The organism is Streptomyces sp. NPDC001493 (assembly GCF_053597235.1).
Genome location: NZ_JBSFHV010000004.1, coordinates 1 through 55,658, shown reverse-complemented (window position 1 = coordinate 55,658; position 55,658 = coordinate 1). Strand labels below are relative to the sequence as shown.

Sequence of the window (55,658 nt, the reverse complement as noted above, 5' to 3'; positions counted from 1 at the left end):
CGTACTGCTGACGCACCGCCCGCCCCACCGGCAGCTCCTCGCCCGGCTCCAGCACCTGCGCCGCCGCACCCTGCCAGGCCGGGGGAGTGGCCGGGTCGAGCCGGCCCCGCGAGACCCCCAGCGCCCACGCCGCCTGCCGGGCCGCGCCCAGCGCCGCGTACTGCGCGGGCTGCGGCACGACGACCTGCGTACCGAAGAGCGCCGGCGCCATCGCCCGCACGGCGGGCAGCTCGGCCGCCGCGCCCAGCAGGAACACCCGCCGCACGTGCACCCCGCGCCGGCGCAGCACGTCGAGCGCGTCGGCCAGCGAGCAGAGCATCCCCTCGAACGCGGCCCGCGCCAGGTGCTCCGGCTTCATCGACTCGCGCCGCAGCCCGCAGAGCGTGCCCGCCGCGTGCGGCAGCTGCGGGGTCCGCTCACCCTCCAGGTACGGCAGGAGGACGAGCCCCGAGGAGCCGGGCGTCGACTTCAGCGCGAGCGCCGACAGCTCCTCCAGCCCGCCGTCGAGCCCGAGCATCTCGGCGGTCCCGCGCAGCGCCCGCACCGCGTTGGAGGTGTGCACCACCGGCAGGTGCATCCCGGTGGCGTCGGCGAACGAGGTGATCATCCCGCTCGGGTCGGCCAGCGCCTCGTGGTGCACCGCCATCACGGAACCGGAGGCCCCCAGCGACACCACGGCGTCCCCGGCTGCCACCCCGAGCCCGAACGCGGCCGCCATCGTCTCGCCGGTACCGGCGGAGATCAGCAGACCCTCGGGGGTCGTACCGGCCGCGTCGGACGGGCCCAGCACCTCGGGCAGCGCGGCCTGGTGGCCGAGCGCGAGCTCCACGAGGTCGGGCCGGTAGGAAGAGGTGCGCGCCGACCAGTACCCCGTACCGGAAGCGCCGCCCCGGTCGGTGGTCCGCCGCGCGGGACGGCCCAGCAACTGCCACACCAGCCAGTCGTGCGGCTGGAGCACGGAGGCCACCCGCTGCGCGTTCTCCGGCTCGGTACGCGCCAGCCACCGCAGCTTCGCCACCGGCTGCGAAGCCTGCGGCACCGCCCCGACCGCCTCGGCCCAGGCCTGCCGTCCGCCGAGCCCGTCGACCAGATCCGCCGCGGCCACCTGCGCCCGCCGGTCGTTGCCCACCAGCGCGGGACGGACGGGCGTGCCCTGCCGGTCCAGCGCCACCAGCCCGTGCTGCTGCGCGGCGACCCCGATCGCCTCGACGTTTTCGAGCAGCCCGTCGGCGGCCGCCTCACCGAGGGAGAGGAGCCACGCCTGCGGATCGACCTCCGCGGCCTTCGGTTCGACCGGATGTGCGGCGTACCCCTGCCGCAGCACGGCACCCGTGTCCGTGTCGCAGACGACGATGTGCGTGAAGGCGGCGGAACTGTCCAAGCCGGCGACTATGCCCATGTACGGATTCTGCCGCATCGCGTGGGCTTTCCCGCAACCGCCTCAGGCCCCCGCGGTGTGCGGGGGCCTGAGGCGCTCGGGCCGGGTGGTGCGGGGCGGGTCAGGTGTTGGTGGTGCCCCAGTCGTCCTCGACGCCGTTGTGCCCGGCGCGCTCCCGGAGCGACCGCACCCGGTCGGCCACCGAGGCGGGCACCCGGCCTTCGACCTTCTCGCCGACCTTCTCGCTCACCGAGTGGTACGCCTTCCCCGCGTACTCCCGGCCGCTCTGCGCGGCGGACTCCACGGTGTTGCGCACGGCGGGGTTCTCGGCGACCTGGCGGGCGGACTTCTTCAGCTGCTCGTAGCGCTCCCGGCCGGCCCGCGTGCCGAGCACGTAGCCGAGAGCGAGGCCGGCGATGAACGTGAGCCGGTACCGCATGGCAGTCACCCTTCGTTCTGCGTTCTCTGCGTGAGGCGTTCTCTGCGTGGGACGTTCACTGCCTGGGACGTCCCCTGCGCGGGACGCGTTCCCTGCGTGGGACGTCTGCTCCCCGCCTACCCGGAGGCACCCGAGATCACCCCGGGACGTACCGATTGGCGAAGCACCCCCCTGCTTGCGCTAATGTATGTGTCGCAGCGAACGCGCGCCGCTCGGCAGTAGCCAGGCAGGTACGATTTCGAGGCAACGCAGCAATCCCCTGTAGCTCAATTGGCAGAGCAGCCGGCTGTTAACCGGCAGGTTACTGGTTCGAGTCCAGTCGGGGGAGCGCGGTCCCCTGTAGCTCAATTGGCAGAGCATTCGGCTGTTAACCGGAGGGTTACTGGTTCGAGTCCAGTCGGGGGAGCCAACGAAAGAGGACCCTTCGGGGTCCTCTTTCGCGTTGTGGTCCGCTTCGGCTCCGGGCTGTGGATCTCCGCACTGTGGGCCTCGTCACTCCCCGGCCGCCCGGAGCCCCTCCGCGGCCTCACCCGTGACACGTTCGGGTCGCTTTCCGGCCGTCCGGAACCGGGCAGCACGCAGCGCAGTCCTCATGATCAAGCGATGTGGACCAGCCGGAGCGAGAGATCGTATGACCGGCTATGCTGCGGCAGACGGCGCGCACACTTGTACGCGCCACGCCGAAACGGGGCGGTAGCTCAGCCGGTTAGAGCAGCGGACTCATAATCCGTCGGCCGTGGGTTCGAGTCCCACCCGCCCCACCGAGCATCCCCAGGCAGAATCGTTCTGACCTGGGGATTCGTGTTTTCCGGGGCTTTTTCGTGCGGCAGCCGGCCGCGCGCCGTGCGGTATGCCGCAGCGTGGGCGCATCTCGGAATGCGTCCGGCCGGGTCTTTGGGGCGGTTGCCTGAGACGGCACCGTGGCGCGCTCCCGCGACGGTGTGTCATGTCCGTTAAGCAGCCACGGGCTTCTTCTTGGCGCTCTTGTTCGTTGCCTTGGGCGCGAGCTGGGCGATGCGCTGGTGCGTGACGCCGAGCATGCGACCGGCCTCGGCCTGGGTAAGTCCGAGGCCGACGAGTGTCTTCGCTGCTCGTGTCATCGCCACACGGCGGCGCTTCTCCGCCTCCTGTACGGCGGCGTCGGCTTCTTCGGCCTCCCGCACGACCTCGAACATCGCCGGGTCCGCCGGGACGAGGTCGACGGTGTAGGCGGCCGGATCGTCCTCGATGTCCAGGACGAGACTGACCAGATCCCGCGCGTTCTCGTGAGCCTCGGTCCAGGTGAGCCCCTGTGTGACGTTCTGTTCTCCCTCTGGAAGGCCGTCGACGCTCACGACCCAGAAGCGTCCCTGACGCTCTGCTGTTGCCTTGTGCGTGGTCATTCAGTGCGCCCCTTTTTCGCTCGGTTCGGTGATGTTGAGAGGGCTGGCCCGGACGGCCGAGGGGGCTTACGCTCCCTCGGCCGTCCGGATGATCGATTCGGCTGTGCCCTCCGCGATCTCGGAGTGCCGGGGGACATGGACTTTGACGGCGCCGATCTTGTACGTCTCGTGCCGCCCGCGCCCGCTGCCTTCCGGCCCCGTGAAGTCAACCTCCTTCTCAGCTGCTATCTGCTTCAGCCGTTTCATGAGGTCTCTGCGCTTCACGCGAGTGATTCTAGTTTAGCTTGAGCTTGGACTCAAGTGAGATTTGAGTTCGAGTTCGCGCCCCTCCTGAGGCCTCGGAGGGGCAGAGGCCACAGGAGGGATCGGGGAGTGGCCGGTCATCGAGGAGCCGGGAGGCGGACTCGCGCACATCCGCTGGGAGCCCCGCTACCCGGGTCCGGCCGCCCGGCGGCGGCCCGCGTCGATCACGGTTCCGCCGGAAGTGCCGCCGAAGGCGGAGCCCTCGATGCGACCCTTCCGGGTGCCCGAGCCTCCGTGGCGCGAGTGCATGTCATCATCTGAAGACATCACTTGATGACGATCTCGGGAGAGCCTGCCGATGAATGCCCCTCACACAACCGCCGACCTTCGGCAACGGGCCCTGGTCCCGGTGCTGGTGTTCATCGGCACGGTGGTCGCGGTGATCAGCAGCCTCGGGGCTCCGCTGGTGCCGACCATCGCCGAGGTGGACCACGTGTCCCTGTCCGACGCCCAGTGGTCGCTCACGGTCACCCTGCTCGTCGGCTCCATAGCCACCCCCGTGATGGGACGCATGGGCGACGGCCCCCACCGGCGGCGGGTGGTGCTGGGAGCCCTCGTGATGGTGGTGGCCGGCAGCGTGCTGGCCGCGCTCCCTCTCGGCTTCGGCTTCCTGGTCACCGGGCGCGGGATGCAGGGAGTGGGCCTCGGTCTCGTCCCGCTGGCCATCGCCACCGCGCGCGACGCCCTGCCGGGAGAGCGGTCGCGCTCCGCGGTGGCGATGCTCTCCATTACCACCGTGGCCGGCGTCGGCCTCGGCTATCCGCTCACCGGGCTGATCACCCAGACCATCGGTGTCCACGCCGCCTTCTGGTTCGGCGCCCTCATCAGCGGCCTCGCCCTGCTGGCCGCCGCCCTGGTCGTACCGCAGGCGGGCGGACGGGAGAAGCGGCCCCTGGACGCCCCCGGCGCGGCACTGCTCGCCGTCGGCCTGGCCTCACTGCTGCTCGCGCTGAGCGAGGGCGAGGTCTGGGGCTGGACCTCGGCCCGGGTGCTGGGCCTGGTGCTCTTCGCGCTGCTGCTCCTGGCCGGCTGGGGCTTCCACGAACTGCGGACCGCCCACCCGCTGGTGGACCTGCGGACGCTGCGCAACCGATCGGTGCTGACCGCGAACGTCGCCGGTCTCATCGCGGGTGTGGCGATGTACATGATGATGTCGCTGATCACACGCTTCGCTCAGACCCCGGCCTCCACCGGCTACGGATTCGGCACGTCGGTGCTGGTGACCGGGCTGGTGCTGCTGCCCTTCTCGGCCGCCAGCGTGGCCTCCAGCAAGCTGGTGCCGCTGCTGGTCCGGCGGACGTCCACGGCGGCGGTGCTGCCGATCGGCTGCGGGATCTCCCTGGTGTCGATGGTGCTGTTCCTGTGCGCCCGGGGCAGCCTGTGGGAGCTCTTCGTGGTCATGGGCGTCGCCGGACTCGGCGTCGGCTGCACCTTCGCCGTGATGCCCGGACTGATCGTCAGCACCGTGCCCGCGCACGAGACCGGCAGCGCCATCAGCTTCAACCAGGTGGTGCGCACCATCGGCTACACGACCGGCAGCGTCGTCAGCGCGGTCGTCCTGGAGGCGCACACCGCCCCGGGCCGGGTTCTGCCGACGGACAGCGGCTACCAGGCCGCCGCCTGGCTGGGCTGCGCGATCTGGGTGGTCGCCGGGATCGTTACGATCGTCCTGCCCGGACGGGCCGGGGCAGGGAAGTCCGGGGCAACCGCCGGGACCGTGGACGAGGAACTGCTGATGGAAGAGAGCATTGCGGACGCCGAGGGCGCCGAGGACAGCGTGACCGCGGTACCGGGCGGACCCGTCCGGTGAGCGAGGGCAGACGGCGGGACGCCGCCCGCAGTCGCCAGTTGCTGCTGGAGGCGGCTGCCGGGCTGTTCGCCGAACGTGGCTTCGACCGCAGTACCACGCGGGAGATCGGTGAGCGTGCCGGTGTGGATCCGGCCTTGATCGCCCGTTACTTCGGGGGCAAGGCGCAGCTCTACCTCGCGGTCCTCGACCTGGACCGTACGGGGGCCCGGCCGGCCGACCTGCTGGAACCCGAGCGCAACCGCGGGCTGGTGAGCGGTGTGGATCTTCGCGGTCCGGGGCCGATCTTCCGTTCGGCGGTCGACCCGTTGAAGGAGCCGAACGTCCGGGACGCCGCCCTGGAGCAACTTCAGTGGCGTCTGGTGGAGCCGTTGTGCGAGCGGTTCACCCGCGAGGGTCGGGACCGGCCCCGGTTGCGGGCGGAGCTGGCGGTGGCGGCGTTCGTGGGCATCGTGCTGTGCCGCCACGGCGGCACCCTGGGAGAACTCGCCGGGGCCGAACTGGACGAACTCGTCCCCCTGGTGCTGGACATGCTCGGCCAGGGCTCTTGAGCCTCCGGCCCGGTCGTCCGCGAGCCCGGACCACGACGCCGCGGAGGGCCACATGGGCGTAGTCCTGGCCTGCGTACTCATCCTGCCCGCGGTGATCCTCCTGGGGTGGATCGCGTCCTGGTGGGGAACCCGGCGCCTGCGGTGGATCGGGCTGTCCGTCGCGGCCGGGGCCTCCGTGGTCTGCGCCCTCATCGGGCGGGACGCCATGGGCCCACGGACGGACCCGCACGCCCTCGGCTGCTCCTCGGCCCTGGAGTGCACGGACCTGCGCCCGGTCTTCGTCATCGCGTCCGGGCTGCTCGGGTTCGTGTCCTGCCTGGCGCTGGTGGTCCTGACGCTCGTGGTCGAGTCCGTCGTGCGCGTTCGGAGGAAGGAGCCGGGCTGACCCGGACGGACGGACACCCCGCCGACCGCCCCGCTCGCCCTGCCCCCGCTCGCCGTGCTCGCCGTCGCGGAGCGGCGCCGCCACGCAGGCCGGCCGGGTTCACCCGCCCCGGCCCGCGCCGAGGAAGGCGAGCAGGCTGACCGCCGCCGGGCGCGCGTCGCCGACGGCGGCCCGGTGCAGGTCCCGTACGGTCCGCACCACGGCCCGGGTCACCACGTCGACGCCGGCCTTGCGCTCGAACCAGTGCCAGTCGCCGTGCGCGTTCATCTCCAGGAAGACCGGCTCGCCGCCGTCCCGGTCCCGGAGGAAGTCGAACGCCCCGAAGACGGCACCGGTCTCCCGGGCGATGGCGCGTGCCGCCGACTCCACGGCGGCCGGGGGCCGGACCTGACGTACCACCACCTCGTCCGGGCGGGTCCAGATGTCCTCGGGGTGCTCCTTGGTCACCTCGAAGGCGTGCAGCTCGTCCCCGGCGAGGTAGACCCGGTACTCGGCGTCGTGCTCGACGTACTCCTGGAGCATCACCGGTGTGCTCCGGGGCAGGCCGGGCAGGCCGGCGAGCCGGTCCCGGTCGAGGACCCGCGGCAGGTACCAGTCGAGCCGGCCGGGCTCCGGTTCCACGTAATGCCGGTCGAGGACCTTGAGCACGTACCGCTCGGCCGGGAGCAGACCGGCCGCGTCCGCCGGGTCGGTGGTGACCAGCCCGCGCGGGATGCGTACACCGAGCGCCAGGGCCCGGGCCCGCTGCACCAACTGCCCCGGATCGGCGGCGCCGATGCTTGCGGGGGAGGCGGCGGCCAGTTGCTGGGCCAGCGCGGTCCACGCGTCCCGGTACACCATCCGCCCGCCGGCCGGACCGGCCGGCGGCCCGTCCGGCGCGGCCCGCAGGGAAAAGTGGCGCAGCCAGGTCACCGTCGGGGCGAACCGGTGCCCGTCCAGGGTCAGTACACCGTCCGGCCCGTGTACGACCCGGACCTCCGCCAGGCCGTCCGCGTCGAGCCGGTGCACGGACACCCCGACGCGGCGCAGCAGGGCGGACGCCTCGGTCGCCTCCCCGTCGTCCCGTCTGGTCAGCAGCAGGACGCACCGCTCAGCCATGGGTCGGGGCCAGCAGCGACTCCGCCATCTCCAGGAGCCGCAGGGCTTTGTCGGAACGGTTGCTCGGCTCGGCGGCGCGCAGCCGGGTGAGCAGTTCGAGCCCGATGGCGGCCTGGTCGGCGAGCAGCCCGAGGAGTTCGACGTCCGCCATCTCCCTCGTGCCGCCGGCGCCCCGGTCCAGCACTTCCAGCACGCCCACGCATTCGTCGTCGCCGAACAGCGGTGCGGCCATGATGCTGTCGGGCACGTACCCGGTGGAAGCGGCGGCCTCGCCCGAGAAGTGCCGCGACTCGCGCAGGTCGTCGATGAGCATCGACTGGCCCGACGAGGCGACCCAGCCCGCGATGCCGGTCCCCGCCGGGAAACGCGTACCGACGAGTTGGCCGTCGCCCTCACCGGCCACGGCCTCGAAGACCAGGTCACCGGTCTCCGGATCGATGAGGAAGATCGAGGAGGCCGCGGCGCCGAAGGCGTGGCGGGCGACTTCCACGATGGACTGCAGCAGGCGGCGCTCCACGGGCGTCGCGGCGTCAACGGGTTTCGTCATGCGCACCTCCAAGTCGACCGGTGGTGTTCCCGGCGCAGAGGAACAGCACCGTCTTGAGCTGGAACGGCGTGAGCCAGGGGTGCTTGCCGAGGATCAGCGCGCACAGGCCCGAGACGTGCGGTGCGGCGAAGCTGTTGCCGGTGGAGCGGATGGTGCCACCGCCGGGCCACGCCACGGGGACGCGCACACCGCGTGCGTGGAACTCCACGGGCGGCGCGGGGTTGTAGTAGTACGTCATCGGATCGTCCTCGTCGTGGCTCGCGACGGAGATCACCGAGGAGAACGACCAGGGATAGCTGGGCACCGGCCGGTTGTGCGCGGAGACGACGAGCGCGCACCGGCGGAAGTAGGCCCGGTCGGCGAGCTCGTGGAGCTGCGCGGTCAGGTCCGGCCGGGTCGTCGCCAGGCTCAGGTTGATGACGTCGAAGTTCTGTTCGACGGCCCAGGAGAGCCCGGCGACGAGCGCCGGGCCGCTGCCCGTCTTGCCGTCGGTCAGCACCTGGACGGACGAGAGGGAGACCCCCGGCGCGAGGGACCGGATCACCCCGGCGCAGGCGGTGCCGTGTCCGGCGCGGTCGGTGGGCTCGCACGGCACCATCTCCACCTCGCCGTCCTCGGCCGTGACGGCCGTCATGGCGAGGTCGACCGGGCCGACCATCGGGTGGCCGCCCTCGATCCCGCTGTCCACGACGCACACCCGGACCCCGGAACCGTCGGATCCGCCCCACGCCCACTCCGGGGAGACCGATTCCAAGGGGACGGACGCGAACCTCTCACGGGCCTGATCCCTCGTCACGCCCCAGGCGGGCACGCCCGGCGTGTAGGGCCGCGCGGGCCGTCTCCAGGGTGGCTCGCTCATCGGTCCTCTCCCGGTCCGCCCGCTCTCCACGCCCGTACCGTCCGGGCGGGGAGCACGGCCTCCTTCGCCGTCAGGGCGTCCAGCGCCCGCCCGGCGGCCTGCCGGGCGCGCTCCGCTTCACCGGCGGCGTCCAGTACCCGGGCCGCCTCGAACCAGACGTCACCGATGAGACAGGGGTCGTCGGTGCCGTCCAGGGTGGCCGTCGCCCGCTCGGCGTCCCCGACCGCGTCCCCGTAAGCCCCGGCCCGCGCCCCGACCCGCGCCCGCAGCGCCAGCCGGACGGCCCGGGTACGGGTCTCCTCCGGCCGGTCCGCGGGCGGCTCCGCGAGCTCGGCCGCGTCCGGACCGAAGCCGTCCCCGGCGCAGAACCGCTCCCGGGCCGCGTACAGGCGCAAGGTGGCCGCCGTCCGGGTCTGCCCCAGAGCGGCGAGTCCGTCCGCCGCAGCCGTGTAGTGGCCGGCGGCCGTCGGGTGCGCCCCGGCGAGGGACTCGACGAACCCCGCCGTCTGGCCGGCCGCGAGCGTCCCGAGGGCCAGTGCCAGGTCGTCGCAGTGCCTGCGGACCAGCGCGATGTCCTCGCGGGCCGCGTCCACCCGGTCCGACAGGGCCAGGTGCCGGGCCCTGGTGAGCAGGACCGGCACGAGCAGGCTCCGGTCGCCGTCGAACCGCCGGACCAGCTCCTCGCAGAGACCGATGGCCTGGGTGAGCGGGGTCGGCGACCACTGCGTCAGCTCACAGATCGACGCGAGGATGCGGTTCCCCTCGTAGGTGTCGCCGAGCCCGCGCGCCCGGGAGAGCGCGTCACGCATCGAGCCCTCCGCCGCACCGACCCGGCCCTCGGCGAAGCTCCGCAGCGAGAACAGCTGGTGCAGCCTGCACCAGCTCAGGTCGTCCGCCGGGCCGGGCACGGCATGTCCGGCACCCGGGGCGTACGGGGCGCCGGCGGCCTCCGCGCCGCCCGAGCGCAGAGCGATCAGCTGCCGCAGGATGGCACAGGTGTCCCGGGTCGGGGCGTCGTCCCCGTTCCTGCGCTCCGCCTCCGCGACGGCCTGCCGGGCGCTGTCCCAACGGCCCAGCGCGGCATACGTGTCGGTGATGCGGGCGGCGAGCACCCGGTGCTGGGGGTCGCCGTCCGGCGTGAGACCGCGCCCGCGTTCCATCAGCGAGACGGCTGCGGGCAGGTCCCGGCGGTGCAGCGCCCGGTACCCGGTGGCCACCAGGGCGCGGGCCGCGCGCCCGGTCAGCGCGGGCAGCCCGGGATCGCCCGGATCGGCCTCGGACAGCAGGCGGCACGCGGACTCCAGGCGGTGGGCGAGGTCGCTCTCCGCGGCCGGGCCCGGCGGGCGGGCTTCGAGCCGGTCCGCGAGCACGGTGTGCCAGGCCGCGCGCCGGGCCTTGGAGGTCATCTCGTACAACGTGTCCCGGGCCAGTGCGCGGGTGAACCGGTACGTGCCGGGCGGGCCGGACAGCTGGATCACCCGGGAGTGCAGCAGCCTGGCCAGGGCGTCGTCGAGGACCCCGCCCGCCGGCGCCGGCCCGTCCGCGGCGAGTGCGCGCACGTCCTCGACGGTGAACGACCCGCCCACCACCGCCGCTCGTTCCAGCACGGCCCGGTCGGTGGCCGGCAGCCGGTCCAGCCAGGCCGTCAACAGGACCCGGATCGACGTCGGAACGCCCTGGCCCACGGCCCGGTGGCCGGCCGGGTTCTCCAGGAGCAGTTCGGCGAAGAGCGGGTTGCCGTCGCACTCCCGCACGATCCGGGCCAGATCGTCCTCGGTGGCGACCGCCTCCTGCGCGGCGACCTCCGCCCGGTCCGCGAGCAGTCCCACCAGCCGCTCGGTCTGCGCGGGCGGCAGCGCGTCGAGACGCAGGGCGAGGTCCCCGTCCGGCACCGCGCCCGTCTCGGCGCGCGCCACGCGGATGACCAGCAGAGGGGTGTCCCTGGCGCCCGTGCCGAAATCGGCGACCATGTCGGAGAGGGTCGGCTGCGCCCACTGGAAGTCCTCCAGGACCAGGATCACCGGGGCAGAGCGGCCCAGGGCCTCCAGGAGCCGCCGGAACGCCCACCCGATCTCGTCGACGCTCACCGGGAGCCCGCTCTCGGTACGGATGCCCAGGGCGACGGCGAGGGCGGTGACGGCGCGGTCCGCGCTCGGGCGCAGCGTCTCCAGCGCCCCTCGCGCTTCCTCCCAGCCGCCGGGCAGCGACCACACCGCCTCGGCCAGCGGGCGGTGGGCGAGTCCGGCACCGTACGCCTGGCAGCCCGCTCTCAGGATGACGGCGTCCTCCCCGGCGCGGCCCAGGAACTCCCGTACCAGGCGCGACTTGCCGATGCCCGGGGGGCCGGCGACCGTGACGAGGAGGCTGCGGCGCTCGCCCCGTATCTCCGCGAACTCATCGAGCAGAAGCCGTAGTTCACCGTCGCGTCCGACAAGCGGGACCAGGTCCTCCCGGCTCGCCGCGTCGAGGAGGGACAACACCCGCCGGGCGGCGACCGGTTCGCGCTTGCCCCTCACCCGCAGCGGGGCGACGGCCTCCATGCGGACCCGGCCGCCGACCAGGCGGGCCGTCTCCTCGCCGACGAGGATCTCGTGCGGCCCGGCGTGCGACTGGAGGCGGGCGGCGGTGTGCACGACGTCCCCGACCACCCTGGCCGCGCCGCCGAGAACCCCCGCCACCACGGCCTCGCCCGAAGCGATCCCGCAGTGGGTGTCCAGCGGCACCCCCGCACCGGGCCCTCCGGCGCCGGTCCCGATGGCCGTCACGGCCTCCCGGACGGCGCACGCCGCCCGGACCGCGTGCAGCGCGTCGTCCTCATGGGTGACGAAGGCCCCGAAGACGGCCATCACGGCGTCGCCGATGAACTTCTCGACCACGCCCCCGTGTTCGGTGACCGCCGTCGTGCAGGCCCGGTAGTACCGGTCCATCGTGCGCCGCAGCGCTTCGGGGTCCAGGGTCTCGGCGAGCACCGTCGAGCCGACGAGGTCGACGAAGAGCGCCGTGACGATCCTGCGACTGTCCGACGAAGGCGCCCCCACGACGACCGGTGTGCCGCACTCCGGGCAGAACCGGGCTCCGTCCGGCACCGCGGCACGGCAACCGCCGCACCGCGCGGCGCCGTTCACAGGAGCTTGAGGTCCTGTCCCTCCACCTCACCGGACACAGCTTCCAGTCGCTCCTTGACCGTGTTGAGGACTTGGACCTCTTGCTCGCTGAGCCCCGAGAGGACCGAGCGCTGCTCGACCGCCAGCAGGTCCACCGGGTGGCCGGCCTCACGTAGTGCGTGCAGGGCGTCGAAGGACATGGCGACCGGTACCTCGTTCCCGTAGTGCGGCCAGTCGCGTGGGGCGCCGGCCGATCCGATGGAGTACTCCGCGACCGTTACCGCCGCGAGGGCGCCGATGGCCCCGGGGGCCTCCTGCCGCTTCCGCTCGTCCGCGGGCAGCGGCGGCCAGATCCCCTGGACCAGAACACCCTGCGCGTACAGTCGCGCAATCATTTCCGTACGATTCGACGCGCCCGTTCTTCGGAGCATGTTGCATAAATGAGCCGCCACCGTGTGCGGGCTGATGCACAGAGCCTCGGCGATATCCCGGTTCGATGATCCGGCGGCCACGAGCGAAGCGATCAGAATCTCACGCCTGGTCAAAATCTTCACCCCTCGTTTCGGCGAGCGAAGCGTTGGCCGGCAGAGAAATGCCGCGCTCCCGGAATGAGGGTAGCTGTGGGTCATGCTCCGGACAAGCGTGCCTTGAGTGGGTTCACACGCCACCGGATTCATAGTCATTCGAGGGATACGAAGCGCGATGGAGCCGGAGCATCCTTGTCGTTGCACCAGCCCGTGACCATCCCCATGAAGGAGTGACCTATGTCGCAAGCACCCCTCGACGCGCTGCGCAGCGCCGGCACCCCGGTCGACCTGCTGTCGGAGTCCGAGCGCGACGTCTTCAGTGCCCTCAGCCCGGACGAGGTCGCGGTCCTCGGCTCGATCCAGGCCCGGCTCAACGCGGTGTCGGCCGCGGTCGAGGGCCAGGTGAACGACAACCAGGTCAACGTCCTCTGCTGATTCCAGACCCGGTGGGCCCGGCGGCAACCGCCGCCGGGCCCACCGGACCGCCGTGCGCCCGGACACCCAGTTGGAGCGTGATGATGGACCAAGTCAGCAGATACCTGGTGCTGAGCGACCGCGCGTACGCCGACACCACAGGCGTCCCGGTCCGGCTCGCCTACAGCACCCGCACCGCGAGCACCCTCGCGGTGGACCTCCCCACCGCGCGGGCACTGGAGGCCGGCGACGCCGGCGCGCTCACCCCGGCCTGGACCGGCGCCCTGCGCGCGGCCCAGCTGCTCGTACCGGCCGGCGAGGACGAGCTGTCCGCCGTACTCGACCGCAACCGCACCGCGTCGGCGGAGCGTTCGGCCGTGCACATCGCCCTCCTGCCGACCTCCTACTGCAACATGGGGTGCGCCTACTGCGGCCAGGAGCACACCCGGGGCGGGCTGACCCACACCCACCGCAGCCGGGTCCGCGACCGCGTGCTGCGCGCCGTGAACGCCCCGGAGACCCGCAGCGCCCGCATCGACTGGTTCGGGGCCGAGCCGATGATGGGCTACGCGGTCATCCGCGACCTCGCCCCCCGGTTCGTCGCCGCCGCCGCCGAGCGCGGGGTCGCCTACTCCTCGGTGATCGTCACCAACGGCTCCCTCCTCACCCCGAAGAAAATCAACACGCTCATCCACGACTGCGGGGTCACCCATTTCGAGATCACGATCGACGGGCCGCCGGATATACACAATGAACACCGGCCACTGAAAAGCGGACGCGGATCTTTCTGGAACATCGTGCGCGCCGTGCGTTCCGTACTCGACGAACCGGATCTTGGCCCCACCCATTTCTCGTTCCGGACGAATGTAGATGTACACAACCAGGACTCCGTACCCCGCTATATCGAGCTGATGGCGGAGTTGGGTTTCAGCCACCCCCGCGTGTCCTTCTCGATCTTTCCCGTCCACTCGTGGGGAAACGACGTTTCGGCGATCGAGGTGTCCAAGCACGAGTTCGCCGAACGCGAGACGCGGTGGCTCCGGCTGCTCGCGGAGCACGGACTGCACACGCAGCTGATGCCGACCACCGCACGGAAGGTCCTCTGCCCCGCCACGACCCGCTCGTCCGAGATCATCAGCAGCACCGGCAACATCTTCTCGTGCAGCGAGTACCCCCTCGTCCCCGAGGCCGAGCGCAGCCTCCCGCTGATACACATCGACCGGGCGGGCACCGAACCGATCCGGCCGCTGGGCCCCTTCGACGGCTGGAACGACGAGATCGCCGAGGGCACCACCTGGTGCAAGGGCTGCGTCTTCATGCCCACCTGCGGCGGCGCCTGCCCCAAGGCATGGCAGGAGGGCCATCCGCCCTGCCCCAGCTACAAGTACAACGTCCAGGAGAGGCTCGATCTCGTCGCCGCCCAGGTCGGCCTGCGCGAGGCGGCCGGTGAGCCCGCCGGAGCCCGGTGATGACGGCGGAGACCGGCCCGGACACCCCCCGCCGGCTGCTCATCGGAGTGTGCGGCTCCGGCAACGTACTCGCCGTCCCGCAGTACCTCATGGCCCTGCGCACCGGCCTCGGACCCGACGTCGAGATCCGCATGGCCATGACCCGCACCGCCGCCGTGCTCGTCCCGGCCGCCACCATGCGTCTGCTCTGCCGGGACGTGTACTGCGACGGCGAGGACGAACTGACGACCGGCCACGTCGCCCCCGCCGTCTGGGCGGACCGGTTCGTCGTCCTGCCCGCCACCGCCAACATGCTCGGCCAGGCCGCCAACGGACTCGCCTCCGGGCTCCTCAGCTCGGCACTCCTCGCCCATGAGCGCCCGGTGCTCTTCTTCCCGAGCATGAACAGCCTGATGTGGGAGCGCCCCGCGGTCCGCCGCAACGTGGCCCGGCTGCGCGCCGACGGCCACGCCGTGGTGGACCCGGTGCCCGCCCCCGCCTGGCAGATCTCCGCGGGCGACGTACGCAAGAACCTCGGGCTGCCGCCGCCGAACACCGTGACCGCGGTCATCCGCGAGTTCCTGGACCTGGACGTAGACCCGCTCGGCGGCTGAGCACCGGCACCAGCACGAGGAGGACACGTGGCACCGGCCAGACAGAGGTTCCGTACGGCACTGACGAGCGGACCGATGTCGGTGCGCGGCTTCCGGCTGCTGCTCGCCGGGCAGCTCTCCTCCACGGTCGGCGACTACTGCTACGCCGTGGCGCTGCCGTGGCTGATTCTCTCCGGTGACGGCGGTCCCGTCCTGCTCGGCACGGTCCTGGCCTGCTACGGCATCCCCCGCGTCGTCACCATCCCGCTGGGCGGCGTGGTGGCCGACCGGATCGGCGGCCGGCGGGTGATGCTCGTGGCCGACCTGGTGCGGGCCGCGGCCGTGGGCATCCTCGCGGTACTCGCCTCGACCGGGACACCGACACTCGCCCAGCTCGCGCCCATCGCCGTCGTCCTGGGCGCCTGCTCCGGGGTCTTCATCCCCGCCTCGTACACCCTTCTGCCCGCCCTGCTGCCCAAGGAGGACCTGGGCCGGGGCAACGCCCTGTCGACCATGGTCAACCAGGTCGGCGGACTCCTCGGGCCGACGGCGGGCGGCGCCCTGGTGGCCGTCTTCGACGCGGGCCCCGCGCTCACGGTCGACGCCGTGTCCTTCCTCGTGTCGGCGCTGGTACTCGCCCGGATCCGCTCCGGTTCGGATGCGGACGCGCCGTCGAAGGACGGGCCCGCGGGTGCCGAGGAACCCCCCGCCCGCGAGACGTCCTTCGTCGAACTGCTGCGCCACGGACGGCTGTTGCACGTCGTCCTGGTGGTGGCCCTCGTCTGTAACCTGGCCTTCAACGGCACGATCGAGGTGGCCCTCCCCGAACTGGCCCACCAGGGCATGGGCGCCACCGGCTACGGCGTCCTGCTGACCTGTCTGAGCCTGGGCGGTCTGGCCGGTTCGCTGGTGGCCGCCCGCAGTCGGCCGGTGGAGTCGCCCGCCTATCTCTTCGCCGCCCTCGCGGTCGTCATGGGCATCGCCCTGAGCGCCGTCCCGTACGCCGGGGGCCTGGTCGGCGCCGCGGTGTGCGTGTGCGTCTACGCGCTGGCCAGCGGCTGGCAGAACATCGTCGTGGTGACGCTGCTCCAGGTCTGGGCCCCTCCGGCGCTCATCGGCCGGGTCATGAGCCTGGTCATGCTGGCCGTCATGGGCACCTTCCCGGTCTCCGTGGCCGTCGCCGGTTTCGGGGTCCGCCACCTCGGCGCGGCCCCGTTCTTCCCGGTGGCGGGCGCGGCCATCGCCCTGTCCGTCCTGGGCGCGCTCACCCAGCGGGCCTTCCGCGACCACCGCTCCGGCACCGAGTACGCCCCACCGGTCCCCGTACAGCCGGGGGCCCCGGCGAGCGGCCCCGCATCCGGGGTGCCGGCCGCCCGTGCCACGCATCCACGGCAGGACAACAGTCAGGAGTCACAGCGATGAGCGTGTTCGTCCCGTTGGGCATGCCGCGGTTCGAGGGAGAGCCCGGCCACGGCCGGCGGCCGGGCCGGGGCACCGGCAACACCGCTTACCTGCTGGTCAACCCGCCGGTGACGGACCCGACGACCGCCTACCACTCGATCCCGTACCTCGTGGGCGCCGCCCGCGAGGCCGGCCACACCGAGTACGCCTGTGTGGACGCCAACCTCGACGCCTTCACCTACCTCGCCGACCCCGAGCGCTTCGGCGCGACGCTCGCCGCCGCCCGCCGCGCCCGCGCCGGGATCGAGGCCAGGTCCGCCGCCCCGCGCCGGCACGACGAGATCCGTTACCGGCAGGCGCTGGCCGCCGAGGGTCTGAGCGCCACCTCGGCCCGCGACGCGATCGGCGTGTTCCAGGACCCCGAGCACTTCTACCACCCCCCGACCTACGCCCAGGCGGTCGCGGTGATGAGCCGGTGGTGGGACCTGATCGCCCTGGAAATGCCGCCCGGCGCGGCGGACGGCTTCTCCATGCGGGTGAAGTCCGCCGTCAACCTGTGCAGTACGGCGGACCTGTCCGACCCGGCGGTCCCGGCGGCCGTCGCCCGCCCCTTCGAGGGCTACTTCGCCGACGAGTTCGTCCCGAAACTGCGCGAACGCCCCTGGGCGGTGGTGGGCCTGTCGGTCAACTACACCAGCCAGCTGCCCGTCGCCCTGAGGATGGCCCGCCTGATCCGCACCGTGCTGCCCGACACAGTGATCGTCTTCGGCGGCACCGAGGTCGGCGACGTGGTCAAGTACGCCCCGGACCCCGCGTCCCCGTGGCGGATCTTCCAGGACGCCGACCTCATCGTCCCCGGCGAGGGCGAGACCGCCCTCATCGGCATCCTCGACGCGGTCGGCAATGGCGCGGTCCGGGGCGGCGACGCCTTCGAGGCCATCGGCGGCGTGATGACCAGGAGCCGGCCGGAACCCGACATCGCGTACAGCGATGTGGCGGCGCTCGCCTCCCCCGCGTACGACGTGTGGGACTGGGAGCGCTACTGGGCACCCGAGCCGGTGATCCTCTACAGCCCGACCCGGGGCTGCTACTGGAACAAGTGCACCTTCTGCGACTACGGCCTCAACACCGACCGGCCGACCTCGCCGTCACGTGAACGCCCTGTCGCCGCCGTGCTGGAGGACCTGCGGGAGGCGAGCCGCCACGGCAGGACCCTGTACTTCGCGGTGGACGCCATGTCCCCCCGCTATCTGCGCACCCTCGCCGCCGCCCTCGTGGAATCGACGCTGGACCTGCGGTGGTCCGCCGAGCTGCGGCTGGAACGCACGTTCCCCAAGCGTGCCGTGGGTGAACTCCTCGCGGCCTCCGGCTGCGTCGCGATCTCCTTCGGCTACGAGTCCGGTGCCCAGCGGATCCTCGACCTCATCGACAAGGGGGTCGGGATCGGCGTCGTCCCCGACGTCCTGGCCGAGCTGGCACGCAACGGCATCGCCGCCCAGATGATGGGCTTCACCGGCTTCCCCACCGAGACCCGGGCGGAGGCGCTGGCGACGTACGAGTTCCTCCAGCACCACGAGAAGCTGTGGACCACCTCGGGCATCGGGGTGTTCGCGCTGACGCCCGGTTCCATCGTGGCCAAGGACCCCGGGCGTTTCGCGATCGATCTGCTGCCGCTGTCCGCCTCCGACGACATCCGGCGCTACGTGCCCTGGCGGGACCGGGAGACCGGCGAGGTCCACTGGCCGGTGGGGGAGGACCCGCGGATACCCCGCGAGTACAGCACCGGAAACCGCAGGACGAGCTTCGACCGCCCCTTCCTCGGCGGCATCGACTCCGCGCACACCCTGCTGTACTTCGCGCGTTTCGGCCGGGGACTGCTGCCCGAGGAGCCCGAGGGGACCAGCCGCGAGAAGGAGCCCCGTGTCCGCCTGGTCGAGGAGCCGGTGGTGAGGGTCCCGTTCGCCTCCGTCGACGAACTGACCGGTGTCGACGAGCTGATGGCGGAGGTGAGCCGCAGGAGCAGGGCGCACCTCGACACCACGTCCGGCGCGTACGAGGAGTGGCTCGACGGCCCCGGCACGGCCCGCCCCGGGGCCTGCGGCGTCCTGGTCATGGCCAACGGCGGCCTCGTCGAGGTGCCCGCCGGGGTGGACTTCGGCACGGACAACGCCATGACCCGCGCCCTGCGGGTGATGCTCGCGACGCAGGCCCGGGTCTGAGACCACCGCCGGGGCGGCCGGGGCGGCCGGGGCGGCCGGGGCGGCCGGGACGCGGGAAGGCCGGGACGCGGTCGACGGTGCACACGGTTTCGCCGCGACCGCCCGCGACGGGGGCCTTGGCGGACGTCCGAGGCCCTCCAGCGCTGCGGTGCCGCGCCGGAGGGCCCACGGTTTCGGGTGGTCAGGCGTGCGAGGCCGAGCGTGCCTTGATGGTGAGGGCGGCCAGGGACATCATCACCGCGCCGAACAGCGCGGCGCAGGCGTACATCGCGAAGCCGATGTCGGCGTTGCCCGCCGAGATCAGCGCGCCGCCGATCCACGGGCCGAAGATGGCGCCGAAGCGGCCCATGCCGGAGACCCAGCCGAGGGCGGTGGGGCGGTCCTCGTCGTTGTGGTGGGTGCCGACCGTCGCGTAGACCATGGTCTGGCCCGAGAAGAGCAGCAGTCCGGCGAAGAAGACCACCGCGTACAGGACGCCGACCGACATCTCGACGCCCATGAGGTAGACGAAGACCGCGGTCAGGACGAACCAGGCGATGACGACCTTGCGGGGGCCGATCCGGTCGGCGGTGCGGCCGGCGATCAGCATGCCGCAGATGCCGCCGACGTTGAGGAAGGTCGAGAAGAGCAGGGAGTCCCCGGTGTCGTAGCCGAGGTCGACCATGATCTTGGGCAGCCACTGGCCGACGCCGTAGACCAGGAGCAGGCCGGCGAAGGACGTCAGCCAGAAGCAGAGCGTGGTGGACCACTGACCGGCGCGGAAGAGGTTCTTCAGGGCGTCCAGCTTGTCCGTGCCGTTCGCCTTGGGCTCGGGCAGTTCGGTGCCGAAGTCGGCGGCGAGCAGCTCGGCGTCGGCACGGCGGCCGCGGGTGAGGAGGTTGGTCGGCGACTCGGGCAGCAGCTTGAAGGCGAGCGGCAGCAGGATCAGGGCCGGTATCGCGGAGACGTAGAAGGCCGAGCGCCAGCCGTGGTCGTCGACCAGCCAGAGCGCGATCAGCGGGGCCACGGCCCCGCCGGTCTGGTGCGCGGTCATGATGACGCCGGTGGCGAGGGCCCGGCGGCCCTTGGAGGTGAACTCCATGCCGTACGAGATCGCGATCGGCAGCAGGGCGCCCAGACCGAACCCGCACACGAAGCGGAAGACGCCGAACTGGCCGGTGGAATGCGAGCAGCCGGTGCCCAGGGTGGCGAGGGTGAAGATCACCACGCTGGTGAAGACGGTGACGCGGCGGCCGATCCAGTTCGACGCCATGCCCGACAGGATCGTGCCCAGCAGCATGCCGAAGTTGGCGTAGCTGCCGATCGTGCCGGCGGTGTCGGGGGTGAGCCCGAGGCTGTGGCCGCCGAGCATCTTCGGGAGCACGGAGCCGTAGATGAACGTGTCGATGCCGTCGAGGAGGACGAGTCCCCAGCACAGGGCGATGACGGCGTTGCGGCTTCTGCGGGCAGCCGTGGTCCCGGGCGCCTGGGCGGGCCGGGAGGTGGCGGAGGAGGACATCGTTGTTTCCTCTCGTGCGGGACGCCAGGGCGGTACGGGGCCGTGGGCCCTGGCTGCAAGGGGTGGGACCGCTGCGGCTCGCGCGGCCGGTGAGGGAGCGGGGATGGGCGGAGCGCCCCTCGGGCCGCGGACTTCGGGGGGAGTCGGCGGCCCGGTGTGGCTAGACATTAAGAAGCCGCCGACTACACGTCAACACTTTTGTTAACAATTACGGCAACGATTGGGCCCCGGGCGCCGCACAGGACGCGCACAGCTTTCGTGCGGTCCACGGATAGGGGCGTTCCCGGGGCCGAAGGGCCGTGTACGCGGGGCCGGATACGGGGGCGAACGCGGGGCCGAAGGGGCCGGACGCGCGCGGGGCCGGATGTGCGGGTCGGTCAGCCCTGGACGGGGGGCGTGCCGTGGGTGTGGAAGGACTCGATGGTCTGCAGGCCCCAGGCCTGACCCTTCTTCCGCTCCTCCTCGGTCCAGGTGATGAGCGGCCAGTCGGGGGCGAGGACGAGCCGGGTGAGCGGGTTGCAGAGCTCGATCCGGTTGCCGCCGGGCTCGTAGACGTACAGGAAGAACGTCTGCTGGATGGCGTGTTTGTGCGGGCCGGTCTCGATGAAGACGCCCGTGTCGATGGCGAGGTCGGCGGCGCGCAGAATGTCCTCGCGGGTGTCGGTGGCGAAGGCGATGTGGTGCAGCCGGCCCTCGCTGCCCGTCCAGTCGGAGGTGTAGACGACGTCGTACGACTTGTCGGTGAAGGTCAGCCAACGGGCGGCGATCTTCCCCGAGTCGAGCTGGATCTGCTCGGTGGGACGGGCGCCGAGCACGTGCTCCTGGAACTCGGCGTTGGCCAGGACGTCGGCCGCGAGGAAGTTGATGTGATCGAGCCGGCGCACGCCGACACCCCGGTTGGGCTTCGCCTGCGGCTGGTTCTTGAGAGCGGGCCGGAGTGCCTCGGGAGCCCGGTAGTGCTCGCTCTCCCAGTACAGGGCGTGCTCGTGACCGTCCGGGTCGGTGGTGACGTAGAGCCTGCCCATGCCGGGTTCGTCCTCGACCCAGTGGCCCGTACCGCCCGCCGCCTCGACGGCCTCGACGCGGCGCCGGAGAGCCTCCTCGCTGGAGGTGCGCAGGGCGAGCCGGCCGAGGCCCGGCTGCTCGCGGGCGGTGAGGACGAGACTGTGGTGCTCGTAGTCGTCGAAGGTCCTGAGGCGGACGGTGTCGCCGTCCTGCCCGTTCACGGTGAGACCGAGGAAGTCGGTGAAGAAGGCGACCGAGGCGTCCAGGTCCGGGGTGAACAGCTGGACGTGGCCGATGTGCGCGATGTCGCCGAGCGGCGGAGTCATGCTCGATCTCCTGTCAGGGGTGCGTTCGGCGGTGCCGTCCCGGTCGACCGGGGGAAGACGGTGCCGTCGAAAATCTTGCGTGCCGTACGGACCACCGCGGTGCGGCGGGCCCGGGGCCGGTTGCCGGGAGTGCGGTCCAGACTGCTCTCGATGTCTGTGAATCCGCTGGGATGCTCGATGCGGAGCCGTTCGCCCCGCTCGGGGAGGTCCGCGATGCCCTGCGCGACGCTTCCCCCGACGAGCAGTCCCGCCGCCACGCTCGCGGCGCCGAGGACGCCGATCGAGGTATGGCAACGGACCGGGATGAACGTGCGGGTGGTGACCGCGCCCCCGTGCCGGGGCGGGGCCAGCAGCGTCAGCTTGGGCACCGTGGCGGCGGAGACGTCGCCGAGCCCCATCGCTTCGCCCGCCGCCAGCCGGATGTCACGGAGGCGCCCGGCGAGCCTCTCGTCCGCCTCCAGGACCGCGGGATCCTCGTAGCCGGTGACGCCGAGAGCCGTGGCGGGTACGAGGACGGTCGGCATGCCGTTGTCCACGCAGGTGACCCCGGTGCCGGCGACGGTGTCCCGCACGTTCCCCGTGGGCAGCAACGCCCCCGAACCCGGCGGGAATTCGACGACGACGGCCGCCGCGCTCCCGGGCACTCCGGATATCTCCGTGTCGCCCCCGTACTCCACCCGGCCGCCGGGCGTCGGGAACGTCGCCGTAGCGAGGTCGCCGGAGTTCTGCATGCGGATACGGACGGAGGTCCCGCCGTCGCCCGGGACGACCAGACCGCGCTCGACGGCGAACGGGCCGACTCCGGCGAGCAGGTTGCCGCAGTTCTGACGGTCAGACACCTGTGCCTGGTCGACGCCGACTTGGAGGAAGAGGTAGTCGACGTCGGCCTCGGGCCCGTCGGAGGCCGACACCACGGCCACCTTGCTGGTGAGCGGATGGGCGCCGCCGAGGCCGTCGATCTGGCGCGGGTCCGGACTGCCCATGATCCGCAGCAGCAGCTCGTCCCGGGCGGCGGGGTCCGCGGGCAGGTCGCCGGCCAGGAAGTAGGCGCCCTTGGAGGTGCCGCCCCGCATCAGCATGCAGCGGACGCCCTCGGGGCCGGTCATGAGGAGTACTCCTCATGTGTGCGGTACTCGACGCCGAGCCGCTGGAGCGTCTCCCTCAACCCGTACCGGTCCAGCCCGAGTTGGCCCTCCTGGAAGGCGGCTCGCGCCCCGGCCTCCTTCCGCTCGCGCGCCTCGGACGCCTCGGCGGTCCGCCGGGCGCGCTCGCGCTCGACGACCACCACGCCGTCGTCGTCGGCGACGATCACATCGCCGGGGCGGATCACCTGGCCGCCGATCACGATCGGCACGTTGACACTGCCACCGGTCGCCTTGACCGAGCCCTGCGGACTGACGGCGGCCGACCAGGCGGGGAAGTTCATCGCGCGCAGCTCGGCGGTGTCCCGGATGCCGGTGTTCATGACCACGCCGCGCACACCGCGGCGCTCCAGGGCCGTCGCGAACAACTCGCCGAACAGGCCGTCCGTGCAGGGCGAGGTGGTGGTGACGACGAGGATGTCGCCCTCGCCGCACTGCTCGACCGCCGCGTGGATCATGAGGTTGTCGCCGGGCCAGCACAGCACCGTGACGGCGGTACCCGCGACGCGTACGTCCTGCTGGACCGGGCGCAGATGGGTGCCGAGGAACCCGGTGCGGCCCATCGCCTCGCCGACGGTGGCGGTTCCGTAGCCGGCGAGCGCCTCGACGTCCTCGGCCTCGGCCCTGGGCGGGTTGGTGACGATCACTCCGGGCATCAGGCGAGCTCCTTCGCGATCTGCGGGTAGGGGCGCATGTAGGCCTCGGCCATGGTCCGGTGGGCCAGGCCCAGGTTCGGGCCCGCGTTCCGCTTGAGCTGGACTCCGCGGCGTACGGCGAGATCGGTGTAGTAGTCCCACAGGTGCTGCTGCGCACCCAGGCACTCCATGGCCTCGCGCTTGGTGTCCCACACCTCGGTGATGTCGAGCAGGACCTCGGGCCTGAAGCCGCTCATCTCGGGCTGGTGCGGTTCGAAGTAGAAGACGGGCGGGGCGCCGATGATCTCCCCGTCGCCGGGGTAGCCGATGGCCTGGGCGAGGACGCGGGCCTCCAGGGCCATGCGGTTGGCGGCCGGGTGGTCGCCGTTGTACGGGTCCTCGACCGGGTGCGTGAGGACGACGTCCGGCTGCGTCTCGCGGTAGAGCGCGACGAGCCGGTCGGTCAGTTCGGCGCCGGCCACCAGCGGGTAGTCGCCGGCGTCGAAGAAGCGGACATCGGCGCCCAGCGCGGCCGCCGCGCGCTCGGCCTCGTCGCGGCGGAGCGCCTTGATCTCGTCGAGCTTCTTCCCCTCCCGCCAGGCCTTGGCGGACTCGCCGCGCTCGCCGAAGGTCAGGCACGCGATGGTGACCTTCTCGCCGCGCGCGGCGGCCAGCGCGATGGCACCGCCGGCGCGCCACACGAAGTCCCCGGCATGGGCGGTGACGACCAGTGTCGATCGAGTGGCGACGGCAGGCGCGCCGGTGGCGTCGGTCATGCTGTATCTCCTTGGTGACAGGTGCGCACCCGCCCCAGGGGTGCGTCAGTCGTCGCGCAAGGCGTCGATCACGCTGCTGAGGTGGGCGCGTACGGCCCCTTCGGCCGCTCGCGGGTCCCTGGCGGAGATCGCTTCGATCACCGCCAGATGCTCACTCAGGGACTGCTGCGGACGCCCCGGACGCAAGGCCAACTGGAATCGGTGGCGCACCAGTTGTGCGTTGAGACGCTCCAGGAGAGCAACGGCCGTCCGCCGGCCGGAGATGACCCGGATCAGGGTGTGCAGATCGTGGTTGAGCTCGGAGTAGGAGACCGGATCGCCGTGGGCGACCGCCTCGGACATGGCTTTGCCCAAGTCGGCCAGCTCGTCGATCTGTGCGTCGGTCGCGATCTCGGCGGCCTTGGCGGCGCACAGCGCTTCGAGCGCCATCCGGCACTCGGTGATCTCCACGGCCTCCTCGATCGTGACCACACGCACCCGTGACCCGCGGTTGCGGATCCGCTCGACCAGACCTTCGGAGGCGAGGTCGAGCAGCGCCGCCCTGATGCTGGCGCGGGTGACGCCGTACTGCTCGGCGAGTTCGTTCTCCACCAGCCTCTGTGCCGGTGCCATCCCGCCCCGCAGGATCGTCTCCCGCAACCGCCCCAGCGCGTACTGCTTCGCCTGTTCCCCGGAGCCCGGACGGGCCTCCTCCGGCATGTGCCCTCCCTGAGTGAGTGCTTGTCGAAGCTAAATCTCGCAAACAGAATTGTCAACGATTTTGTCTGCACCTTGTGCCCGGGTGCCTGAGTGGGCGGGGCTGCTGGGTTAGGGCCGGGCGGGGCCGCGTACGACGAAGTCCCCGACACCTGCACGGTGTCGGGGACTTCGTGGGTGGGTCCGGACCGCGGTGGGTCCGGGGCTCGACGGCCGGCCGGCGTCCGCCCGCTGTTCCCGTACGGGCGGAGTGTCTACCCGCCCGTCCCCTCCTCCTGGGGGAAGTCGGTCGAGAGCGTGAGCTCCTCCCAGGCGTTCAGATCCCCGTCGATGGCGTCGCGTCCGGCCCTGACCAGGCGCAGGGCGTCGGACCCGAGGACGAGGTGGGCGGGCGGATCCGGTGCGTCGAGGACGCGCAGGACGGCGGCCGCCGCACGTGCCGGGTCGCCCAGCTGCCGGCCGCTGACCTGCCGGCGCGCGGCGCGGAGGGGGTCGAAGAGCTCGTCGTAGTCGGAGATGCCGCGCGGCGCGCGCACCATCGAACGCCCCGCCCAGTCGGTACGGAAGGAGCCGGGCTCGATGGCGGTGACGTGGATACCGAAGGAGGCGACCTCCTTGCCGACGGCCTCGAGGATGCCTTCGAGCGCGTACTTGCTGCCGCAGTAGGCGGAGACGCCGGGGAAGGAGGCCAGGCCGCCCATGGAGGTGACGGCCAGGATGTGCCCGCGGCGGCGTTTGCGCATGAAGGGCAGGACCGCCTGCACGGTGGCCGCCGCGCCGAAGACGTTGACGTCGAACTGGGCACGCAGTTCGGCCAGGGGCGTCTCCTCGAAGGTCCCCTCCAGGCCGTAACCGGCGTTCGCGATCAGTACGTCGACGGGGCCGACGTTCCTCTCCACCTCACCCGCCACGGCGGCCACGGCCTCGTCGTCGGTGACGTCGAGGATGCGGGCGTGGGCGCGCTCCGGGTGGAGGGCGGCGAAGGCCGCCGCGTCGGCGTTTTTGCGGACGGTGCCGACGACGGTGTGGCCGGCTTCCAGGGCTGCGGCGGCGAAGGCGCGGCCCAGACCGGTGCTGACACCGGTGATCAGGAAAGTCCTGGCCGGCGATGTCACGGCTGCTGTCATGGCTGTCATGGATGTCACGCCCGGTCTTCCCTGTAGAGGACGAGGTGCTCGTGGAAGAGCACGCCGTCATGGATGTCGCCGGTGGCGGTGAACCCGGTGTCGTCGACGTAGTCGAGGTGGTTGCCGGTGACCGTCCAGCGGCCGGTGTACGCGCTCCGACGGCCGCCGCGGGCCTCGTCGTAGCGGCCGTCGGGCAGCAGCTCCTGCCGGATGTGCCCGTCCGCGGTCACCCACATCCCGACCACGTCCGCGTCACCGGTCCCTCGCCGGACGGATCCCTCCGGCGTGCTCGACTGGTTTCTCACCATGCGCTCCTTCACTCTCGTGGGCGGTGACCACCAGCGTGTGGGCGCCCGGAAAGGAGAACCAGGACGAGTCGTGCATGGGTACGGCACACCCAGGCACACGCTCGGACACCACCTCAGGTGGTGTCCGGCGGATCATGGCCGGGGTCGCGACGCCCGGAACGGCACCTCGCGGCGTTGCCGAAACGCCCGAATCGCTCCGCGATGAGGACGTTTCGGCGCCTTGCGATGCACCGCCCCGGACGCCGCGCCCTGTCCGACCTTGATCCGCCGGACACCACCTAACCTGAAGAGATGACCAGCAACGGCCTCGGAGAGTTCCTGCGCGCCCACCGCGCCCGCCTGCGCCCCGACGACGTCGGGCTCGCCTCCTACGGCACGCGCAGGGTCGCGGGACTGCGGCGCGAAGAGGTCGCCGTGCTGGCCGGGATGAACAGCGACTACTACGCCCGCCTCGAACAGGGCCGCGAGCGCGGCCCCTCCCCGCAGATCCTCGACGCGATCAGCGGCGCGCTGCGGATGGACGACGAAGCGCGGGAGCACCTGTACCGGCTGGCGGGCACCGCACCCGACCGCGAGCGGCCCCAGCCCCGCGAAACGGTCACTCCGGCGCTGCGCCACCTACTGGACGGATACCCGAACGCCGCGGCGTTCGTCCTGAACCCCGCCACCGACTTCCTGGCGGCGAACGCGCTGGCCGACGCCCTGTTCTCGGCATTCGGGAAGCGGGACAACATGGCCCGCATGACCTTCCTCGACCCGGCCGCGCGGACCTTCTTCACCCGGTTCGGGCGGGCGGCCGAGGCGGTCGTGGCCGGACTGCGCCACGCCACGGGCCTGGACCCGCACTACCGGCGCCTGCACGACGTCGTCCGTTCCCTGGCCGACGAGAGCGAGGAGTTCGCCGCGCTCTGGTCCTCGCACGCCGTCCACAGCAAGACCCGGGACGCCAAGGCGGTGGTCCACCCCGACGTCGGTCCGCTCGACCTCATGTACCAGTCCTTCGACGTCCGCGGCGCCCCGGGCCAGCAGCTGGTGATCTACCACGCCGAACCGGGAAGCCCGAGCGCCCAGGCGCTGTCCCTGCTCGGCAGCCTCCACGCCACCCGGAACCGGGAGTCCTCGGCGGAGCGGTAGCGCTGCCGTCGCCCCGGGCGTCGCGGCGAGATCCGAGAGCTCCCCGGCCATGGGCTCGCCCCGGGGGGAGAGACCGGGAGGGTGCTCCGCGTCAGCTCTGTGCGGTGTCGCCGCCCGTCTGCCCGGCGGTCCCGGTCGCGCCCTCGGCCGCTGCGGCCTTCTCGCGCATCTTGCGTACCAGCTCCGCCTTCTGGTCGGCGGCGCCCTGACGGTCGAGGTTGCGGTGCGGGCCGTTGTTCTGCCGCTCGGTGCGGGACTGCCGCTTGCGCTGGCCGCCGCCCATGCCCACGGGGTTGTTGATGTTCTTGCTCACGGGTTCTCCCGGAATGATGTGAAGTGATCTACGGATTCATCGGTGGGGGACGGGCGCGGCGACGTCGGATACGGACGTCAGCGGGGGCCCGTCACGCTCTCACTCGTAAATCTGTGTCTGGAAGAACATGGCCAAGACGTTACGCCATTCCTGCACGGCGGGCCCCCCGCGACGATCGGGCGGTCACCGGCAGGCGACCGACCGCCCGATCGTCGCGGTGTAGCGACGTGGGCACGGTGTACCTCTTCCCGGTCGCCTCGTCGCCGTCGCCGTCGCCGTCGCCGTCGCCGTCACCGGAACACGCCGACAGGCCGGCGGCGAGGATGACGGTGGCCGCGGCAGCTGCTCGCACGTCAACCGCAAGGTCCATCGCTCTTGTTCACGCGCTGCCGGGTCGTACGGGCCGATGATGGGCGGGACTTCGCCTTCCGCGTGACCGGCTTCGGTCCGCCGATCGATGAGCCGCAGAGGAGTCGAACCCTCCTCATGGAGGGCATCGGCAACCTCGCCGCACCGTACGACTGTCGGGCGCCCCGGTGGGTGTGTGACGCCAACTCGCTTGCGTGCGGCGCGGTTTCACCGGGCGCCGTGCTGGACATGGCTCACGTGTCCCGCGTACGGCCCCGGCGGTGCACGCCCCCCCGTCGTACGGGGGCCGAGGCTCGTACGCGTACCGTCGAACGCTGCCGGGAGGCTGCTGTGGGAGCTCCGTACCGTGGACTGATCCTCGACTTCGGCGGAGTGCTCACGACCCGGATGAGGCTCAACGGGGAGGCGTTCGAGCGGGCCGAAGGGCTGGAGCCGGGGGCGTACTTCGCTGCGTTGGGGGAGAACCCGGAGGGCGTCGAGGTGTACGCCGCGCTGGAGGTCGGGGAGGCCGTCCAGGAGGACTGGAACCGGGTCATCGGCCGCATCCTCGGCATCGACCCCACCGATCTGATGCGGCGCGCACTGGCCCACCTGCACCAGGAGCCGGCGATCGTCGCGGCGGCGCGTCGGGCCCGCGCGGCCGGCATCAAGGTCGCCATGCTCAGCAACTCGTTCGGGACCGATCCGTACGACCCGTACGCGGACAAGGGCCTGGGCGAGGACTTCTTCGACGCCGTGATCCTCTCGGAACGGGAAGGCGTACGGAAGCCCTCGCCCCTCATCTACGAACGGGCCCTCACCGCGCTCGGGCTGACCGGCCCGGAGTGCGTGTTCGTGGACGACCGGGCGGTGAACCTGCCACCGGCCGAGGCCCTGGGCATCCGGACCGTGCACCACACGACGGACCCGGAGGCCACGGCCGCGTACCTGGACGCCCTCCTCGCCGACAGCCGGTCCTCGGCCTGATCGGGCCTCCCGCCCGACTCGCCCCTGACGCCTCCCGCTCCACGTGAAGCCGGCGTACGGACCCGCGAACTCCCGGGGTGTCGAATGCCGACGCCCCCTCGCCTCATGGCCGTTCCGGCAGTGCGGGGACCGGCCCGGGCGCGCACGCGGGCGAACGAGCCTCGTCGCTCTACCGGTGGCCACCGGTCGCCACGCGTCGCCGGCGGTGGAGTGGGGCACCCGCCCCGGCCTGCGGAAACGCCTCACCGGAGCGCCCTTAGACTGGCCCCGCTGATCGGCGCGGCTCCCGGCCCGCCCCGTAGCGCGGGGAGAGCGCCACTCGCGCGAGGAGGAACCATGAGCGACGGCGCCCGCACCGTACTGGCCGGCCTTGACGGCATCCGGTCCGGCCTGGAGGACCTGTACAAGGACCTGCACGCCCACCCCGAACTCGGCCTTCAGGAACACCGCACGGCCGCCCGGATGGCCGGGGCGCTGCGCGAGGCCGGGTACGAGGTCGTCGAGGGGATCGGCGGGACCGGGGTCGTCGGCGTGCTGGCCAACGGCGACGGACCGGTCGTCATGGCCCGCGCCGACATGGACGCCCTCCCGGTGCAGGAGCGGACCGGCCTCCCGTACGCCTCCACCGCGACCGTGACCGGCGAGAACGGCTCCGGGCAGCCCGTCATGCACGCCTGCGGACACGACGTGCACATGACCGCGCTGATCGGCGGTGCGCGGCTGATGGCCGAGTCCCGGGAAGCCTGGCGGGGCACCTTCGTGGCGCTCTTCCAGCCCTCCGAGGAGAAGGGTGACGGGGCGGCCGCCATGATCGCCGACGGCCTGACCACACGGATACCCAGCCCCGACGTGGTCCTCGCCCAGCACGTACTGCCCCATCCGGCGGGCTACGTGGGGACGCGCCCGGGATCGTTCCTGTCGGCCGCCGACAGCCTGCGCGTGACCGTGTACGGCCGGGGCGCGCACGGCTCGATGCCCCAGGCGTCGGTGGACCCCGTGGTGATGGCCGCGATGATCGTGGTGCGCCTGCAGACCGTCGTCTCCCGGGAGCTGGCGGCCACCACCCCCGCCGTCGTCACCGTGGGCAGCATCCACGCCGGGACCGGTCCCAACGTCATCCCCGACAGCGCGGTCATCCAGCTCAACGTCCGTACCTACGACGAGGCCACGCGCGCCCAGGTACTGGGCGCGATCGAGCGGATCGTGCGGGCCGAGTGCCAGGCGTCCGGAGCTCCGGCCGAACCGCTGATCGAGCAGATCGCCGCCTTCCCGCCCACCCTCAACGACGAGGCCGTGACCGGGCGGGTCGCCGAGGCGTTCGCCGCCCACTTCGGCGAGGACGCGCACACCGTCGAGCTCCAGACGGGGAGCGAGGACCTGAGCCTGATCCCGGACGCGTACGGGGTGCCCTTCACCTACTGGGGGATCGGCGGCACCGACCCGGAGCTGTACGCCGAGGCCGTCGGGAACGGCACCGTCGCCCGCGACGTCCCGGTCAACCACAGCCCCTTCTTCGCCCCCGTCCTCCAGCCCACCCTGGACACCGGCGTCAGCGCCCTGACCGTCGCCGCCCTGGCCTGGCTCGGCGTCTGAGCCGTACCCGCCCCCGCGTCCGTCCGGCTCCTCGGGCGAGCCGGTCGGGCGTCCGAGCCGTACCCGCCCCCGCGTCCGCGTCCGTCCGGCTTCTCCTCAGGCGAGCCAGTCGGTGTAGCGGGTGGAGGAGAGGTGGGCGCTCCTGTCGGTGAGGACGTCGCCCTTGACCGCGGCGAACATCCCGGCGGTGGGGTCGGTGACGACGGTACGGCCGTCGGCCGCGTGGGCCACGGTGATCCGGCCCAGCTCGTCCAGGGCGAAGACGTCCGGGCCGGCGATGTCGCGCACCCCGCCCAGCGGGGAGCCCGCGGCGACCTCGGCCACCGCCAGGGCCACGTCGGCGGCGGCGATCGGCTGGATCGGGGTGGCGGGCAGCCGCACGGTGCTGCCCTCGGTGGTCCAGGAGAGCACCGCCTCGACGAACTCCATGAACTGGGTCGCCCGGACGATCGAGTACGGGATCGGCCCGGCCGCGAGGATGTCCTCCTGGAGCTTCTTGGCCCGGTAGTAGTCCAGCTCGGGAACCTGGTCCACGCCCACGATCGAGAGGATCACGAAGTGGCCGACACCGCCCTCGGCCCCCGCCGCCAGAAGGTTGTCCATCGACTTCTGGAAGAAGGCCGGGGACGCCTCGTCGAAGGTGGGTGAGTTCGTCAGGTTGACGATGGCGTCGACCCCCGCCACCGCCTCCTTGAGCCCGCGCCCGCTGATGACGTCGACTCCGGTGGACTGGGAGTGCGGAACCGCCTCGTGACCTGCGGCGTTCAGATCGTTGACGACCTGCGAGCCGATCAGCCCGGTACCGCCGATGACCGCGAACCTCATGGGATGCCCTTCGCTCGGAGATGTATCCGAAATATGACATGGGGGACATCGGTCGGTGCGGTCCGAGCGTGGCGTCCGGGTGCATCCGCCGGTCGGTCGGGCGGGCGGTCGGGCGGTCGGTCGGTCGGGCGGTCGGTCGGTCGGGCGGTTTCGCTCCGGGCGGGGCTACGCCTCCCGCTCCTCGGCCCCGTCGCCCCGCCCCGTACCCCGCAGCGCGAAGTCGGAGCGGGCCACTACGCCGGGGCGAAGGTGCTTGCGCTGGACGGCGGTTGCCTGTCCGGGCGAGGAGGCGACGATGTTCAGGTGACCCTCGGGCAGGCCGGCCACCGCGTACCGGCCGAGCGCGTCGGTGGTGGTGCGTACGAGCTGCCGCCCGTGGCCGTCGATCACGGTGACGGAGGCGTGGTGGACGGGTCCCCTGCCGATCCCGTGCACGGTGCCGATCAGGTCCGGCTCCCGCTCCCCGAAGTGGTGGCGGTGCACCGGCAGCGCGACCGGGAGGGGGAAGCTCAGCGCGGGATCCTCGGCCGGCGGCTCTGCGGGCTCCGCGGGTCCGTCGGGCCCAGTGCTCTCCGAGGGCGCCTCCGGAGTCCCGGCAGGGGCGGCGTCCAGGGCGTCGCCCCGGCGGCGGTGCCGTTGCCGCAGGGCGTCGAGCCCCATCAGGCCGACTCCCGCCGCGATCCAGGCGCAGAGGACGAGTACGGGACGCAGGGTGCCGGCCCCGCCGAAGTAGAGCACTCCGCGCAGGGCGTCCACGGCGTTGGCGAGGGGCATGACGGCGTGGACGTACTGGAAGACGGGCGGCAGCAGCGCGGCGGGCGCGGCGCCACCGCTGGTCGGGATGGAGAGCACGATGAACAGGCCCATGCCCACCAGCGGGAAGAACTGCCGGGTGAAGGGGGCGAGGCCCGACGCGACGGTGGCGACGGCGGTCGTCAGCAGGAAGGCGATGGCCATGGACGACGGCGACGCGGGGAGGAACCCCAGCATCGCGCCGACGGCCGAGCCGATCGCGCTGAAGAGTACGGCCACCCCGAGGACGACCAGGAACTTCTTCCGCCGGTTGAAGCTCACCGCGCGCAGCAGCGCGGTCGCCAGGATGTAGCCCGGGACGCTCCACGCGATGGCGACGTAGACGGCGGAGGTGCCCATCGGGTCCGCGTCGTGGGTCGGCACGACGTCCCGGACGGTGAGGGTGTGCCCCTGCTCGGCGGCGAACGCGGTGAAGACGGCGGTCATCTTCTGCGCGAGGACGGCGCCTTCCGCCCGGGTCACGTAGAGGACGGGCTTGTCGCCCGTCACCAGCGCCGCCACCGCCTCGCGGTGGGTGACCGCGTGCCGTGCCCGTGCGGCCCCCGCGACCGGGGAGACCTCGAACCCGCCCGGGTACTCCCGGTCGAGGGCGGCGGCGATCCCCGTACCGGAGTCGCGGCCGGAAGCCGGTCCTGCCACGGCGATCTTCGCGTGGTGGGGCGCCGGGGAGTGCAGCGCCGGGGCGAAGCAGAAGAGGAAGCCGAGGAAGAGGGCGAGCGGGAACCAGAGGGTCTCGGCGAGGGTCCGGACCAGGCGGGGGCTCGGCGCGACGTCCGCCGGGGAGGCGGTCGGGGGCTCGGCCGGAGGTGCGGTGCGCATGCGGTGGGTGTCCAGGGGGTCGGTGTCCGGGGGTGCTGTCCGGGGTCGGTGTCCGGGGCCGGATCGTCGGCCGCCGTGCTCTCGGGGGCGCCCCGTTCGCGCGGGGCGGGGCCGCGAACGGCGTCAGCGGACCTCAGATGTCATGTGTCAATAGTAGAACGGTCGTCGAGGAAGTGGCACGCATGGTGCGCGGTGGTGTGGGCGACCGCGGGCGCGGGTGCGGGGCGCCCGTACCCTCGGGCAGGTGTACGGGGCCGAATGAGAGGGAGCCGCCCGTGATGAAGCCACGGCAGCTGGTCTTCGAGCTGTACGGCGACTACCTGCGCCACCGGGGCGGCGAGGTCCGCCTCCGGGGGCTGGTCGCGGTCATGGGCTGCTTCGGCATCCCCGACACCACCGTCCGCGTCGTCGTCGCCCGGATGCGGAAAGAGGGCTGGCTCGCGGGACGGCGCGAAGGCCGGGAGACCGTCTACTCCCTCACCGAGGAGGGCCGGCGACTCCTCGCCGAGCGCCGTGATCGGATCTACGGCCGGGCGCCCACCCCCTGGGACGGGCGCTGGCACCTCGTCGCCTACTCGGTGCCCGAGACCGAACGGGCCCTGCGGGACCAGCTGCGCAAGAAGCTGGCACGCCACGGATTCGGGGCGCTCTCCCCGGCCCTCTGGCTCAGCCCCCACGACCGTACGGAACCCGTGCGGGCGGCCTTCGCCGGCCAGCCGTCCGTACGCCTGGACGTCTTCCGCTCCGACACCGCGAGCCCCGAGGAGGACCGGAGCATCGCCGCCCGCGCCTGGGACCTCGCCGCCCTCGACCACGACTACGAAGCGCTCCTCGCGGCGCACGCGCCCGCGCTCACCCCGCTCCGCGCCGAAGACACCACCGGGGAGGCGGCGCTCACCGGGCGCGTCACCCTGATCCACGACTTCCGGCCGATCGTCTTCGCCGACCCCGACCTGCCGCCCGAGCTCCTGCCGGACGACTGGCACGGCGCGCGGGCCCGCGCGATGTTCCTGGAGTCCCTCGACCTCTCCCGCGAACCGGCCCACGCCTTCGCGGACCGGCTCATCGCCGGGGCCTGACCGGGCGCCGGGACCTGACCGGGCGCCCGGTCAGGCCGGGGCGTCGGCGCCCGGCCGGGGCGACGGGGGTCCGGGCGGCGCTCGACGTGACCCGGGGCCCGCATGCGGTCGATCGGCCGCGTCACGGCCCGACGAGCACCTCGGCGTCGTCCGCCGCGTCCGCCGGGGCCGCTCCGTCAGCGCCCACCCCGGCGAAGAAGCGCGCGGCCCGGTCGAGGGCGGCATCGTCCTCCAGGACCTGGCCCGGCCGGGTGCCGTTGGCGAGCAGTACGCCGCCCCATCCCATGCGCAGGTAGTCGGCGGTGTTGCGCAGCGTGCCGATCAGCGGGTCGGCGAGGGAGGCGTCGGCCGAGGCGTACGCGGTGACGCCCCACATCGTCTTCTCCCGCATCTCCTCGGTGAACCTCGGGCCGGGGACGCGCATCCAGCCCGACCAGTGGTCCAGGTACAGCTTCACGTCCGCCGAAACGCTGTACCAGTACAGCGGGCTGACGATGACGATGTCCGTGGCCTCGCGCGTCGCCCGCCGGAGCATCGCGGCGTTGCCGTCCGGCTCCTCGTACATCCCCGTGCCCGTGTGCCGCAGGTCCTCGAAGCGCGGCAGCGGGTGGTCGCTCAGCCGGATCCACCGCTGGGCCACGGGCGCCGGAAGCGCCGAGGCGGCACGCCGGGCCAGTGCCTCGGAGTTGCCGTCCCGGCGCGAGCTGCCGAGGACGAAGAGGAAGGATCGGGCCGCAGGGGTGGTCATCGGGTCTCTCATTTCGCTGGTGCCGGAACGCGACGGGTCCACCATCGCCCACACACGTCGTCCTGGTACACCGACGACCGGATACCGGACACGGTGGAACGCCGGCCGAAGAACGGCCCACTCCCTGCCCCTCCGCAGGCGGGTCCGGATAAGCTGACGGTCCATGGCAATGACCTCTTCGCTGTGGACCTTCGCCCTCGTCGTAGGGCTCCTCACTCTCACTCCGGGCCTCGACACCGCCCTGATCCTGCGTACCTCGGCTCTCGGCCGGCGCAGACGGGCCTGGGGCGTCGTGTTCGGCATCCAGACCGGCACCCTGCTCTGGGGCGCCCTCACCTCCCTGGGCGTGACCGCGCTCCTCACCGCCTCGCACCTGGCGTACGAGGTGCTCCGCTGGGTGGGAGCCGCCTACCTGGTGTGGATGGGCGTACGGATGCTCCGCGACACCTTCAGGGGCCACGCGTCCCCGGCCTCCGACGCGCCGGAGGGCCCGCTGTCCGCCGGGGCGGACACGATGGGCGGCGGCTGGCGGCAGGGATCCCTGACCAATCTCCTCAACCCGAAGATGGGCGCGTTCTACGTCGCCGTCCTGCCCCAGTTCATCCCGCCCGGCGCCAACCACTTCACCGCGGGACTCCTGCTGACGAGCGTGCACCTCCTCCTCGGGCTGGTCTGGTCGGCCGTGCTGATCGGCTGTGCGCGGCTTCTCAACGGCTGGCTCCGCAAACCCCGCGCCCGCCGTCTGCTCGACCGGATCACCGGCACGGTCGTGGCCGGATTCGGCCTCCGCCTGGCGTTCGGCGAGTGACCGGGCCCCGGCCTGCCGCAGGGGTGCGTACCGGCGGGCCGGGGGAGGGTCGCTACCATCCGGCGTGACCCAAAAGAGCAAACCGGATGTACACCGCACACGCATATTCGCCGACCTGACCCCGCTGCGCACGTCCCCCGACTACCGGCGGCTGTGGTTCGGCAACACCGTGTCCTGGATCGGGCAGGGGATGACCTCGCTCGCGGTGTCGCTCCAGGTGTACGACCTCACCGGGTCCGCCTTCTCCGTGGGGCTCATCGGCTTCTGCTCGCTCGTACCGCTGGTGGTCTTCGGCCTGTACGGCGGCGCCATCGCCGACACCATGGACCGGCGCAAGCTCGGGCTCGGCAGTTCCACAGGATCGTTCCTGCTCTCGGTGGCCCTGCTCGTCTCCGCCGTCGCGGGGGTGGAGCAGGTCGGGCTGCTGTACGCGATCGTCGCCCTCCAGGCCGTCTGCTTCGCGCTGAACTCCCCGGCCCGCAGCTCGATGATCCCGCGGCTGCTGCCGCCCGAACAACTGCCCGCCGCCAACGCGCTCTCATCCCTCACCAGCACCACCGGCACCCTGGTCGGCCCCATGCTGGGCGGCGTGATCGTCGGCTGGTGGGGCTACCGCGCCGCGTACACCGTGGACGCCGTCACCTTCACCGCCTCCCTGTACGCCATGTGGCGCCTGCCCTCGATGCTGCCGGACCGGGGCCCCAAGGCCGCGCCCGGTGCGTCCGCCGCCGACGAGCCCGGCACCGGGCCCACGACCGGCACCGGGCCCGGCGCGGAGCAGCCGCGCGAGCGGGCCTCCGTGCTGGAGGGGCTGCGGTTCCTCGGCACCCGCCCCAACCTGCGGATGACCTTCTTCAGCGACCTCTGCGCGATGGTGCTCGCCAGCCCCAAGGCGCTCTTCCCGGTCGTCGCCATCGTCTGGTACCACGGCGACGCCCGCACCACCGGACTCCTCGTCGCGGCCCCGGCGTTCGGCGCCCTTCTCGGCGGAGTCTGCTCGGGCTGGCTCGGCCGGGTCAGACGGCACGGACTCGCGGTCGTCTGCGCCGTCGCCTGCTGGGGTGCGGCGATCGCCGCCTTCGGCCTCACCCGCCAGCTCTGGCTCGGCATCGTGTTCCTGGCCCTGGCGGGCTGCGCCGACACCTTCTCGATGGTCTTCCGCGGCACCATGCTCCAGGCCGCCGTGCCGGACCGGATGCGCGGGCGGCTCCAGGGCGTCTTCATCGTCGTGGTCGCCGGAGGCCCCCGCCTCGGCGACTTCCTGGCCGGCTCCGTCTCCGACCTGGCCTCCCCGGGCGTCGCCGTCACCGGCGGCGGTCTCGCGTGCGTGGCCGCGGTGCTGCTGCTGGCGCTGAAGTGGCGCGGCTTCCTCCGCTACGACGCCAGGAACCCGCAGCCCTGACGGCACCCGGCTCCGGATCCGCGTGGACGGCCGCCCGGGATGTGGGTGCGGGCTGTCCGGGATGCGGGACGCGCTTGTCGGGCGGACGCCGGGCGGATCACCATGCCTCCATGGCCCCTCACCCGGTTTCGCGACGCTCCGTGGTTCCGCCGCGCGTCCCGGCCGCGCGCTGTCGGGCCGAGCGCTGTTGTCGTACTACCGCTGACGCGTCCCGCGTACGGCCGGCGCACGCACCGCTGACGCGTCAGCCGTACGGCTCGCGCGTCGCACACGCACCGCTCGCCGCGCACCTGCCGGGCAACCAGCCGTCGCTCCCGCTCCCACCGCTGCCGATCGGGGTCCGCCATGTCCGAGAGCTCCCTCCTGCTGCACTGGTTCCTGCCCACCGGCGGTGACGGCCGCGACCCCGGCGGGGTCACCGCCGTACAGGGCCGTACCGGCTCCGCCACCCGCCGCCGTGCCGACGTCGGCTACCTCGCGCAGGTCGCCCGCGCCGCCGAGACCGCCGGGTTCCACTCGCTGCTGACACCGGTCGGCCTCGGCTGCGTCGACCCGTGGATCCTCAGCGCCGCGCTCACCCAGCACACCGAACGGATCGGCTTCCTCGTCGCCTTCCGCGCCGGGTTCACCAGCCCGACGCTCCTCGCCCAACAGGCCGACGCCTTCCGCCGGTTCGCCGGCGGCCGGCTCTCCCTCAACGTGGTCACCGGCGGCGATCCCGCCGAACAACTGGCCTACGGCGACGCGTTGCCGCACGACCAGCGGTACGCCCGGACCGACGAGGTGATGTCGGTGCTGCGGGACCTCCTCGACGGCAAGGAGGTAGACCACCACGGCGAACACCTGCGGATCGAGGGCGCCAGGCTCACCGACCCGGCCGTCCAGCACCGGGTTCCCCTCTACTTCGGCGGGGCGTCCCCCGCCGCCGAGGCGGTCGCCGCCCGCCGGGCCGACGTCCAGCTGCTCTGGGGCGAACCGCCCGCCGCCATCGCCGGGCGCATCGCGCGGCTGCGCGCGGTGGCCCCCGCGCTGCGGTACGGGATCCGGCTCCACGTCATCAGCCGGGACACCTCCGCCGAGGCCTGGTCCGAGGCCGACCGGATCCTCGCGGGCATCGACCCGGAGGCGGTCCGGGCGAGCCAGGAGCGGTTCGCCCGGATGGACTCCGTGGGCCAGGCCCGGATGACCGCCCTGCACGGCGGCAGCGCCGACGCCGCGAAGCTGGAGATCTCCCCGAACCTCTGGGCCGGCATCGGCCTGGTCCGCGAGGGGGCCGGTACCGCGCTGGTCGGCTCGCACGACGAGGTGGCCGCCCGGCTGGACGAGTACCGGCGCCTGGGCGTGGACGAGTTCGTGCTCTCCGGCTACCCCCACCTGGAGGAGGCGTTCCGGGTCGGCGAGGAGGTCGCCCCCCGGCTCCGCGCGCTCGCGGCCTCCTGAGCCGGGGCACTGCCTACAGTGCCTCCGGCTCCTCGCCCACGATGCCCCGGGCGATCCCCAGCGCCACCAGGTCCTGGGGCCGCAGACCGAGCTGGTCGGCCGTCTCGTCGGCGCGGGACGGCGGGCGCTTGAGGATCGCCGCCGCCGACTCCGGTGCGATGACCGAGAAGTAGCTGTCCGCCGTGACATGGGTGCGGCCGGGTGCGGCCAGGGCGAGCGCGCCGCCCGAACCGCCCTCGCCGATCACCAGCGTGGTCACCGGCACCCGCGCCTCCGCCATCGCGGCGAAGGCGTCGGCGATCGCCGCGCCCGCCCCGGCCCGTTCGGCCGCCGCGTCGTTGGCGGCGCCCGGGGTGTCGATCAGGGTGAGTACGGGGATGCCGAGCCGGTCCGCGAGCCGCACGGTCCGGGCCGCCGTCCGGTAACCGGCCGGCCGGGTGGCGGTGCCGCACTGGGCGACGTACGCCACCGGCCGGTCCCCGTGCAGCCCGAACCCGCAGAGCGTCCCCGGGTCCGTGCCGCCCGCCCGGTCGCCGTGCAGAGCGAGCCGGTACGCGAAGTACGCGTCCAAGTACGCCTCCGCGCGCGGTCGTTCGGGTGCGCGGGCGCGGGCCACCGCCTCCCGGCCGGTCGCGGGGAGCCGGGTGCGGGAGAGCGCGTGCGGCACCGGAGCGGGCCGTACGCCGGACGCCCGCGCGCCCGCCTGCGCGCCGCCCCTCAGCACCGCCAGCCACCGCCCCAGCGTCCCCGCCAACTCCGCCCGGTCCACCACCGCGTCGACCTGCCCCACCGCCAACTGCCCCTCGGCGGTGTACGCGTAAGGGTCCGCGTCCGGCGGGCGCACCCGCGAACCGGCGAACCCGACCTGCGCCCCCGGCAGCGCCAGCACCACGTCGGCGCCCGCGCCCACGGTGGCCCAGCCGCCGCCGGTCGTCGGGTCCCGCGCGACCGCGAGCTGCGGCAGCCCGGCCGCCCGCAGCTCCGCCGAGGCGCGGGCCACCCGCTGGAGCTGGGTGAGCGCGACCATGCCCTCCTGCATCCGGCTGCCGCCCGTGGCGACCAAGGAGACCAGCGGCAGCCGGAGTTCCCGGGCGAGGGCGTACGCGGCCGTCAGCCGGTCCCCGGTCCGGTACCCCAACGAGCCGCCCAGGAAGCCGAATTCGAAGGCGAGCAGCACGCAGGGCTGCCCGCCGACCAGGGCCGTGCCGTGCACCACCGACTCCGTCTCGCCGGTCCGCTCCGCGGCCTCGGCCCGCGCCGCCCCGTAACCGCTCCAGCCGAGCGGACCGTCCGGTGCCTGCGCGGCGCCCGGGTGGTGCTCGTCGCCGGGGGCCGGCCGCTCGTCGAAGGTGTCCGCGACGACGGCGATCATCTCGCGCGCGGTCCGGCGCGCCGGCCGCTCAGCCACCGTGACCCGGCCCGCTCGCGGGCTCGGCCGTCAGCGCCCGCTTCATGATCTTGCCCAGGTCGTTGCGCGGCAGGGCGTCGAGGTGGCGGACGACGCGGGGGCGCTTGTGCGGGGCGAGGAGTTTCGCCACATGGTCCGCCAACTCGGCCCCGCCGGGCGGCGATCCGGGGTCGGCCGGGACCACCCAGGCGACGATCCGCTCGCCGAGGTCCGGGTCCGGCTCGCCGGTGACCGCGGCCTCCCGCACCCCGGGGTGATCGAGCAGGGCGTTCTCGATCTCGCCCGCCCCGATCTTGTAACCGCCGCTCTTGATCAGGTCGGTGGCCTTGCGCCCGACGATGCGGACGTACCCGTCGGGGTCCACCGTGGCCATGTCGCCGGTACGGAACCAGCCGTCCTCGGTGAACGCCGCCGCCGTGGCGTCCGGCCGGTTGAGGTACCCGCTGAAGAGGTTCGGGCCGCGCACCTGGATCTCGCCGATCGCCTCCGGGCCGTCCGCCGGGGAACCGTCCTCCTCCACCAGTCGGAGCTCCACCCCGGCGAGCGGCGGGCCGACCGTGCCGGGCCGGGGGGCACCGTCCGCGCGGATCCCGGTGTTCATCAGCGTCTCGGTCATGCCGTACCGCTCGATCACCCGCCGCCCGGTCGCCGCGTGGATGCGCTCGTGGTCGTGGACCGGCAACGCGGCCGAACCCGAGACCAGCAGCCGGGCATTCGCCAGCGCCCCGGCCAGTGCGGCCCCGGCGTCGCCGCCGTTCCCGAGTGACTCGGCCAGCCGGTGGTACATGGTCGGGACGCCGAACAACATGGTTGCCCCGGAGCCGAGTTCGCGGGCCACGCCCTCCGTGGAGAACTTCCCGAGGTGACGGACCGAACCGCCCCGGCGCAGCGGTCCGAGCACCCCGAGCACGAGCCCGTGCACATGGAAGAGCGGCAGCGCGTGCACCAGGACGTCGTCGCCGGTCCAGCCCCAGGCGTCCTCCAGCGCGTCCAGCGAGGCGGCGACCGCCCGGCGGGGCAGGAGCGCCCCCTTGGGCGGCCCGGTGGTGCCGGAGGTGTAGACGACCAGCGCGGCCGTCTCGGGGCCGGGCCCGGCTGCGACGGGCGCGGGGCCGGGAGACGCCTCCCCGTCCACGAGCACGTCGATCCGGGGGAGCGCGGCGAGTACCGGCGGCAGCACGTCCTCGGGCCCGGCGAGCACGGCGGCCGGTGCGCTGTCGCCGACGATGTGCGCGAGTTCGCGCTCGCCGGTCTTCGGGTTGAGGGGAACGGCGGGCACGCCCGCGAGGAGCGCGGCCACCACGGCGACGACGGTCTCCGCGGACGGCGTCGCCCAGACGGCGACCCGCCCGCCCGCCCCGGTGATCCGGGGCCCGAGGGAGCCCGCGAGCGCGGACAACCGGGCGTACGAGAGGGAGAGTCCGCCGAACCGGACCGCCTCCCGGCCGTCCGTGCCGGCCGACGGATGCTGGAGAGCGGGGAGGAGGGGCTCGGGCGGAAGAGGCGCGGGGGAAGGTTGCGTCACGCCCGCCAGCGTAAGGGCTCGCGGGGAGGCGGCACCCTGGTTCCCCGCGAGCCCCTCGGCGCCGCGCCGCCGGCTCAGCCCGAGTCCCGCTGGATGTTCCGCATCCGCCCGTACGCGTACACGCAGCCCGCCAGCGCGAGGTCGGAGAGCAGCATGAAGCCGATCGAGTACGAGCCCTTGGCGCTGTAGATCGCGCCCATCACCAGCGGCGGCACGAACCCGCCGAGGCCGCCCATCGCGCCGACGATGCCGGTCACGCTGCCCACCTTCGGCTGCGGGGTCACCTGCGAGACCAGGGCGAAGACGCTGCCGCTCGCGGTGCCGAGCCCGGCAGCCATGGCGAGCAGCGCGATGGTGCCGACCGGGTTCAGCGCCGGATCGAAGGCCTGGACGATCGCCATCAGCGCGGCCACCAGCAGCGCCGCCGCGGTGACCAGCGCGGGGTGCATGTGGTCCGACAGGTAGCCGCCGACCGGCCGGAAGACGACGGTCACCAGCGCGAAGCCGGCCGCCTTGGTGCCCGCGTCGGTGGGGGACATCTCGTACCAGGTCTTGAGGTAGGTCGGCAGGTACACCCCGAACGCCACGATGCCGCCGAAGCCGATCGCGTACAGCGCCGACAGCTCCCAGGTCACCCGCAGCCTGCCCGCCTCGGTGAGCCGGTGGACCAGGGTGTCGGCCGGCACGGGCCGGTCGGGGCGGTCGGTGATCAGTACGGCGGCCAGCAGCGCGTACACCACGAGCGCGCCCGCGACCACCAGGAACGGCAGGTTGTCGCTGTGCTTGGCGATGCGCGGGGTGAAGTACCCGGACAGCGCCACCCCGCCCATGCCCATGCCGAAGACGCCGAGCGCGAGCCCCCGGTCGGAGGGCGGGAACCACGAGTTGACCAGCGGGATGCCGATGGCGAACGTGGTGCCGCCCAGCCCCAGCAGGAAGCCCACCGCGAGCATCGCCCCGTACGAGTCCTTCGCGGGGATCAGGAGCAGTACCGGCACGATGGTCAGCGCCGACACCGCGGGGAACATGAGCTTCGCGCCGTACTTGTCGGTCAGCGCGCCCACCGGGATGCGGCCGAGCGAGCCGACGATGACCGGCACGGCGACCAGGAAGGACTGCTGGAACGAGCTGAGCCCGAGCCGGTCCTTGAACTCGCCGGAGAGCGGCGAGACCAGGTTCCACGCCCAGAAGGTCAGTGCGAAGCCGACCGTCGCCACGACGAGGTTGCGGTACGCGGCGGCGGAAGGCCTGGCCGCCGCCGGTGCGGCGGGCTGCTTGGGGGCTGCTGTCTCCACGGGCCCAGTCAAGACCTACCCCCCACCGGGAGCCCGTCGGAATGCTCCGACCGGGGGACGCGGGCGGCGTGGCGCGTTCACCCCCGGTGTGCGCCCGTGCCCCCGCAGTCGCCTCCGCAGTCGGTTTTGTCCGAATGCTGCGACAATCGGCGTATGGACCGGCTGGACAGAGAAATACTCGCCATCCTCCAGGAGGACGCCCGGATCTCCTACCGGGACTTGGGCGTACGCGTCGGGCTCAGCGCCAACGCGGCGGGCGACCGGGTACGCAGGATGCGCCGCGACGGCGTCATCCGCGGCTTCACGGTGATCGTGGACCCCGCCGCCGACACCCGCTCCGGACTCGTCGTCTTCATCGACGTCTCGCTGCGCCTGGACACCACCAACGAGGAGTTCGAACGCTCCGTGCTGATGCTGCCGGGCATCACCGAGGTGGTGCACCTCACCGGTGGCCACGACTACCTCGTACGCGCCACCGCCGCGGACCCCGGCGCCCTCGACAGCCTGCTGCGACGCCTCAAGCGGGAAGCGGGCGTCGCCCACTCCGTCACCCGGATCGCGCTGCGGGCGGCCCCCACCCACTGACCGGGCCCGCGCGGGCGGAGCTCAGATGGGCGCCTGCCAGGTGACCGGCGCCCGCCGCTCCCCCTCCTCGTCCTGCCCGTCGTCCGCGACCAGCAGCCGCACCGCCCGCCGCCCGTCCGGCAGTCGGACCGTCGCGTCCACCTCGACCTCGATCGCCGAGACGCCCGCCCGGCGGTGGGCGGCGGCCAGCGCACCCCGCAGCGTCGCCAGCAGACTTCCGGCCGCCGGCTCGCCCACCAGCGCGTCCACCGGCCCCGCGAAGTGCACCGACGGCTGGAAACCGAGCAGGGCCGACGCGCCCGCCGTCTCCCGCAGCACCCGGCCCCGGAACGTCGTCGGGGCGTCGGCCGGCGGCTGCTGGAGGGCGAAGATCGTGGTCCGTACCTCCTGGATCGTCGAATCGAGCTCGTCCACCGCCCGCACCAGCAGACCGTCCGCCTCCACCGCGTCGTCCGGGTCCCCGGACCACTCCGGGGCCTTCATCGCCGCGGCGGCCCGGCGGCGGGCCGACTCCAGCGTCATCTCCGTCGCGAAGAGCCGCTGGACCACGAGATCGTGCAGGTCACGGGCGATCCGGTCACGGTCCTCGTAGACCGCGAGCTGCTCCCGGTCGTGCTGGGCGTCGGCCAGCACCAGGGCCACCGCCGCCTGCGAGGCGAACTGGGTCGCCAGCTGCCGGTCCGCCGAGGTGTACGGCCGGCCGCCCCGCAGCCGGGGCAGCGCGAGGGTGCCGATCAACCGGCCGCCGCTCTCCAGCGGCAGCATCATGCTGGGCCCGAACCGGTGGCGCACCGTGGTCGTCATCAGCGGGTCGGTCGCCGCGTCCTCCATGAACACCGGCTCCCCGCCCAGCAGATGGACGAGTACGGGGGAGCCGGGCGCGATCGAGGCGCCCAGGATGCCCGTCGGGTCCTCCAGGGTCGACACGGTGACGATCTCCATGCCGCCGTCCTCGCGGGACTGGAGGATCACCCCGGCCGCCGCCTCCGCCAGCACCCGGGCCCCCTCCGCGACGGTCTGGAGCGCCTCGGCACGGCTCGTCCCGGTGAGCAGCGCGGTGGTGACGGCCGCCGCCCCCTGGAGCCAGCGCTCCCGCTGGAGGGCCGACTCGTAGAGCCGCGCGTTGCTGATCGCGATGCCCGCCTGGCAGCCCAGCACCCGCAGCAGGGCGTCGTCGGCGTCGGTGAACGGCCGCCCGCCGCTCTTCTCGGTGAGGTAGAGGTTGCCGAACACCTCGGTGTCTACCCGGACGGGCGTGCCGAGAAAGGTGTGCATGACCGGGTGTCCCGGCGGTACGCCCACCGAGCGCGGGTCGCGCGTCACGTCGTCGGAGCGCAGCGGCAGGTCTTCGTGGACCAGCGCGCCCAGCACACCCCTGCGGCCGTCCGGGAGCGCCCCGATGCGACGGCGCTCCTCGTCGCCGAGGCCCGCGGTGTACAGCTCGGTGATCCGGCCGGACTCGGGATCCAGCACCCCGAGGGCGCCGTAGCGGGCGTCGGTCAGCAGGGAGGCGGTGTCCACGATCTGCTGGAGCGTGGCGCCGAGACCCAGATCGGTGCCGACACTGAACACCGCCTCCAGCAGCTCCGGCAGCCGGGGGGCGTAGGCGTGCCCGCCGCCCTCCGGCCCGTCCGGTCCGCCCGCCGCGCCGTGGGCGTCCTCGGACCCGTCCGGTCCGCCGCCGCGCTCCCGCGCCATCCGCCTCGCCCCAGCCGCGCGGGGGCGGTCAGCCGGCGAGCGGGTTGAGGACCATCGGTGCGATCGTGCCGTCCAGCATCGCGCCGAGGCCGAGGATCGAGCAGACGTCGGGCCGCTCGGCGATGGTCACCGGCATCCCGGTGGCGGTGCGCAGCAACTGGTCGAAGCCGGGCAGCAGGGCGCTGCCGCCGACCATCATGATGCCCCGGTCGGCGAGGTCGGCCACCAGATCGGGCGGGCAGTCCCGCAGGACCCTGCCGAGCCCGTCCACCACCGCGGTGAGCGGGGTGTGGATCGCCTGCCGCACGGCCGCCGTGTCGACCTGTACGGAACGGGCCAGCCCGGTCGCCACGTCACGGCCGTGGATCTCGGTCACGTCGGGCCCCTGCGAGGTCAGCCCGTTGCCGCTGAGGGCCAGTTGGAGGGGGCGCACGGACTGGCTCGGCAGCATCAGCTCGTGGTGCTGGCGCAGGTGCTGGATCACCGCGTTGTCGATGGTGTTGCCGCCGATGGGGATGCGTACGGCGGTGACGATCGAGCCCAGCGAGAGCACCGCGATCTGGGTGGTGGCCGCCCCGCACACCATGATCATGGTCGCGGTCGGCTGCTCGACCGGGAGCCCGCAGCCGACGGCCGCCGCGATCAGGGTGTCCACCAGCTCCACCCGGCGGGCGCCGAGCCCGACCAGGGTCTCCACGGTCGCGCGCTGGGCCAGCGGGTCGCTGTCGTGCGGGGTGCAGGCGGCGGCCCGCAGCCGGGGCTTGCGGCGCAGCTGGCGGCGGAGCTTCTCGCCGATCAGGTGGCGCAGCATGCGCTGGGCCATCTCGATGTCCACCACGGTGCCGCCCGACACGGGCCGGGCCACCCGGATGTAGCCGGGGGTGCGGCCGGTCATCTGCTCGGCGAGCGCACCCACCGCGATGAGCGATCCGGTGCGGGTGTTGACGGCCGCGACGCTCGGTTCGTCGACGACGAGCCCGAGCCCCTTCACGTACACGCGGGTGCTCGCGGCACCCAGGTCGACGGCGATGTGGCAACGGCGCAACTGCTCAAGGCTGACGGTCACGGCAGGTTCTCCCGAGAGCTGGTGGGGTCCCGGCGGCAGCCGGCTCTCCTTCGCATCGTGGGCGGAGCTGGGACCGGGCGCGCGCTGAGGTACGCCGGACGGGCCTGCGGGAACGGCCGGGTCCAGGGGGTCCGGGGGCCGGCGGACCGGACGGGCTCAGGCTGTCCGCGGGCCGGGCAGCAGCCGCTGGAACAGGCCCCAGGTGAACTCGGCGACGTACGGGGCGCCGGTGGCCGGGTCCGTGAAGGCCAGCGCCCAGCGGGTCGGCGCGCTGCCCTCCATCGGGCGGACCGGCGCGAAGGCCCGCGCCACCTCGTCCACCGTGCAGGACCACGGGGTGAGGTCGGCCGCACTGTTCAGCTCGGGGCCCGGGGCGCCGGGCGCACGGACCAGCCAGGCGTTCCACACCGCTCCGCCGGGTGCGGCCATCACCTCGAACCGCAGGTCGGGCCAGAGCGGCAGCGCCCACGTCAGCGCGGAGCACTCCAGGTCGCCGACGGTCCGCCGGACGGATTGTTCGGGTTCGCCGAGGACGGAGCGGTACCGCCGCAGCACACCGCGCCCGCCCGGCCCGCGCACCATGGCCTGCCAGCGCCGGTTCGCCTCGCGCGCCTCGGCGAGGGTCGCGCTCAGCTCGTGCCGGGCCTCCTCGGCCAGGTCCGGCTGGTGGTCGGCCATCCGGCGGAGCAGGACGAGCTGGAACTGGAGCGGTCCGAAGGGGGCGGCGGCGGTCATGGACCCCATCCTGCCCGCCCGCCGCCCCTGGGGCCCGGTCCGCTGAGTTTGCTGGGTTTGCTCAGTCCGCTCAGTCCGCTCAGTCCGCTCAGTCCGCTCAGTCCCCGAGGTCCCCGTCCGGCCCGGCTCCGAGCATCCGGCGCAGCAGGTCCCGCAGCACCGTGCGCTCCGCGTCCGACAGACCGGCCAGCGGCTCGCGGGCGAAGTCCAGCGCCTCACGGAGCCGGAGCGCGGTCAGCCGCCCCTCTTCGGTCGGGGCGGCGAGCTTCACCCGCCGGTCGTGCGGGTCCGGGCGGCGCTCGACCAGGTCACGGGCCTCCAGCCGGTCCACGATGCCGGTCACGTTCGAGGGCTCGCACTTCAGCTTCTGCGCGATCCGGCGCATGGGCATCGGCTCGATGGACAGCAGACGCAGGACCCGGGCCTGTGCACCGGTGAGCGAGAAGGAGGCGGCGGCCCGGTCGTACTCCTCGTAGTAGCGCGCCACGACAGTGCCGATCAGCTCGACGACTTCGAGGGTCAGAGGATCTGTGCGCGGGGTGGTCATGACACACAGGATACCCAGTTACTTGACAAGGTGAAATATTCAAGAGCATGGTTGTTTCATGTGGTGAAGCTTTTCCACGCCGTACGCCCCGCCGGGTACGGACCCCCACACCCGACACCGAGGAGAACCCGAGCTCATGTCTGCAGCACTTCCCGCCTCCAGCCGCGAATGGCACCTCGTCGCCCGCCCGCACGGCTGGCCGAAGCCCGAGGACTTCGCGCTGCGTGAGGCGCCGGTGACGGCTCCGGCCGAGGGCAACGTCCTCGTCCGCAACCTCTACTTCTCGGTCGACCCCTACATGCGCGGCCGGATGAACGACGTCAAGTCGTACACCCCGCCCTTCGAGCTCGACCGGCCGATGGACGGCGGCGCGGTGGGCGAGGTCGTCGCCTCGAACGCCGAGGGCATCGCCGTCGGCGACCACGTCCTGCACGGCCTCGGCTGGCGCGAGTACGCCGAGGTCCCCGCGAAGCGCGTGGCGAAGGTCGACCCGGACGTCGCGCCGCTCTCCGCCTACCTCGGCGTACTCGGCATGACCGGCCTCACCGCCTACGCCGGACTCTTCGAGGTCGCCTCCTTCAAGGAGGGCGACGCCGTCTTCGTCTCCGGCGCCGCCGGAGCCGTGGGCAGCCAGGTCGGCCAGATGGCCCGGCTCAAGGGCGCCTCCCGCGTGATCGGTTCGGCCGGATCCGACGAGAAGGTCAAGCTCCTGGTCGAGGAGTACGGCTTCGACGCGGCGTTCAACTACAAGAACGGCCCGGTCCGCGACCAGCTCCGCGAGGCAGCCCCGGACGGCATCGACGTCTACTTCGACAACGTCGGCGGCGAGCACCTGGAGGCCGCGCTCTCCTCGTTCAACGTGCACGGCCGCGCCGCCATCTGCGGCATGATCGCCCAGTACAACAGCACCGAGCCGACCCCGGCCCCGCGCAACCTCGCGCTCGTCATCGGCAAGCGGCTGCGCCTGCAGGGCCTGCTCGTCGGCGACCACACCGCACTCCGGCCCACGTTCGTCGAGGAGGCCGCCGGCTGGCTGGCCTCGGGCGAGCTGAAGTACCGCGAGACCACCGTCGAGGGCATCGAGAACGGCTTCAACGCCTTCGACGGCCTGATGCGCGGCGAGAACACCGGAAAGATGATCGTCTCCCTCGTCTGACCGTCTCCCCCCATGACCGCACGGCTTTCGGCCACCAGCAGCAGGAGGAAACCCGCATGAGCATCCCGAACATATCCGTCGCCTACACCGCCGTCGCCACCGCCGAGAACGGCCGTGACGGCCGGGTGTACTCCGACGACGGCAACCTCGACGTCGTCGTCAACCCGCCGAAGGCGATGGGCGGCAGCGGCAACGGCACCAACCCCGAGCAGCTCTTCGCAGCCGGCTACAGCGCCTGCTTCCAGAGCGCCCTCGGTGTCGTCGCCCGGCAGAAGAAGATCAGCATCGCCGGGTCGACCGTCACCGCGTCGGTCGGCATCGGCCAGGCGGACACCGGCGGCTTCGGCCTGGAGGTCGCGCTCACCGTCTCCATCCCGGACGTCGACACGGAGACCGCGCGCGAGCTCGTCGAGCAGGCCCACCAGGTCTGCCCGTACTCCAACGCCACCCGCGGCAACATCAAGGTCGACCTGATCGTCGCCTGATCCCCCGCCACCACGGCGAGGACGCACCCCCCGGACACCCCATGGCGTCGTCCGGGGGGTGCGCACGTACCCTGGCGCCATGAGTGATCTCGCGGCCGGATTCGGCTACTTGCTGAAGGGCCAGCGCTGGGTCGGCCGGCACGGCCGCTGGTTCGGCTTCGGGCTGCTGCCGGGGCTGATCACCCTCGTCCTGTACGCGGGCGCGCTCGTCGGACTCGCCTACGGCGCCGACGACTTCGTCGGCTGGGCCACCCCGTTCGCCGACGACTGGTCCTCGCCCTGGCTCGGACTGCTGCGCAACACGCTGACCGTCCTGGTCTTCGCCTTCGGCCTGTTCCTGGCGGTCATCACCTTCACCGCCGTCACCCTCCTGGTCGGCCAGCCGTTCTACGAGTCGCTCTCCGAGGAGGTCGACCGCAGCGAAGGCGGCGAGGTCCACGAGTCCGGGCTCCCGCTCTGGCGCGAACTCTGGATCTCCGCCCGCGACTCCGTCCGCATCCTGGTGCGGGTCTCCCTCTACGGCATTGTCCTCTTCGCCCTCGGATTCATCCCGGTGGCCGGGCAGACCGTCGTCCCCGCCCTCGGGTTCTGCGTCTCCGGCTACTTCCTCGCCGAGGAACTCACCTCCGTGGCCCTCCAGCGCCGGGGCCGCGACCTGCGCTCCCGCCTCGCCCTGCTGCGCGGCCGGCGGATGCTGGTCCTCGGCTTCGGCGTCCCGCTGACGCTCGCCTTCCTCGTCCCGGTCGTCGCCATATTCCTGATGCCGGGTGCGGTGGCCGGCGCGACCCTGCTGGTCCGCGACCTCGTCGACGCCGAGGATGCCCCCGGCACTCCGCCCGCGCCGGTCACCTCGCTGGTGAAGGCCGAAGAGGACTGACGGCTCCAACGCCCGGCCCACGCCGAGGGGAACGCGCACCGCGCAAGTAAGGGCCGTGAATTGGGCGGTCGTTGGCGTACACGTCATTCCAACTCCTCTTTGCGGATGGACAGTACGAGCCTGTCCCGTCCGCACACAGGTGCCCCGGGGGTCGGCGCGCGGGTTCAGCCGGACACCCCGGCCCCCGCGAGGAGCCGCCCCCATGCCGAGCACAGCCCCCGCAGCGGTCCGGCCCCGTGCGGCGGGCGGCACGGCGGGTCCCGCCCCGGGTCCCGCCCACCGGCCGGACATCCAGGGGCTGCGGGCGGTCGCCGTCGGCCTGGTGGTGCTCTCGCACGCCGGAGTGGCGGCGGTCGCGGGCGGCTATGTCGGCGTCGACGTCTTCTTCGTGATCTCCGGCTTCCTGATCACCTCCCTGCTGCTGCGTGAACGCGCCGCCACCGGCCGGGTGTCGGTCCGCGCGTTCTACGCCCGCCGCGCCCTGCGACTGCTGCCCGCCGCCTCCGTGGTGACCGTGGCCACCCTCGCCGGTGCCTGGCTCTTCCTGTCGAAGGTCCGGCTCGCCGAATACGCCGGCGACGCACTCGCCAGTGCGCTGTACGCGGTCAACTTCCGCCTGGCGCTCGCCGGTACGGACTACCTGGCGCAGGACAGTCCGCCGTCGCCCTTCCAGCACTTCTGGTCGCTGGCGGTGGAGGAGCAGTTCTACCTGGTGTGGCCGCCGCTCCTGCTGCTGGCCCTGCGGCTCGCCCGGGGCCGGTACGGGCGGGCCGCGCTGCCGCTCGGGGCGGTATGCCTGGGTTCGTTCGCGCTCGGCGTCCTGCTCACCCGGTCCTCGCCGCCCTGGGCGTACTTCGGCTCACCGCCCAGAGCCTGGGAACTCGGCGCGGGCGCCCTGACCGCCCTCGCGGCCGACCGGCTCCGCCGATTGCCCGCTCCTCTTGCCGCCGCGCTGACCTGGCTCGGCCTGGCCTGCGTACTGGCCGCGGCCCTCCGCTTCGACGACGCCACCCCGTTCCCCGGCCACCGCGCCGCCCTGCCGGTCCTCGGCGCCGCCCTCGTCCTCGGTGCGGGCCGCACGCCCGCCCGGTACGGCGCCGGGCTCCTGCTGAACCTGCGGCCCCTGGTGTGGACCGGCGGGCTCAGTTACGGCTGGTACCTCTGGCACTGGCCGCTCCTGGTGATCGCCCCGGCGGCGCTCGGCACCGACGTCGGGGTGCCTGCCGCGCTGGGGCTGTGCGCGGTGGGCCTGGGCCTGGCCTGGCTGACGCTGCGCCTGGTGGAGAACCCGGTCCGCTTCCACCGGGCGCTCAAGGGGCGCCCCCGCCGCGCGCTGCTGCTGGGCACCGGGCTCTCGGCCGGGATCACCGCACTCGCCCTGACCGCCGCCGCCGTCCCGCCGACGATCGCGACGGGCCCGCCCGCACCGGCCCTCGCCACCGAGCTGACCGGCGCCGCGGCCCCCGGGGCCCGGCTGACCGCCCTCCTCGCCGCCGCACCGGCCGAACTCCCGTCCAACCTCGCCCCCACCCTGACCGGAGTGCGGTCCGCGCGCTCCGCCGTCTACCGGGACGGCTGCCAGGCGGGCTACGCGGGGACGGACGTACCGCCCTGCGTGTACGGGGACGCCGCCGCCTCCCGCACCGTGGTGCTGTTCGGCGACTCGCACGCCGCCCAGTGGTTCCCGGCCCTGGAGCGGGTGGCCACCGATCACCACTGGAGACTCGTCTCCCTGACCAAGGCCTCCTGCAAGGCCGCCGAGGTCACGATCATGACCGGCGGCGAGCCGTACACCGCCTGCGACACCTGGCGGGACAAGGCCGTCGCGCGGATCAACTCCCTCCACCCCGACCTGGTCGTCGTCTCCTCCTCGGACGCGGGCGACCCCGTCCACCCCGCCGCCGACGCGCTCCGCCAGTGGACGGACGGCTTCGAGGCCGTCTACCGGCGCCTCGCCACCCCCGGCACCCGCGTCGCGGCCCTCCTCGACACCCCCTGGCCGCTCGGCGACCCGGTCGACTGCGCCGCGGACAACTCCACCCAACTGCACGCCTGCGCCGCCACCTTCGGCGCCGCGACCCACGACCCGACCCGTCGGGCCGCCGTACGCGCCGCCGCCACCGCGACCGGCACCGCCCTCGTCGACCCCCGCCCCTGGATCTGCGACACCCGCGCCCACCGCTGCCCCGTGGTCGTCGGCAACGTCTCCGTCTACCGCGACGACAGCCACCTCGCCGACGACTACGCGGTGGCACTGGCCCCGGTGCTGGGGCCGGTGGTGGAGCGGCTGATGGGGGAGGGGCCGCCGCCCCCGGGGCGCTGAGGACTCACCGGCCGGCGGACACCGTCCGACGCCGTACGTGCAGGTGGCCGTCGAGCGGATGGGCGGGAGGGGCCGACGGCAGGAGCCTGTCGATGATATGCGGCGCGACCGTGGTCCCCGGCTGGTCTCCGGAGCCGGTGTCCATGGACAAAACGCTTTTGGGAAAAGTACGTTGAGATCTTCGGCCGGTGGAAGCCGCCGGAGTACCCCGAGGGTGTGCCGACACCGATGAACCCCGAAGGCGATCCCGCGCGGCGCCGGCTCGACCGCGCCGTGGACCACGTGTCCGTCATCTTCCGCGGGGCGACGGCCCGGAGCGACGAGATCCAGTGCGTATGCCACTGGGGCAGCGAGGAAGAACTCGCCCTGTTGAAGATCCCGGACGTGCCGCTCGACCCCGACCTGCTGTTCCGTACCTGGAGCGCTCCCGACTGGGGGGACCACGGGGCGGTGCTGCGCCGCATCCTGCCGCAGTTGGCCGGTGCGCTGGCCGACGGCCGGCTCGACCATGTCTTCGGCATGCACGAGGTGGGGCGATCGTTCGCCCGGGGCCGGTGGCAGGAGTGGCCCGCACCCCTGAGCGGGGCGGTATGGGAGTTCCTGCACGCCTGGTGGGGCCGGAGCCTCACCCGTCCGGACCCCGCCGTCCCCTTGCCGGAGGTCTTCGCGCTGTGCGCCGAGGCATCCGCCTCCGCCGGCCCGTGGCTCACGGCCTGGGAAGCGCTCGACCACCCGGTCGCCGACCGGCACGTGGCGGACCTGGTCACCGCATGGGCGGACGACCTCCTGGCGGACGGGCTTCCCTGGGGCGCCTGGGGTGACGAGGACGACCTGCGCGCGGAACTCGCGACGTGGCTGGCCCGCTACGCCCCCGCGCGGCTGCGAGCCCGGGGCGCGTCCGAGGAACTGCTGCACCTGGTACGGCTGATCGGCCTGCCCGAGGCCGACCGCTGGGAGGACCCGCACTGGCCCCACTGAGCCGGCCCCGCCCCGCCCGCCCGTACGGGCGTGGGGCGAGGCGCCGGGCCCAGCCCCTGGTGCTGGTGGGCCCGGCCCCGGCGCCCCGCTGGCCCCGCCGACGTCCCGCTCAGCCCCCCACGTACGCCGCGAGGTGCTCGCCCGTGAGGGTGGAGCGGGCGGCCACCAGATCGGCCGGGGTGCCCTCGAAGACGACCTGTCCGCCGTCGTGGCCCGCCCCGGGGCCGAGGTCGACGATCCAGTCGGCGTGCGCCATCACCGCCTGGTGGTGCTCGACCACGATCACCGACTTGCCCGAGTCCACCAGCCGGTCGAGCAGGCCGAGCAACTGCTCGACGTCGGCGAGGTGCAGACCGGTGGTCGGCTCGTCGAGCAGATAGATCCCGCCCTTCTCGCCCATGTGCGTGGCCAGCTTGAGGCGTTGGCGCTCACCGCCGGAGAGCGTGGTCAACGGCTGCCCCAGCGTGAGGTATCCGAGACCGACGTCCACCAGACGGCCGAGAATCCGCTCCGCCGCCGGGGTGGCCGCCTCGCCCTCGGCGAAGAACTCCCGCGCCTCGGCGGCCGACATGGCCAGCACCTCGCTGATGTCCCGCCCGCCGAGCCGGTATTCGAGCACCGAAGCCTGGTAGCGCCGGCCCTCGCACTCCTCGCAGACCGAGGCGACCCCCGCCATCATCGCCAGATCGGTGTAGACGACCCCGATGCCGTTGCAACCGGGGCACGCACCCTCGGAGTTGGCGCTGAAGAGCGCCGGCTTCACCCCGTTGGCCTTCGCGAACGCCTTGCGGACCGGGTCCAGCAGCCCGGTGTACGTCGCGGGGTTGCTCCGCCGCGAACCCCGGATCGGGCTCTGGTCCACCGCGATCACGCCCTCGGCCCCCGCCTGCCGGGGCAGCTCACCGTGGACCAGCGAGCTCTTGCCGGAACCGGCGACCCCGGTCACGACCGTGAGCACCCCGAGGGGGAGGTCCACGTCCACGTCCCGCAGGTTGTGCGTCGACGCGCCCCGGATCTCCAGGGCCCCGGTGGGCTCCCGCACCTCGTCCTTCAGCTTCGCCCGGTCGTCGAAGTGGCGGCCGGTGACCGTGTCGCTCTTCCGCAGCCCCTCCACGGTCCCCTCGAAGCAGACCGTGCCGCCCGCCGTACCGGCCCCCGGCCCCAGGTCCACCACATGGTCGGCGATGGAGATCGTCTCCGGCTTGTGCTCCACCACCAGCACCGTGTTGCCCTTGTCCCGCAGCCGCAGCAGCAGGCCGTTCATCCGCTGGATGTCGTGCGGGTGCAGCCCGATCGTCGGCTCGTCGAAGACGTACGTGACGTCCGTCAGCGAGGAACCGAGATGGCGGATCATCTTCACCCGCTGCGCCTCACCGCCGGAGAGCGTGCCGGCCGGGCGGTCGAGCGAGAGGTAGCCGAGACCGATCTCCACGAACGAGTCGAGGGTCCGCCCCAGGGCGGTGAGCAGCGGCGCCACCGACGGCTCGTCCAGACCGCCCACCCACGCGGCGAGATCGCTGATCTGCATCGCGCAGGCGTCGGCGATGGAGACGGCCGCGATCTTCGAGGACCGCGCCCCCTCGCTGAGCCGGGTGCCCTCGCACTCGGGGCAGGTGGTGAAGGCGACCGCGCGCTCCACGAACGCCCTGATGTGCGGCTGGAGCGCCTCCTTGTCCTTGGAGAGGAAGGACTTCTGGATCTTGGGGATGAGCCCCTCGTAGGTGAGGTTGACGCCCTCGACCTTCACCTTGGTGGGCTCCCGGTGCAGGAAGTCCTGCATCTCCTTCTTGGTGAAGTCGCGGATCGGCTTGTCCGGGTCGAGGAAACCCGACTCGGCGTAGACCCGCACGGTCCAGAAGCTGTCGGACTTCCAGCCGGGGATGGTGAACGCGCCCTCGGACAGCGACTTGGAGTCGTCGTAGAGCTGGGTGAGGTCGATGTCGGAGACGGTGCCCCGGCCCTCGCAGCGCGGGCACATCCCGCCGGTCCGGTTGAAGGTGGCCTTCACGGCCTTCTTGTTGCCGCGTTCGACGGTGATCGCCCCGCTCGCCCGGACCGAGGGCACGTTGAACGCGTACGCGCTGGGCGGGCCGATGTGCGGCTCGCCCAGGCGGCTGAAGAGGATGCGCAGCATCGCGTTGGCGTCGGTGGCCGTGCCCACCGTGGAGCGGGGGTCACCGCCGAGCCGCTGCTGGTCGACGAGGATCGCGGTGGTCAGGCCGTCGAGCACGTCCACCTCGGGCCGTGCCTGCGTGGGCATGAAGCCCTGTACGAAGGCGCTGTACGTCTCGTTGATCAGCCGCTGCGACTCGGCGGCGACGGTGCCGAACACCAGGGAGCTCTTGCCCGAGCCGGAGACGCCGGTGAACACGGTCAGCCGGCGCTTGGGGAGCTCGACGCTGACGTCCTTGAGGTTGTTCACCCGCGCGCCGTGCACCCGGATCAGATCGTGGCTGTCCGCGCCGCGCTCCTCGGCGGTCCGGCGATCGGTCCTCTGGGCCCTGCTCATGCGTGTCTCCTCCTGCGGTACGGCGGACTGCGGTACGGCGGTGCTGCGGACTGTCGTGCTGCGTGCTGCGTGCTGTGGTGCGGCGGCCCGGTCGCGCGGCCGGCGGACCGGCGGTGCTGAAGGAGCAGCTGCTCCATCTCCTCGACTGCATCGAGCGGTTGAACCATCTGACCGTGCAGGTCGTTCCCTCCGAC

Annotated in this window: 51 protein-coding genes, 3 tRNA genes and 1 pseudogene (1 of these 55 running past the window's edge); 25 read left to right on the top strand and 30 right to left on the bottom strand. The window is 72.9% G+C overall.

The window, feature by feature from the left end; genetic code table 11:
• Positions 1-1,399, bottom strand: the 5' portion of a protein-coding gene (locus ACWCWD_RS07985; protein ID WP_450771091.1) for an FGGY family carbohydrate kinase. The gene continues 74 nt to the left of window position 1, outside the view; only the first 1,399 of its 1,473 coding nucleotides appear in the window; it begins with the start codon at positions 1,397-1,399; the stop codon falls past the left edge of the window.
• A 100-nt stretch (positions 1,400-1,499) separates the two neighbouring features.
• Positions 1,500-1,817, bottom strand: a complete 318-nt coding sequence (locus tag ACWCWD_RS07980) for a YtxH domain-containing protein (RefSeq protein ID WP_266704007.1) — start codon at positions 1,815-1,817, stop codon at positions 1,500-1,502.
• A 255-nt stretch (positions 1,818-2,072) separates the two neighbouring features.
• Here ACWCWD_RS07980 and ACWCWD_RS07975 point away from each other — a divergent pair.
• The 3 genes from ACWCWD_RS07975 (at position 2,073) to ACWCWD_RS07965 (ending at position 2,578) form a co-directional block, all read left to right on the top strand.
• Positions 2,073-2,145 (top strand) — tRNA-Asn (locus ACWCWD_RS07975).
• 5 nt (positions 2,146-2,150) lie between these two features.
• Positions 2,151-2,226 (top strand) — tRNA-Asn (locus ACWCWD_RS07970).
• A 278-nt stretch (positions 2,227-2,504) separates the two neighbouring features.
• Positions 2,505-2,578: transfer RNA gene (locus ACWCWD_RS07965), tRNA-Ile, on the top strand.
• A gap of 192 nt (positions 2,579-2,770) precedes the next feature.
• Here ACWCWD_RS07965 and ACWCWD_RS07960 read toward each other — a convergent pair.
• Together ACWCWD_RS07960 and ACWCWD_RS07955 are read right to left on the bottom strand one after the other, a co-directional pair.
• A complete protein-coding gene (locus ACWCWD_RS07960; RefSeq protein WP_450771089.1) occupies positions 2,771-3,199 on the bottom strand; it encodes a type II toxin-antitoxin system HicB family antitoxin in 429 nt (142 codons plus the stop codon).
• 66 nt (positions 3,200-3,265) lie between these two features.
• Entirely contained in the window at positions 3,266-3,463 is a 198-nt protein-coding gene (locus ACWCWD_RS07955) for a hypothetical protein (RefSeq protein ID WP_450771088.1), read from the bottom strand.
• Positions 3,464-3,800: 337 nt separating this feature from the next.
• Between ACWCWD_RS07955 and ACWCWD_RS07950 the strand changes: the two genes are divergently transcribed.
• The 3 genes from ACWCWD_RS07950 to ACWCWD_RS07940 are packed head-to-tail and all read left to right on the top strand — an operon-like array spanning position 3,801 to position 6,245.
• A complete protein-coding gene (locus ACWCWD_RS07950; protein ID WP_450771086.1) occupies positions 3,801-5,312 on the top strand; it encodes an MFS transporter in 1,512 nt (503 codons plus the stop codon).
• Positions 5,309-5,860 carry a TetR family transcriptional regulator gene (locus ACWCWD_RS07945; RefSeq protein WP_450771085.1) on the top strand — a complete coding sequence of 184 codons (552 nt, stop codon included), beginning with the start codon at positions 5,309-5,311 and terminating at the stop codon, positions 5,858-5,860. Before ACWCWD_RS07950 ends, ACWCWD_RS07945 begins: the two co-directional genes overlap by 4 nt.
• Positions 5,861-5,912: 52 nt before the next feature.
• Positions 5,913-6,245, top strand: a complete 333-nt coding sequence (locus ACWCWD_RS07940) for a hypothetical protein (protein WP_450771084.1) — start codon at positions 5,913-5,915, stop codon at positions 6,243-6,245.
• A 99-nt stretch (positions 6,246-6,344) separates the two neighbouring features.
• Here ACWCWD_RS07940 and ACWCWD_RS07935 read toward each other — a convergent pair whose 3' ends face one another.
• The 6 genes and pseudogenes from ACWCWD_RS07935 to ACWCWD_RS07910 all read right to left on the bottom strand — a co-directional run.
• The gene (locus ACWCWD_RS07935) at positions 6,345-7,343 is read right to left on the bottom strand and encodes an ATP-grasp domain-containing protein (RefSeq protein WP_450771082.1); all 999 of its coding nucleotides are present in this window, start codon (positions 7,341-7,343) and stop codon (positions 6,345-6,347) included.
• Positions 7,336-7,860: a GAF domain-containing protein gene (locus ACWCWD_RS07930; RefSeq protein ID WP_390963322.1), complete on the bottom strand. Its 525-nt coding sequence runs from the start codon at positions 7,858-7,860 to the stop codon at positions 7,336-7,338. Before ACWCWD_RS07930 ends, ACWCWD_RS07935 begins: the two co-directional genes overlap by 8 nt.
• A gap of 13 nt (positions 7,861-7,873) precedes the next feature.
• Positions 7,874-8,749 (bottom strand): S8 family peptidase, encoded by an 876-nt coding sequence (locus ACWCWD_RS07925; RefSeq protein WP_450771080.1) that lies wholly within the window; start codon positions 8,747-8,749, stop codon positions 7,874-7,876.
• Positions 8,746-11,835 (bottom strand): AAA family ATPase, encoded by a 3,090-nt coding sequence (locus ACWCWD_RS07920; protein WP_450771079.1) that lies wholly within the window; start codon positions 11,833-11,835, stop codon positions 8,746-8,748. The genes ACWCWD_RS07925 and ACWCWD_RS07920 overlap by 4 nt, the downstream gene beginning before the upstream one ends.
• Positions 11,836-11,870: 35 nt before the next feature.
• Complete coding sequence (locus ACWCWD_RS07915; RefSeq protein WP_450771465.1) at positions 11,871-12,248, bottom strand: aroma-sacti cluster domain-containing protein; 378 nt, start codon at positions 12,246-12,248, stop codon at positions 11,871-11,873.
• Between the two features lie 6 nt (positions 12,249-12,254).
• Positions 12,255-12,482, bottom strand: a pseudogene (locus tag ACWCWD_RS07910) (response regulator transcription factor); the annotation flags it as partial.
• A gap of 135 nt (positions 12,483-12,617) precedes the next feature.
• Here ACWCWD_RS07910 and ACWCWD_RS07905 point away from each other — a divergent pair.
• The 5 genes from ACWCWD_RS07905 (at position 12,618) to ACWCWD_RS07885 (ending at position 18,455) form a co-directional block, all read left to right on the top strand.
• Complete coding sequence (locus ACWCWD_RS07905) at positions 12,618-12,815, top strand: aroma-sacti cluster domain-containing protein (RefSeq protein ID WP_266703991.1); 198 nt, start codon at positions 12,618-12,620, stop codon at positions 12,813-12,815.
• Between the two features lie 80 nt (positions 12,816-12,895).
• Complete coding sequence (locus ACWCWD_RS07900; protein WP_450771077.1) at positions 12,896-14,263, top strand: radical SAM protein; 1,368 nt, start codon at positions 12,896-12,898, stop codon at positions 14,261-14,263.
• The gene (locus ACWCWD_RS07895) at positions 14,263-14,856 is read left to right on the top strand and encodes a flavoprotein (RefSeq protein ID WP_450771075.1); all 594 of its coding nucleotides are present in this window, start codon (positions 14,263-14,265) and stop codon (positions 14,854-14,856) included. Before ACWCWD_RS07900 ends, ACWCWD_RS07895 begins: the two co-directional genes overlap by 1 nt.
• Before the next feature lie 27 nt (positions 14,857-14,883).
• Complete coding sequence (locus tag ACWCWD_RS07890) at positions 14,884-16,257, top strand: MFS transporter (RefSeq protein WP_450771074.1); 1,374 nt, start codon at positions 14,884-14,886, stop codon at positions 16,255-16,257.
• On the top strand, positions 16,254-18,455 hold the full coding sequence (locus ACWCWD_RS07885; protein ID WP_450771072.1) for a B12-binding domain-containing radical SAM protein: 2,202 nt from the start codon (positions 16,254-16,256) through the stop codon (positions 18,453-18,455). Before ACWCWD_RS07890 ends, ACWCWD_RS07885 begins: the two co-directional genes overlap by 4 nt.
• A gap of 181 nt (positions 18,456-18,636) precedes the next feature.
• On the opposite strand, the gene ACWCWD_RS07880 is transcribed toward ACWCWD_RS07885, so the two are convergent.
• The 8 genes from ACWCWD_RS07880 to ACWCWD_RS07845 form a co-directional block, all read right to left on the bottom strand.
• Positions 18,637-19,953 carry an MFS transporter gene (locus tag ACWCWD_RS07880; protein WP_450771071.1) on the bottom strand — a complete coding sequence of 439 codons (1,317 nt, stop codon included), beginning with the start codon at positions 19,951-19,953 and terminating at the stop codon, positions 18,637-18,639.
• A 377-nt stretch (positions 19,954-20,330) separates the two neighbouring features.
• The gene (locus ACWCWD_RS07875; protein ID WP_450771069.1) at positions 20,331-21,284 is read right to left on the bottom strand and encodes a VOC family protein; all 954 of its coding nucleotides are present in this window, start codon (positions 21,282-21,284) and stop codon (positions 20,331-20,333) included.
• Positions 21,281-22,390 (bottom strand): 4-oxalomesaconate tautomerase, encoded by a 1,110-nt coding sequence (locus ACWCWD_RS07870; RefSeq protein ID WP_450771067.1) that lies wholly within the window; start codon positions 22,388-22,390, stop codon positions 21,281-21,283. The genes ACWCWD_RS07875 and ACWCWD_RS07870 overlap by 4 nt, the downstream gene beginning before the upstream one ends.
• Positions 22,387-23,082, bottom strand: coding sequence for a 4-carboxy-4-hydroxy-2-oxoadipate aldolase/oxaloacetate decarboxylase (locus tag ACWCWD_RS07865; protein ID WP_450771066.1), 696 nt, complete (start codon positions 23,080-23,082; stop codon positions 22,387-22,389). The genes ACWCWD_RS07870 and ACWCWD_RS07865 overlap by 4 nt, the downstream gene beginning before the upstream one ends.
• Positions 23,082-23,837: a PIG-L deacetylase family protein gene (locus ACWCWD_RS07860; protein ID WP_450771064.1), complete on the bottom strand. Its 756-nt coding sequence runs from the start codon at positions 23,835-23,837 to the stop codon at positions 23,082-23,084. The genes ACWCWD_RS07865 and ACWCWD_RS07860 overlap by 1 nt, the downstream gene beginning before the upstream one ends.
• 45 nt (positions 23,838-23,882) lie before the next feature.
• Positions 23,883-24,536: a GntR family transcriptional regulator gene (locus tag ACWCWD_RS07855; protein WP_450771063.1), complete on the bottom strand. Its 654-nt coding sequence runs from the start codon at positions 24,534-24,536 to the stop codon at positions 23,883-23,885.
• A gap of 251 nt (positions 24,537-24,787) precedes the next feature.
• The gene (locus ACWCWD_RS07850) at positions 24,788-25,669 is read right to left on the bottom strand and encodes an oxidoreductase (protein ID WP_450771463.1); all 882 of its coding nucleotides are present in this window, start codon (positions 25,667-25,669) and stop codon (positions 24,788-24,790) included.
• A gap of 5 nt (positions 25,670-25,674) precedes the next feature.
• Entirely contained in the window at positions 25,675-25,968 is a 294-nt protein-coding gene (locus ACWCWD_RS07845; protein WP_450771061.1) for an Atu4866 domain-containing protein, read from the bottom strand.
• 291 nt (positions 25,969-26,259) lie between these two features.
• Between ACWCWD_RS07845 and ACWCWD_RS07840 the strand changes: the two genes are divergently transcribed.
• Positions 26,260-27,102 carry a helix-turn-helix transcriptional regulator gene (locus tag ACWCWD_RS07840; protein WP_450771059.1) on the top strand — a complete coding sequence of 281 codons (843 nt, stop codon included), beginning with the start codon at positions 26,260-26,262 and terminating at the stop codon, positions 27,100-27,102.
• 91 nt (positions 27,103-27,193) lie between these two features.
• On the opposite strand, the gene ACWCWD_RS07835 is transcribed toward ACWCWD_RS07840, so the two are convergent.
• Positions 27,194-27,415, bottom strand: a complete 222-nt coding sequence (locus ACWCWD_RS07835; RefSeq protein ID WP_450771057.1) for a DUF6243 family protein — start codon at positions 27,413-27,415, stop codon at positions 27,194-27,196.
• 699 nt (positions 27,416-28,114) lie between these two features.
• Between ACWCWD_RS07835 and ACWCWD_RS07830 the strand changes: the two genes are divergently transcribed.
• A complete protein-coding gene (locus ACWCWD_RS07830) occupies positions 28,115-28,750 on the top strand; it encodes an HAD-IA family hydrolase (protein WP_450771056.1) in 636 nt (211 codons plus the stop codon).
• 336 nt (positions 28,751-29,086) lie between these two features.
• Entirely contained in the window at positions 29,087-30,343 is a 1,257-nt protein-coding gene (locus tag ACWCWD_RS07825) for an amidohydrolase (RefSeq protein WP_450771055.1), read from the top strand.
• 96 nt (positions 30,344-30,439) lie between these two features.
• Here ACWCWD_RS07825 and ACWCWD_RS07820 read toward each other — a convergent pair whose 3' ends face one another.
• Both ACWCWD_RS07820 and ACWCWD_RS07815 read right to left on the bottom strand, forming a co-directional pair.
• A complete protein-coding gene (locus tag ACWCWD_RS07820; protein ID WP_450771053.1) occupies positions 30,440-31,168 on the bottom strand; it encodes an SDR family oxidoreductase in 729 nt (242 codons plus the stop codon).
• Positions 31,169-31,333: 165 nt separating this feature from the next.
• A complete protein-coding gene (locus ACWCWD_RS07815; RefSeq protein WP_450771052.1) occupies positions 31,334-32,800 on the bottom strand; it encodes a carboxypeptidase regulatory-like domain-containing protein in 1,467 nt (488 codons plus the stop codon).
• A gap of 278 nt (positions 32,801-33,078) precedes the next feature.
• Between ACWCWD_RS07815 and ACWCWD_RS07810 the strand changes: the two genes are divergently transcribed.
• A complete protein-coding gene (locus ACWCWD_RS07810; protein WP_450771051.1) occupies positions 33,079-33,879 on the top strand; it encodes a PaaX family transcriptional regulator in 801 nt (266 codons plus the stop codon).
• A 121-nt stretch (positions 33,880-34,000) separates the two neighbouring features.
• Here the strand turns inward: ACWCWD_RS07810 and ACWCWD_RS07805 are convergent, their stop codons facing one another.
• A complete protein-coding gene (locus tag ACWCWD_RS07805; protein WP_450771050.1) occupies positions 34,001-34,627 on the bottom strand; it encodes a flavodoxin family protein in 627 nt (208 codons plus the stop codon).
• Between the two features lie 163 nt (positions 34,628-34,790).
• Between ACWCWD_RS07805 and ACWCWD_RS07800 the strand changes: the two genes are divergently transcribed.
• The 3 genes from ACWCWD_RS07800 to ACWCWD_RS07790 all read left to right on the top strand — a co-directional run bounded on the left by ACWCWD_RS07800 (position 34,791) and on the right by ACWCWD_RS07790 (position 38,277).
• Positions 34,791-35,435, top strand: coding sequence for a LysE family translocator (locus ACWCWD_RS07800; protein WP_450771048.1), 645 nt, complete (start codon positions 34,791-34,793; stop codon positions 35,433-35,435).
• Between the two features lie 64 nt (positions 35,436-35,499).
• A complete protein-coding gene (locus tag ACWCWD_RS07795) occupies positions 35,500-36,837 on the top strand; it encodes an MFS transporter (protein ID WP_450771047.1) in 1,338 nt (445 codons plus the stop codon).
• 345 nt (positions 36,838-37,182) lie between these two features.
• On the top strand, positions 37,183-38,277 hold the full coding sequence (locus ACWCWD_RS07790) for an LLM class flavin-dependent oxidoreductase (protein ID WP_450771046.1): 1,095 nt from the start codon (positions 37,183-37,185) through the stop codon (positions 38,275-38,277).
• A 13-nt stretch (positions 38,278-38,290) separates the two neighbouring features.
• On the opposite strand, the gene ACWCWD_RS07785 is transcribed toward ACWCWD_RS07790, so the two are convergent.
• The 3 genes from ACWCWD_RS07785 to ACWCWD_RS07775 form a co-directional block, all read right to left on the bottom strand.
• Positions 38,291-39,649, bottom strand: coding sequence for a carboxyl transferase domain-containing protein (locus ACWCWD_RS07785; RefSeq protein WP_450771461.1), 1,359 nt, complete (start codon positions 39,647-39,649; stop codon positions 38,291-38,293).
• A gap of 28 nt (positions 39,650-39,677) precedes the next feature.
• Positions 39,678-41,210: an acyl-CoA synthetase gene (locus ACWCWD_RS07780; protein WP_450771044.1), complete on the bottom strand. Its 1,533-nt coding sequence runs from the start codon at positions 41,208-41,210 to the stop codon at positions 39,678-39,680.
• 74 nt (positions 41,211-41,284) lie between these two features.
• Positions 41,285-42,505: an MFS transporter gene (locus ACWCWD_RS07775; protein WP_450771043.1), complete on the bottom strand. Its 1,221-nt coding sequence runs from the start codon at positions 42,503-42,505 to the stop codon at positions 41,285-41,287.
• Positions 42,506-42,658: 153 nt separating this feature from the next.
• Here ACWCWD_RS07775 and ACWCWD_RS07770 point away from each other — a divergent pair, with 153 nt between their 5' ends.
• Entirely contained in the window at positions 42,659-43,090 is a 432-nt protein-coding gene (locus tag ACWCWD_RS07770; protein WP_450771042.1) for an Lrp/AsnC family transcriptional regulator, read from the top strand.
• A 21-nt stretch (positions 43,091-43,111) separates the two neighbouring features.
• Here the strand turns inward: ACWCWD_RS07770 and ACWCWD_RS07765 are convergent, their stop codons facing one another.
• The 4 genes from ACWCWD_RS07765 to ACWCWD_RS07750 all read right to left on the bottom strand — a co-directional run bounded on the left by ACWCWD_RS07765 (position 43,112) and on the right by ACWCWD_RS07750 (position 47,136).
• Positions 43,112-44,788 (bottom strand): GAF domain-containing sensor histidine kinase, encoded by a 1,677-nt coding sequence (locus ACWCWD_RS07765; protein WP_450771040.1) that lies wholly within the window; start codon positions 44,786-44,788, stop codon positions 43,112-43,114.
• A gap of 28 nt (positions 44,789-44,816) precedes the next feature.
• Positions 44,817-45,854, bottom strand: coding sequence for a rod shape-determining protein (locus tag ACWCWD_RS07760; RefSeq protein ID WP_450771038.1), 1,038 nt, complete (start codon positions 45,852-45,854; stop codon positions 44,817-44,819).
• Between the two features lie 156 nt (positions 45,855-46,010).
• Entirely contained in the window at positions 46,011-46,589 is a 579-nt protein-coding gene (locus tag ACWCWD_RS07755) for a hypothetical protein (RefSeq protein WP_450771036.1), read from the bottom strand.
• 97 nt (positions 46,590-46,686) lie between these two features.
• The gene (locus tag ACWCWD_RS07750) at positions 46,687-47,136 is read right to left on the bottom strand and encodes a MarR family winged helix-turn-helix transcriptional regulator (protein ID WP_450771035.1); all 450 of its coding nucleotides are present in this window, start codon (positions 47,134-47,136) and stop codon (positions 46,687-46,689) included.
• Positions 47,137-47,272: 136 nt separating this feature from the next.
• Here ACWCWD_RS07750 and ACWCWD_RS07745 point away from each other — a divergent pair, with 136 nt between their 5' ends.
• From ACWCWD_RS07745 to ACWCWD_RS07725, 5 genes are all read left to right on the top strand, one after another.
• A complete protein-coding gene (locus ACWCWD_RS07745) occupies positions 47,273-48,292 on the top strand; it encodes an NADP-dependent oxidoreductase (protein ID WP_450771033.1) in 1,020 nt (339 codons plus the stop codon).
• 56 nt (positions 48,293-48,348) lie between these two features.
• Complete coding sequence (locus ACWCWD_RS07740; protein WP_450771032.1) at positions 48,349-48,777, top strand: organic hydroperoxide resistance protein; 429 nt, start codon at positions 48,349-48,351, stop codon at positions 48,775-48,777.
• A gap of 79 nt (positions 48,778-48,856) precedes the next feature.
• The gene (locus tag ACWCWD_RS07735; protein ID WP_450771031.1) at positions 48,857-49,654 is read left to right on the top strand and encodes an EI24 domain-containing protein; all 798 of its coding nucleotides are present in this window, start codon (positions 48,857-48,859) and stop codon (positions 49,652-49,654) included.
• A gap of 202 nt (positions 49,655-49,856) precedes the next feature.
• Positions 49,857-51,977, top strand: coding sequence for an acyltransferase family protein (locus ACWCWD_RS07730; protein WP_450771029.1), 2,121 nt, complete (start codon positions 49,857-49,859; stop codon positions 51,975-51,977).
• Between the two features lie 228 nt (positions 51,978-52,205).
• The gene (locus tag ACWCWD_RS07725; protein ID WP_450771027.1) at positions 52,206-52,955 is read left to right on the top strand and encodes a hypothetical protein; all 750 of its coding nucleotides are present in this window, start codon (positions 52,206-52,208) and stop codon (positions 52,953-52,955) included.
• A 109-nt stretch (positions 52,956-53,064) separates the two neighbouring features.
• Here the strand turns inward: ACWCWD_RS07725 and ACWCWD_RS07720 are convergent, their stop codons facing one another.
• On the bottom strand, positions 53,065-55,464 hold the full coding sequence (locus tag ACWCWD_RS07720; protein ID WP_450771026.1) for an ATP-binding cassette domain-containing protein: 2,400 nt from the start codon (positions 55,462-55,464) through the stop codon (positions 53,065-53,067).
• Between the two features lie 2 nt (positions 55,465-55,466).
• Here ACWCWD_RS07720 and ACWCWD_RS07715 point away from each other — a divergent pair.
• A partial coding sequence (locus tag ACWCWD_RS07715) for a Scr1 family TA system antitoxin-like transcriptional regulator (protein ID WP_450771024.1) occupies positions 55,467-55,658 on the top strand: 192 nt, incomplete at its 3' end.

Coding starts and splice junctions, on each gene's coding strand:
- ACWCWD_RS07740 (WP_450771032.1), top strand. CDS start 48,349: ATGAGCATCCCGAACATATCCGTCGCCTACACCGCCGTCGCCACCGCC.
- ACWCWD_RS07790 (WP_450771046.1), top strand. CDS start 37,183: ATGTCCGAGAGCTCCCTCCTGCTGCACTGGTTCCTGCCCACCGGCGGT.
- ACWCWD_RS07810 (WP_450771051.1), top strand. CDS start 33,079: ATGAAGCCACGGCAGCTGGTCTTCGAGCTGTACGGCGACTACCTGCGC.
- ACWCWD_RS07935 (WP_450771082.1), bottom strand. CDS start 7,343: ATGGCTGAGCGGTGCGTCCTGCTGCTGACCAGACGGGACGACGGGGAG.
- ACWCWD_RS07855 (WP_450771063.1), bottom strand. CDS start 24,536: ATGCCGGAGGAGGCCCGTCCGGGCTCCGGGGAACAGGCGAAGCAGTAC.
- ACWCWD_RS07725 (WP_450771027.1), top strand. CDS start 52,206: ATGAACCCCGAAGGCGATCCCGCGCGGCGCCGGCTCGACCGCGCCGTG.
- ACWCWD_RS07900 (WP_450771077.1), top strand. CDS start 12,896: ATGATGGACCAAGTCAGCAGATACCTGGTGCTGAGCGACCGCGCGTAC.
- ACWCWD_RS07755 (WP_450771036.1), bottom strand. CDS start 46,589: ATGACCGCCGCCGCCCCCTTCGGACCGCTCCAGTTCCAGCTCGTCCTG.
- ACWCWD_RS07850 (WP_450771463.1), bottom strand. CDS start 25,669: ATGACAGCCATGACAGCAGCCGTGACATCGCCGGCCAGGACTTTCCTG.
- ACWCWD_RS07940 (WP_450771084.1), top strand. CDS start 5,913: ATGGGCGTAGTCCTGGCCTGCGTACTCATCCTGCCCGCGGTGATCCTC.
- ACWCWD_RS07915 (WP_450771465.1), bottom strand. CDS start 12,248: ATGATTGCGCGACTGTACGCGCAGGGTGTTCTGGTCCAGGGGATCTGG.
- ACWCWD_RS07730 (WP_450771029.1), top strand. CDS start 49,857: ATGCCGAGCACAGCCCCCGCAGCGGTCCGGCCCCGTGCGGCGGGCGGC.
- ACWCWD_RS07950 (WP_450771086.1), top strand. CDS start 3,801: ATGAATGCCCCTCACACAACCGCCGACCTTCGGCAACGGGCCCTGGTC.
- ACWCWD_RS07840 (WP_450771059.1), top strand. CDS start 26,260: ATGACCAGCAACGGCCTCGGAGAGTTCCTGCGCGCCCACCGCGCCCGC.
- ACWCWD_RS07960 (WP_450771089.1), bottom strand. CDS start 3,199: ATGACCACGCACAAGGCAACAGCAGAGCGTCAGGGACGCTTCTGGGTC.
- ACWCWD_RS07820 (WP_450771053.1), bottom strand. CDS start 31,168: ATGAGGTTCGCGGTCATCGGCGGTACCGGGCTGATCGGCTCGCAGGTC.
- ACWCWD_RS07865 (WP_450771066.1), bottom strand. CDS start 23,082: ATGCCCGGAGTGATCGTCACCAACCCGCCCAGGGCCGAGGCCGAGGAC.
- ACWCWD_RS07925 (WP_450771080.1), bottom strand. CDS start 8,749: ATGAGCGAGCCACCCTGGAGACGGCCCGCGCGGCCCTACACGCCGGGC.
- ACWCWD_RS07875 (WP_450771069.1), bottom strand. CDS start 21,284: ATGACTCCGCCGCTCGGCGACATCGCGCACATCGGCCACGTCCAGCTG.
- ACWCWD_RS07765 (WP_450771040.1), bottom strand. CDS start 44,788: ATGGCGCGGGAGCGCGGCGGCGGACCGGACGGGTCCGAGGACGCCCAC.
- ACWCWD_RS07720 (WP_450771026.1), bottom strand. CDS start 55,464: ATGAGCAGGGCCCAGAGGACCGATCGCCGGACCGCCGAGGAGCGCGGC.
- ACWCWD_RS07895 (WP_450771075.1), top strand. CDS start 14,263: ATGACGGCGGAGACCGGCCCGGACACCCCCCGCCGGCTGCTCATCGGA.
- ACWCWD_RS07785 (WP_450771461.1), bottom strand. CDS start 39,649: ATGATCGCCGTCGTCGCGGACACCTTCGACGAGCGGCCGGCCCCCGGC.
- ACWCWD_RS07980 (WP_266704007.1), bottom strand. CDS start 1,817: ATGCGGTACCGGCTCACGTTCATCGCCGGCCTCGCTCTCGGCTACGTG.
- ACWCWD_RS07885 (WP_450771072.1), top strand. CDS start 16,254: ATGAGCGTGTTCGTCCCGTTGGGCATGCCGCGGTTCGAGGGAGAGCCC.
- ACWCWD_RS07845 (WP_450771061.1), bottom strand. CDS start 25,968: ATGGTGAGAAACCAGTCGAGCACGCCGGAGGGATCCGTCCGGCGAGGG.
- ACWCWD_RS07745 (WP_450771033.1), top strand. CDS start 47,273: ATGTCTGCAGCACTTCCCGCCTCCAGCCGCGAATGGCACCTCGTCGCC.
- ACWCWD_RS07860 (WP_450771064.1), bottom strand. CDS start 23,837: ATGACCGACGCCACCGGCGCGCCTGCCGTCGCCACTCGATCGACACTG.
- ACWCWD_RS07905 (WP_266703991.1), top strand. CDS start 12,618: ATGTCGCAAGCACCCCTCGACGCGCTGCGCAGCGCCGGCACCCCGGTC.
- ACWCWD_RS07815 (WP_450771052.1), bottom strand. CDS start 32,800: ATGCGCACCGCACCTCCGGCCGAGCCCCCGACCGCCTCCCCGGCGGAC.
- ACWCWD_RS07750 (WP_450771035.1), bottom strand. CDS start 47,136: ATGACCACCCCGCGCACAGATCCTCTGACCCTCGAAGTCGTCGAGCTG.
- ACWCWD_RS07800 (WP_450771048.1), top strand. CDS start 34,791: ATGGCAATGACCTCTTCGCTGTGGACCTTCGCCCTCGTCGTAGGGCTC.
- ACWCWD_RS07880 (WP_450771071.1), bottom strand. CDS start 19,953: ATGTCCTCCTCCGCCACCTCCCGGCCCGCCCAGGCGCCCGGGACCACG.
- ACWCWD_RS07870 (WP_450771067.1), bottom strand. CDS start 22,390: ATGACCGGCCCCGAGGGCGTCCGCTGCATGCTGATGCGGGGCGGCACC.
- ACWCWD_RS07805 (WP_450771050.1), bottom strand. CDS start 34,627: ATGACCACCCCTGCGGCCCGATCCTTCCTCTTCGTCCTCGGCAGCTCG.
- ACWCWD_RS07770 (WP_450771042.1), top strand. CDS start 42,659: ATGGACCGGCTGGACAGAGAAATACTCGCCATCCTCCAGGAGGACGCC.
- ACWCWD_RS07735 (WP_450771031.1), top strand. CDS start 48,857: ATGAGTGATCTCGCGGCCGGATTCGGCTACTTGCTGAAGGGCCAGCGC.
- ACWCWD_RS07825 (WP_450771055.1), top strand. CDS start 29,087: ATGAGCGACGGCGCCCGCACCGTACTGGCCGGCCTTGACGGCATCCGG.